Below are 57,671 nucleotides of genomic sequence, written 5' to 3'. Positions count from 1 at the left end.
GCCGACACCGACGCATCCGACGACCGTGCGAGCGAGTCGACGGCGTCGACGAGCGCCTGCACCGACGGGAGCGCGATCGGGTCGAGCTCGCGCGCCTCGGCGGTCACCCAGTCGACGAGCGGCAGCAGGTAGCTCGGGCCGCCCGCCTTGGTCGTCGGCCCGACGACCGAGCGCTTCCAGCCGCCGAAGGGCTGGCGCTCGACGATGGCGCCCGTGATGCCGCGGTTGACGTAGAGGTTGCCGGCCTGGATCGTGTCGAGCCACTGGCCGATCTCGTCGGGCTCGAGCGAGTGGAGGCCCGAGGTGAGGCCGTAGTCGACCTCGTTGACGACCGCGATGGCCTCCTCGAGCGTCTCGACGCGCATGATGCCGAGGATCGGCCCGAAGTACTCGGTGAGGTGGTACTCGCTGCCGCGCTGCACGCCGGCGCGCAGGCCCGGGCTCCAGAGCTTCCCCTCGTCGTCGAGCTGCTTGGGCTCGACGACCCACGCCTCGCCCTCGCCGAGGCGCGTGAGGCCGTCGAGCAGCTTCCCCTCGGCGGGCGCGATGACCGGGCCCATCTGGCTGTCGGCGTCCCACGGCCAGCCCGTCTCGAGCGAGCGCACGCCGTCGACGATCTGGTTGTGCAGGCGCTTCGAGCGGCCGGCCTGGCCGACGAGCACCGCGAGCGACGCCGCCGAGCACTTCTGGCCCGCGTGGCCGAACGCGCTCGCCACGATGTCCTTCGCGGCGAGGTCGTAGTCGGCCGACGGCATCACGATGATCGCGTTCTTGCCGCTCGTCTCGGCGAGCAGGTTGAGGTCGGGGCGGATGCGGCGGAAGGCCTCGGCGGTCTCGAAGCCGCCCGTGAGGATGACGCGGTCGACGCGCTCGTCGCCGACGAGGGCGTCGCCGAGCGAGCGGTCGCCGAGCTGCACGAGCTGCAGCACGTCCTTCGGCACGCCGGCGGCCCAGAGCGCCTCGACCATCACGGAGCCCGTGCGCGCGGTGGCGCGGGCGGGCTTGATGATGACGGATGCGCCGCTCGCGAGCGCCGCGAGCGTCGAGCCCGCGGGGATCGCGATCGGGAAGTTCCACGGCGGCGTGACCGCGATGAGGCGGCTCGGCACCGCGACGGCACCGTCGATCGTGTCGAGGTGGCGGGCGCGCTCGGCGTAGAAGTGCGCGAAGTCGATGGCCTCGGAGACCTCGGGGTCGGACTGGTCGAGCGTCTTGCCGGCCTCGCTCGCGGCGACCTCCATGAGCTCGGCGCGGCGCGCCTCGAGCTCGTCGCCGACGCGGTGCAGGATCGCGGCGCGCTCGTCGCCCGAGAGGGCGCGCCACGCGTCGTTCGCGGCGAGGCCCGTCGTGATGACGGCCTCGAGCGCCTCGGCGTCCCGCACGAGCGACGCCTCGACGGCGTCGAAGCCGAGGCGCGAGGTCTTCGCGCGCTCGCGGATGCCGGCGGCCCACGCCTGGTTGGCGGGGAGCGACGGGTCGGTGTCGGGCGCGTTGCGGAAGCCGGTCGTCGGCATCGGCTCGGGCGCCTGCGTGCGGTCCTGCACGCGGTGGGTGGCGGGCGCCTCGGCCGCGAGCGCGTCGAGCGAGGCGAGGAAGCGGTCGCGCTCGCGCTCGAAGAGCCCCTCGTCGGTCGCGAGCTCGAACACCGCCGACATGAAGTTCTCGCGGCTCGCGCCCTCCTCGAGGCGGCGGATGAGGTAGGCGATCGCGACGTCGAACTCGGCCGGGTGCACGACGGGCGTGTAGAGCAGCAGTCCGCCGACGTCGCGGCGCACGACCTCGGCCTGGCCCTGCGCCATGCCGAGCAGCATCTCGAAGTCGAGGCCGGCCTCGATGCCGCGCTGCTTCGCGAGCAGCCACGCGAAGGCGACGTCGAAGAGGTTGTGGCCCGCGACGCCGAGCTCGACGTTGGCGATGCGGTCGGTGGTGAGCGCCCACGTGAGCACGCGCTTGTAGTGCGTGTCGCTGTCCTGCTTGCTGTGCCACGTCGCGAGCGGCCAGTCGTGGATCGACGCCTCGACGCGCTCCATCGGCAGGTTCGCGCCCTTCACGAGGCGCACCTTCACGGGCGCCCCGCCGCCGGCGACGCGCGCCGCGGCCCACGCCTGCAGGCGCTGCATCGCGGGCAGTGCGTCGGGCAGGTACGCCTGCAGCACGATGCCGCCGCGGTACCGCTCGAGGCCGGGGGTCTCGAGGATCCGCGTGAAGACCGCCATGGTCATCTCGAGGTCCTTGTACTCCTCCATGTCGAGGTTGATGAAGGTGCCGTTCTCGGCGGCGCGGCGGTAGAGCGGCAGCAGTCGCTCGACGACGTGCTCGACGTGCGAGTCGAAGGCCCAGGGCTGGTGCGGCGCGGTCGTCGCCGAGACCTTGATCGAGGCGTAGTCGACGTCGGGGCGCTCGATGAGCGCGCGCGTGCCCTCGATGCGGCGCTCGGCCTCGCGCGCGCCGAGCACGTACTCGCCGAGCAGGTTGACGTTGAGACGGGCGCCGGTGGCGCGGATGCGCTTGATCGCGGCACCGAGGCGGGCGTCGGTCGCGTCGATGATGAGGTGGCCGACCATCTCGCGCAGCACGCGGCGCGCGATCGGCACGACGACCTGTGGCGCGAGCGGTGCGACCCCGCCGCCGAGCTTGAGCGCCTGGCGCATCGGCCACGGCAGGAACGACGGCGCGTCGCCGGCGATCTCGCGGAGGGTGCGCGCGGCGACGTGCACGTCCTCGGGCCGCACGACGCCGTCGACGAAGCGCACCGCGAAGTCGAGGCCCTTGGGGTCGCGCAGCACGCCGGCGAGCTGCTCGGCGCTGCTGTCGGCGGGGATGCGCTCGGCCTGCTCGAGCCACGTGCGCACCTGCGCGACGACCTCGGGGGCGAGCGCTCGGAGCGCCTCGAGCTCTGCCGGGTCGACGGCGTGCTGCGTCGCGGCGCGCGCGGCGGCGTCCGCGACCGCCTGCTGCGCGGCGGACTGCTCGCCCGCGTCGTGCTCGGCGGTCGAGCCGGCGGCCTTCGTCGCGGCCTGCTTGGCGGTGGCGGATGCGCCCATGCGTCTGCCCTTCCTGCGGTCATCCTCCTGCGCGCGGACACGCGCAGTGCGCCGCCAGTCTGCACCCCCGCATCGTTCAGGTACAGTGACGGTTCGCGATGGATTCCCATCGCATCCGCTGATGCTTCTTGGAGGCGAGCGTGCTCGACGTCCGGCGCCTGCGACTGCTGCGCGAGCTGCGGCTGCGCGGCACGATCGCCGCCGTCGCGGCGGCCCTCGCGTACGCCCCGAGCGCGGTCTCCCAGCAGCTGAGCGCGCTCGAGCGCGAGGTCGGGGTTGCCCTCACCCGCAAGCAGGGGCGGCGGCTCGCGCTCACGCCGCAGGGCGAGCTGCTCGCGGCCCACGCCGAGCGGATCCTCGCGCAGCTCGAGGCCGCCGAGCGCGCCGTCGCGGCATCGCTCGGCCGCCCCGTCGGCACTGTCCGCATCGCGGTCTTCCAGTCGGCCGCGCTCTCCCTCGTGCCCGAGATGCTGCGCATCCTCGCCGGCTCCGCGCCCGAGGTGCGGGTCGAGATGGTGCAGCGCGAGCCGGAGACCGCGCTCTACGACACCCACGTGGGCGACTTCGACCTCGTCGTCGCCGAGCAGTACCCGGGGCACGCGGCGCCGCAGCATCCGGGCCTCGACCGCGAGGTGCTCATGACCGATGCGCTGCGGCTCGCGGTGCCGCCCGGCAGCGGCATCCGCACGCTCGCGGATGCTGCGGCGCGCGCGTGGGTGATGGAGCCGGTCGGCGCGGCCTCGCGGCACTTCGCCGAGCAGCAGTGCCGCCTCGCGGGCTTCGAGCCCGACGTGCGGTTCGCGACCGCCGACCTGCAGGCCCAGATGCGGCTCATCGAGACGGGGCATGCGGTCGGCATCGTCAACGACCTGACGTGGGTCGGCTCCGAGGTGGGGTTCGAGGCGCTGCCGCTGCCCGGCGAGCCGCGGCGCGAGATCTTCACCGCCGGGCGCACCGCCTCGAGCGGGTCGCCGGCGATCGCCGCGGTGCGCCAGGCGCTGCGCGACGCCGTGCCGCAGCTCGACGACGCCTAGGTGCACCCGGCTAGGGGCGCGCGCGCTCGAGGTCGCGCCGGTGCAGGCGCGCGTCGATCGACACGAGCGCGAGCGCGACGACGAGGCCGGTCAGGAGCGCCCACGGGAGCGCGCCGACGCCGACCGCCTCGAGGACGATCGCGCCCAGGAGCGCTCCCCCGCCGATGCCCACGTTGAAGCCGGTCGTGTACCAGGCGGTCGCGCCCTGCAGCATCCGCTCGGGCGTCGCCTGCAGCTGCCGCGTCTGCAGCAGCGCCGGCAGCGCGCCGAGGGCGAACGCCCACACCATGACGCCCACGACGGTGAGCACCGCGAGCTGCGAGAGGCCGAGCGTGAGCATCGCGGCGATGCCGGCGACCATCATCGCGAGGGTCGAGGCGGTGGGGCGGCGGCCGAGCCAGAGCGCGATCGCGAGCACCGCGGCGATCCCGACGATGCCGTAGCCGAGCAGCGCGCCCGAGAGCCACGACTCGGGCACGCCCGCGTGCTGCACGAGGAAGGGCGAGATGTACGTGTAGAGGGCGTAGTGGCCGAGCATCACGAGGGTCGTCGAGACGATCGCGAGCGCCACGCCGCGCACGCTCTTGCCGGGCTCCGGGTCGGGCAGGGCGATCGAGCCGGTCGACGTCGTCGCCTGGTCGCGCAGGTGGTCGACGGGCGGCAGCATCCGCCACACCGCGACCGCGACGACGATGCACACCGTGCCGAACAGCGCGAACGACCAGCGCCAGCCGATGAGCTGGCCGAGCAGCGTCGCGAGCGGCAGCCCGAGCACGTAGGCGAACGAGCCGCCGGAGGAGGTGATCGCGACGGCGCGCGCGAGCTGGCCGGGCTCGACGAGGTAGGCGGCGTACGCGCCCACGACCGTCCAGAAGACGCCGTGCGCGAGTCCGCCGAGCACGCGGAAGGCGACCATCCAGCCGTAGTCGGGCGCGAGCGCCGAGCCGAAGCAGCTCGCCGCGAACACCACGAGCACCGTGATGACGAGCAGGTGGCGCGGCACTCGGCGGGTGAGGCGGATGAGCGTGGTCGAGGAGGCGACGACGGTGAAGGCGAAGATCGTCACGAGCAGGCCGATCGCGCTCTCGCCGACGCCGAGCTCCCGGCTCATCGGCAGCAGCAGGCCCATCGGGAGCATCTCGACCGAGATGTTCGTGAAGATCGCGAGCGCGAGCACGAGCAGCGGCCCCATCGGGAACGGCCGTGCCCGCCCGGTCGTCGCCTGGTCTGCCACGCCGCTGAGCCTACGCGGCGGGCGGGCTCCCCGAGCCCGCGGCGGCGGCGTCGGCCGCACCCGCGCGAACGTAGACTCGATCGGGTGAGCAACCACTGGATCCTGTCGTTCGTCTGCGACGACCGGCCGGGCATCGTGCACGCGATCACCGGCGCCATCGTCGAGTGCGGCGGCAACATCACCGAGTCGCAGCAGTTCTCGTCGGCCGACACCGACCGCTTCTTCATGCGCCTGCAGGTCGAGGCCGACGCCGAGCGCGCCGCGTTCGAGGCGCGGCTCGCTCCGGTGGTCGAGCAGTACGGCATGCAGTGGCAGCTCGACGACGTGGGCCGCCCGCTCAAGACGCTCGTGCTCGCGTCGAAGGCGGCCCACTGCCTCAACGACATGCTGTTCCGCCAGCGCGCGGGCCAGCTCTCGGTCGACATCCCGCTCGTGATGGCGAACCACCCCGACCTCGGCTCGCTCGCGGCCTTCTACGACGTGCCGTTCGAGCACCACCCGGTGACGGATGCGGCGACGAAGGCCGCGTTCGAGCGCCGGATCCTCGAGGTGGTCGAGGCCGAGGGCATCGAGCTCGTCGTCCTCGCCCGCTACATGCAGATCCTCTCCCCCGAGCTCTGCGAGGCGCTCGAGGGCCGGCTCATCAACATCCACCACTCCTTCCTGCCGGGCTTCAAGGGCGCGAACCCCTATCGCCAGGCGCACGCGCGCGGCGTGAAGCTCATCGGCGCGACAGCCCACTTCGTCACGAGCGACCTCGACGAGGGCCCGATCATCGAGCAGAACGTCGAGCGCGTCGAGCACACGCAGACGCCCGCGCAGCTCGTCGCGATCGGCCAGGACGTCGAGTCGCGCACCCTCTCGCGCGCGGTGCAGTGGTTCGCCGAGGATCGCGTGCTGCTCGACGGCCAGCGCACGATCATCTTCCGCTAGCGTCGCGCCGGCCCCCGCCCCGCGCCGCCCCGCCCCGCCCTGCACCGCACCGCACCGCGCCCGCTGCGAGCACCCGGGTGGTCACGACACGCCGCGAGCTCCCGCCCCGCGACGGCGTGTCGTGACCACGGAGCGCGGCGCGTGCGGCGCGTCGTGACCACCCTGCGGGCCGCCTCGAGCGGGCAACCCGTCACCTGCTGTTCACTCCCGCTCGGGCGTGGCGTCAGCGGCGATGGCTAGGTTCTGCATCAGCAACCTTGCACCTCAACGGAGTGGAACCATGCGCACACGCACCCCGCTCGGCACCGGAACGGTCGCCGCGCTCGCCCTCTCAGGGCTCGTGGCGACCCCAGCGGTCGCCGCGGAGCATCCCGTCATCAACGAGTTCTCGGCCGACGTCGACAGCACCGACACCGGCCTCGAGTACGTCGAGCTGCTCGGCGCCCCCGGCACCGACCTGAGCGACCACCGCATCGTCATCGTCGAGGGCGACAGCAACACCAACCAGGGCCGCGTCATCCGCGTCGACCCGGCGCCGGCGCTCGACGCGAGCGGCCGGGGCCTCCTGCAGTACCCGCTGAACGGCATCCAGAACGGCTCCGCCTCGATCCTGCTCGTGCAGGGCCCGGCGACGAACGGCCAGGTCGTCGACGCCGACCGCGACGGCACCATCGACGACGGCGTCGGCTTCACCGTGGTCGACGCCGTAGGCGTGACGGATGCGGATGCCGGCGACCTCGGGTACGGCACGGTGCTCGCCCGCGGCTTCGACGGGAGCTCCGCGACCGTCGGCGGCGCGAGCCGCATGCCCGAGGGCACCGACACCGACGCACCCGGCGACTGGGTGCGGAACGCGTTCAACGGAGCGGGCGTGCGAACCGGCACGCCGGCCGTGGGCGAGGCGTGGAACACACCGGGCGCCGCGAACCGCGTGTTCGAGGGCGACGTCGAGGAGCCGCCGGTCGAGACGTGCGATGCGCAGCCGACCGCGATCGGCGCCGTGCAGGGGTCGGGCGACGCGACGCCGCTCGCCGGGCAGACCGTGACCGTGCGCGGCACCGTCACCGGCGACTGGCAGGTGGGCGGCTTCGGCGGCTTCACCATCCAGGACGCGGGCGACGGCGACGCCGCCACGAGCGACGGCATCTTCGTCTACGCCCCGCAGGCGCGCGACGTCACCGAGGGCGACCTCGTGCAGGTGACCGGCACGGCGACCGAGCACTACGGCATGACGCAGATCGCGAACGCCGCCGTCGCCGACTGCGGCGAGGGCGCGCTGCCCGAGCCCGTCGCGCTCGAGCTGCCGATCGCCGACCACGAGGCGACCGAGAGCATGCTCGTCACGCTCCCGCAGACGCTCTCGATCCTCGAGTACTTCAACTACGGCCGCTACGGCCAGGTCGTCGTGGGCACCGAGCGCCAGATGCAGCCGACCGCGGTCGCCGCGCCCGGCTCGGCCGAGGCCGCTGCGGTGCGCGAGGCCAACGCCGCGAACCGCATCACGATCGACGACGGCCGCTCGTCGCAGAACCCCGACCCGGCGATCCACCCGGGCACGCTCGAGACGTTCACGCTCGAGCACGGCTTCCGCGGCGGCGACACGATCACCGGCATCACGGGCGTGCTCGACTGGCGCTTCGACACGTGGGCCGTGCAGCCGACCGACGCCGGCACCTACGCCGCGCAGAACCCCCGCCCGGCGGCGCCGGAGATCGAGGGTGCCGACCTCGAGGTCGCGTCGTTCAACGTGCTGAACTACTTCACGACCCTCGGCAGCCGTGGCGCGATCACGGCGGCCGAGCTCGAGCGCCAGCAGGCGAAGATCGTCGCAGCGATCACCGAGCTCGACTCGGCGATCGTGGGGCTGCTCGAGATCGAGAACAACGACGGCGCCGCGCTCGACACGCTCGTGCAGGCGCTCAACGACGCGGCACCGACCGCCGACGGCGCCGCGCGCTGGGCCGGCATCGACACCGGCCGCCTCGGCACCGACGAGATCACGACCGCGCTCATCTACCAGCCGGCGCTCGTGGCTCCGGAGGGCGCGCACGCGGTGCTCGATTCGAGCGTCGATGCGCGCTTCGACAGCACGAAGAACCGGCCGGCGCTCGCGCAGTCGTTCCGCGACCTCGCGACCGACCGCATCCTCACCGTCGCCGTCAACCACCTGAAGTCGAAGGGCTCGGCGTGCGAGGGCGACTCCGGCAGCCCCGAGCAGGGCAACTGCAACGCGGTGCGCACCGCCGCGGCGGCCGCGCTCGCCGACTGGCTCGCGACCGACCCGACCGGTGCCGACTCGGAGGGCTCGCTCATCATCGGCGACCTGAACGCGTACGACCACGAGGACCCGATCACGACGCTCGAGGCGGCCGGCTACACCGACCTGCTCGAGCGCCACCAGGGCGAGGAGGCCTACACCTACGTCTTCGACGGCCAGCTCGGCTACCTCGACTACGGCCTCGCCGACGAGGGGCTGCTCGAGTCGGTCGTGGGCGCCGCCGCATGGCACGCCAACGCCGACGAGGTGAGCCTCATCGACTACTCGATGCAGTTCAAGCAGGACGCGCAGGATGCGCTGTTCGCCGCCGACCCCTACCGCGCGAGCGACCACGACGCCGTCGTGATCGGCCTCTCGTTCGAGGCCGACGAGCCGGAGGAGCCGGGCCTGCCCGGCGGCGGCCACCCGGTGTTCGGCGACGACCACCCGGTGCACGGCGACCAGCACCCGGGCCGCGGCTTCGGCAACGGCAAGCCGGGCAAGGGCCCGCACGCCAGCTGAGGCGCACGGCCTGACGCGCCCCTCGGCGCAGGCGGCACCGGGCCCCGTGCCCGGTGCCGCTGCCGTCTGCGATGCCCGCCTGTGATGCCCCTCCGGCACCTAGGCTCTCGGTGTGACCACCCCGGATGAGACCACCCCGGATGTGACCGACCGCGCTGCGCGCACCGCTGCCTCCGGCGAGCGCGACCCGGCGGGCGCGACCCTGCTGCTGCGCGCGCGCCGCGCCCTCCTCGAGGGCGTCATCGTGCCGGATGCGTGGGTGCAGGCCGAAGGCGGCGTGATCACCGCGCTCGGCCAGGGCGCGCCGCCGCGGGCACCCGACGTCGAGGTCGACGGCACGCTCGCGCCCGGCTTCGTCGACCTGCACTGCCACGGCGGGCTCGGCGGCGCGTTCGACGACGACGAGCCCGACTGGGACGCGATCCTCGGGCTCCACGAGGCGCACGGCACCACGCGGCAGGCGATCTCGCTCGTCACCGCACCCCTGCCCGACCTCCTGCCGCGCGTGCGCGCCGCCGCGGCGCGCGCAGCCGCCGACCCGGCCGTGCTCGGCGTGCACCTCGAGGGCCCGTTCCTCGCCGACAGCCACCGCGGCGCGCACGACCCCGCCGCGCTGCAGGCGCCCACGCCCGCGTCGGTCGAGGCGCTCCTCGAAGCCGGCGACGGGCAGCTGCTGCAGGTGACGATCGCGCCCGAGCTGCCCGGCGCCCTCGACGCGATCGGCAGCTTCGCCGACGCGGGCGTGCGCGTCGCGGTCGGCCACACCGGCGCCGACGCCGCGACGGTGCGCGCGGCGTTCGACGCCGGCGCGACGCTCCTCACGCACGCGTGCAACGGCATGCCGCCGATGCACCACCGCTCCCCCGGGCCGCTCGCGGCCGCGCTGCTCGACGAGCGCGTCACGCTCGAGGCGATCGCCGACGGCGAGCACGTCGCGCCCGAGATGCTCGCCGTGCTGCTGCAGGCGGCGCCGGGCCGCGTCGCGCTCGTGAGCGACGCGATGGCGGCGGCGGGCATGCCCGACGGCGACTACCGCATCGGCGGGCTCGACGTGCGCGTCGAGGCCGGGCTGCCGCGGCTCGCCGGCGGCGGCTCGATCGCCGGCTCGACCCTCACGCTCGACCACGCGGTGCGCGTGCTCGTCGCAGCGGGCGCACCGCTCGCGGTCGCGCTCGACGCCGCGGCGCGGGCGGGGGCGGATGCGGTGGACCGCCCCGACCTCGGCCGCCTGCGGGCGGGTGCCGCCGCCGACCTCGTCGCGCTCGACGACGACCTCGCGGTGACGGGCGTCTGGCGCGACGGGCACCGCATCGCGTCGCGCTGAGCGGCCGTCCTCGGACGAGCCCGTCGCGGCCCCGCGTCCTCGCGCCTGAGGTCGCCGCGGCGCTGCCGCCATCCCGCGCCCGCGCCCCGGAAGCCGCGGTCTCGCGCTACTCCGCCGCCGCGCGCGTCCCGGCGCCGAGCAGGCTCGCCGCCTCCTCGTCGAGCACGAGCACGACGTCCGGATGCGCCTGGAGCGCGGTCGCGGGCCACGCGGGCGACGGAGCATCCTCGACGGCGTGCCGCACCGCATCCGCCTTGCGCAGCCCCTGCGCCACGAGCACGATGCGCCGGGCCTCGAGGATCGTCGCGATGCCCTGCGTGATGCAGCGGCGCGGCACCTCGTCGGCGCCCGCGAAGAAGCGCGCGTTGTCGGCGATGGTCTCCTCGGCGAGCAGCGCCTCGCGCGTGCGCGACGCGAACGCCGAGCCGGGCTCGTTGAAGCCGATGTGGGCGTTGCGGCCGATGCCGAGCAGCTGCACGTCGATGCCGCCCGCGTCGCGGATGCGCCGCTCGAACGCGGCGGCCTCGGCCGCGAGGTCGGGCGCGCCGCCGTCGGGCACGTGCACGCGCGCCGGATCGAGCCCGAGCGGCACCGTGACGAGCTCGTGCACGACGGTGCGGTAGCGCTGCGGGTGGCCGACCGGCAGCCCGACGTACTCGTCGAGCGCGAATGCCGTCGCCTCGCGCAGGTCGACCTCGCCCGCGGCGACGCGGCGCGCGAGCTCGGCGTAGACGCCGTTCGGCGAAGATCCGGTCGCGACGCCCAGCACGGGCGCGCGACCGGCGGGCAGCGCCGACACCACCGCATCCGCCGCGAGCCTCGCGTGCTCGGCCGCATCGCGGGCGATCCGCAGGCGCATCGATCCCGTCTGGCGGGCGAGGGGGCGTTGCATGGCTCGACGGTAGCCGACGACCGCATGCCCCCTAGCGGAAGTCGCGCGAGCCGCCGGTGGGCACGTCGAAGCGCTCGAGCCGGTCGGCGAGCAGCGCGATGACCCCCTCGGCGCTGCGCTGCAGCATGCCGCGGATGATGAGCGCGGGCGCGTGCCTCGCCACCTGCTTCTGGTTGAGCCACAGCCCCTTCGAGATGATGACGTTGAGCATGCCCGTCTCGTCCTCGAGGTTCATGAAGGTCACGCCCTGGGCCGTGCGCGGCCGCTGCCGGTGCGTGACGACGCCCGCGGTCTGCACCCGCCTGCCCGGCTCGGCCTCGGCGAGTGCCGCGATCGGCAGCACGCCGCGCGCCTCGAGCATCGCGCGGGCGTGCCGCACGGGGTGGTCGTCGGTCGCGACACCCGTCGCCCAGATGTCGAGCGCGACCTGCTCCTCGGCCGAGAGCATCGGCAGCAGCGGCACCTGCAGGCTCAGCTGCGAGCCCTCGAGCTGATCCTCGCGCTCGGTCGACGCCGGCCCCGCGAGCCACAGCCCCTCGCGGCGGGTGATGCCGAGCGCGTCGAGGGCGCCGGCGGTCGCGAGCGCCTCGAGCTCGCCCCGATCCAGGTCGGCGCGGCGCGCGAGGTCGTGGATGTCGCGGATCGGCGCAGCCTCGCGCGCGGCGACGATGCGCTCGGCGGCGCCCGCGCCGATGCCGGTCACGCCCGAGAGCCCCATCCGCACTGCGAAGCCGGCGTCGCGGCGGTGCCGCTGGCGCTGCGCGAGCGTCTCGGATGCCACGCGCGGCACGGGCGGCTGCTCGTGCGCGAGGCACGCGTCGTCGCCCAGCCGGCGCTCGCCGTGCCGCTCGAGGCCCGCGTCGACGCCCGAGCGCACCACGTCGGGACGCAGCGTCTCGACCTCGTGCCGCGCCGCATCCGCCACGAGGGTCTGCGGCGACCAGAACCCCATCGGCTGGCTGCGCAGCAGGCCGGCGAGGAACGCCGCCGGGTAGTGCAGCTTGAGCCACGAGGAGGCGTAGACGAGCTTGGCGAAGGCGAGCGAGTGCGACTCGGCGAAGCCGAAGCCCGCGAAGGCCTCGATCTTGCGGTAGATCGACTCGCCCGTCTCGGGGCTGATGCCGTTGGCCGCCATGCCCTCGAAGAGCTTGGCCTTGAGCGCCTCGATGCGCTCCTTCGAGCGCTTCGAGCCGATCGCGCGGCGCAGCTGGTCGGCCTCGCCCGCGTCGAAGCCGCCGACCGCGACCGACATCTGCATGAGCTGCTCCTGGAACAGCGGCACACCGAGCGTGCGCTCGAGCACGGGCTCGAGCAGCGGATGCGCGTAGGTCACGGGCTCCTGGCCGCTGCGTCGACGCAGGTACGGATGCACGGCGTCGCCCTGGATGGGGCCGGGGCGGATGAGCGCGATCTCGATCACGAGGTCGTAGAACGCGCGCGGCTTGAGCCTCGGCAGGGTGGCGAGCTGCGCCCGCGACTCGACCTGGAACACCCCCACCGCATCCGCCTCGCACAGCATGTCGTAGACGCCGGCCTCCTCGGCGGGGATGGTCGCGAGCCCCCACCGCTCCCCCGTGTGCTCGGCCGCGAGCGCCATCGTGTGCGACATGGCGCCGAGCATGCCGAGGCCCAGGAGGTCGAACTTCACGAGGCCCATCCACTCGCAGTCGTCCTTGTCCCACTGCAGCACGGTGCGGCCCTCCATGCGCGCCGGCTCGATGGGGCACACGGTGCCGACCGGCTGCTCGGTGAGCACCATGCCGCCCGAGTGGATGCCGAGGTGCCGGGGCGCGTGCAGGAACTCGCCCGCCAGCAGCGCCACCGGCTCGGGGATCGTCTCGACGTCGACCTGCGAGTACGACTCGACCGACTTCGACCACGCGTTCTGCTGGCCCACCGCGTAGCCGAGCGCCTTCGCCGCGTCGCGCACCGCCGACTTGGGCCGGTAGGTGATGACGTTCGCGACCTGCGCGGCGTTGCGGCGGCCGTAGCGCTCGTAGACGTGCTGGATGACCTCCTCGCGGCGGCCGGCGTCGAAGTCGATGTCGATGTCGGGCTCCTCCTCGCGCATCATCGAGATGAAGCGCTCGAAGGGCAGCCGGTAGCGGATGGGGTCGACAGCGGTGATGCCGAGGATGAAGCACACCGCGCTCGCGACGGCGCTGCCGCGGCCCTGGCAGAGGATGCCGCGCGAGTGCGCGAAGTCGGAGATCTCGAAGACGATGAGGAAGTAGCCGGCGAAGCCCTTCTGCTCGATGAGCGCGAGCTCGTGCTCGAGCCGCTCGGTCACGTGCGCGGCCGGCCGGCCTGCGGCGTCGGTCGCGTAGACGCGCGGCAGCCGCTCGGCGACGAGCGCCCGGAGCCATGTCATCGGCGTGTGGCCCTCGGGCACCTCGGTCGCCGGCAGCTTCGGCGAGGCGGCGCGCAGGTCGAAGGCGAGCGCGCGGCCGAGCGCGGCGGCGGTGTCGATCGCGCCGGGGAATGCGCGGAAGCGGCGGGCCATGACGGCGCCCGAGCGCAGCGACGGCACGCCGCCCGCCGGCAGCCACGCGTCGAGCTCGTCGATCGAGCGGCGGGCGCGCACCGCGGCGACCGCGTCGCCGAGCTGCTGCCGGGCGGGGGATGCGATGTGGGCGTTCGTCGTCGCGATGAGCGGCAGGCGGCGGGCCTCGGCGAGCTGTGCGAGCACGCGGTTGCGCTCGAAGTCGCGCGGGTCGCCGATGTCGGCGAGCTCGACCACGATGCGGTCGCGGCCGAAGAGCGACGCGAGCCGGTCGATCTCGTGGGCCGCCGCATCCGCCCCCTCGGGGCTCGCGCCGAAGCGGTCGAGCGCCTGCCGCACGGTGCCCTTGCGGCAGCCCGTGAGGATCATCCACTCGCCGCGCGCCGCCTCCGCGAGCCGCTCGAGCTCGAAGATCGGCCGCCCCTTCTCGCCCGGCCCGTGGTGGTCGGTCGCGAGGTAGCCGTCGGTGAGCGCCGACGCGAGCGCCGAGTAGCCGGCCGGGCCGGTCGCGAGCGCGACGAGGTGGCTGCCGTCGGGGTCGGGGATGCCGTTCTGGGGCGTCTCGAGCCCGAGCGAGAACTCGGTGCCGAACACCGTCGGCAGCTGCGCCTCGGCGGCGGCCTCGGCGAAGCGCACGGCGCCGTAGAGGCCGTCGTGGTCGACGAGCGCGAGCGCCTCGAGGCCGAGCCTGCGCGCCTCGTTGACGAGCTCGGCGGGGCTCGACGCGCCGTCGAGGAACGAGTAGTGCGAGTGCGCGTGCAGCTCGGCATACGGGGTGACCGCGCTGTCGCCGGGCACGCGGATGCGGGGGCGGCGAGCGTCGTCGAGGTCGTCGGGGTGCCGGGCGGCCTTGCCCGCGCCGACGTCGCGGTCGCTGAGGATGCCCTCGAGCTCGCGCCAGGGCATCGACGGGTTGTTCCAGCCGGCCACGGGTCACCCCCTCCCCGCGCGGCGGCACTGCCCGGGCCCTGCAGGGCACCCGCGCCGCGGATCGCTAGGCATAGCGGCCCTCCGCGACCCACGCGCCGTCGGCGTGCAGCAGCACCCACGCCTCGCCCTCGCCGTCGAGCAGCTGCAGCCGGTGCACCGTCGTGCCGAGCTCGCGCCGCCGGATCGGCCACGGCCCCGCCCACGCGACCACCCGGCGGCGAGCGGCGGCGGGCGGGGAGAAGACGGCGGGGGATGCCGCGCGCTCGTCGAGCGCGCCGGGCTCGACCGCGGCCCCCGCGGCATCGGTGAGCAGCACCGGCAGCGGCGGCCGGAAGACGACCGACGGCCGCGGTGCGGGCAGCGCGCCGGGCCACGGCCCCGCCGGCTGCGGCGGCGCCGCATCGCCCCACGGCGTGAGCACGCCGCGCTCGGCGAGCAGCCGGCCGCCGCCGGTGGCGGCTGTGAGCACGGCCTCGCGGCCGAGCTTGCTCTGCAGCCGCTCGAGCGCGTGCCGGGTGCGGTCGTCGATGCCGGTGCCGCCCCACAGGCCCGGCATGTGCTCGGTCGCCGCGTCGAGGCGCTCGGGCAGCGCCTGCACCTCGACGAGCGCCGAGCCGAGGTCGCTCTCGGTGAGCTGCCACCGCATCCGGTCGACGATGTCGCCCGCGCGCAGGAACCCCGGCTGGCGCCAGAGCCGCTCGCTCACGCGCCCCTCCTCACCGCGCAGCACGATGCGCAGCTCGCTGCATACGAGCCGCTGCTCGGCGAGCTGCCGCACGAAGCGCTCGACCGGCTCGCGCACCGCGAGCGCGAGCTCGGCGACGCCCTCGAGCCCGGGCTCGAACGCGAGCCGCAGCACCCGCTCCTCCCCCAGCCCCGCGTCGTCGATGCGACGGTCGTCGAGCCCGCGGGCGCGCGCGAGCGCGACGAGCCCCGCCTGCCCGAACCGGTCGCGGATGCTCGCGTCGGGCAGCCGCGCGAAGCCGCCGAGGGTGTGCACGCCGAGGCGGTGCAGCATGCTCGGCAGCTCGTCGTCGCCGAGCACGCCGACCGGCAGGGGCGCGAGGAACTCGGCGCTGCGGCCCGGCGGCACGATCGTCTCGCCGGCGCCGGCAGCGGCGCCCGCGGTCGCCGCGAGCTCGGCGGTGAAGCGGTCGTCGGCGACACCGAAAGCCGCCGTGAGCCCGAGCCCGGCGAGCGCGTCCCGCACCGCGCCGACCGCCCGCGGCTCGGAGCCGTAGAACCGGGTCGCCCCGCGCATCCGGAACGCGAGCCCGCCGTCGCCGATCGACTGCGCCGCAGGCACGACCGCGAGCACCGCCCGCACCACCTGCTCGAACGCGAGCGCCTCGCCCACCGGGTCGGCGGGAGCGAGCGCGAGCATCGGCGAGGCCGCCTGCGCGTCGCGCACCCGCATGCCCGCCCGCACGCCGTCGGCGCGGGCGCCGGCATCGCACGCGACGACGCGCAGCGCGTGCACGACCGCGCCCGGTGCGCCGGCCTCGCCGCCGGCCGGCAGCGCGCCCGTCCGCCGGGCGACGACGACCGGCCAGTCGGGCACCCGCAGCACGCCGACGCGCGTCTCGCGCGGGCGGCTGCGCGTGGCTGCCTCGCGCTCCCCGGTCTCGATCGTCATGCATCCATGATCGAACACACGTTCGAACATGGCAAGCGGATGCGGTGTGTCGCAGTGGTCCTCGACGGCCCCGGGCGCGCAGAGGTGCGGGGCGCCCGATGGACGCCCCGCACCCCGTCGTGATGGATCAGGACATGGTGCGCTCGCGGCGACGGCCGCGCATCAGCATCATGCCCAGCGCCAGCAGCACCAGCGCGGGCAGCGCGAGGCCGCTCGCGTCGGCACCGGTCACCGGCAGCTCAGCCGCGGCGGCGGGCAGCGACGCCCGACCGTCCCCGGCCGCACCCGTCTCGCCGCCGTCATCCGCCTTGCCCGGCTGCTCCGGGTTCGGCTGGTGGGGCGACTCCGAGTCCGGGCACTCCGCCTGCGGCGGCTCCGGGCACTCGTGCTCCGGGGGCTCCGGGCACTCGTGCTTCGGCGGCTCGGGGCACTCCTCCTCAGGAGGCTCCGACTCCTCGCCGCACTCGTGGCCCCAGCGGTCGGATCCGGAGATCACCATGGGGCACGACTCGGCGACGGCCGAACCGACGGATCCGACGCTCGTCGCGTCACCGAAGACGGCGATCGCGTTGCCGCTCCAGTTCGTGGCGTGCGCCGTGCTGGTCACCTGCTGGTTGCCCGAGAGCACACCACCGCTGCCGGACGAGATCACCGTGGGCGACGAGGTCGCCCGGGCGGACCCGACGGAGTGGTGGCTGCGCGCGTCGCCGAAGAGCGCCACGGCGTTGCCGCTGACGTTCATCGCCTCAGCCTCGGACGAGACCTGCTGGTTGCCCGACATGAGACCGCCGCTGCCCGAGGAGCGGACGTACGGCGACGAGGTCGCCTCCGCCGAGCCCTCCGAGCCGCGGCTGGTCGCGTCGCCGAAGACGGCCAGAGCGTTGCCGCTCCAGTTCTCCGCCGACGCCGAGCTCGTCACCTGCTGGTTGCCCGACAGGACACCGTCGCTGCCGGAGGAGTGGACGCGGGGCGACGACGTCGCCTCGGCCGATCCCTCGGACCACGAGGAGTGGGCATCGCCGAAGAGCGCCACGGCGTTGCCGCTGACGTTCATCGCCTCAGCCTCGGACGAGACCTGCTGGTTCCCGGACAGCAGACCGTCGCTGCCGTGGGACCGGACGTAGGGCGACGAGGTCGCCTCCGCCGATCCGTACGAGCCGCGGCTGGTCGCGTCGCCGCCCATCGCCAGAGCGTTGCCGCTCCAGTTCGTGGCCGACGCCGAGCTGGTGACCTGCTGGTTGCCGGAGAGGACACCATCGCTGCCCGAGGAGTGGACGCGGGGCGACGACGTCGCCTCGGCCCAGCCCTCGGAGTGGTGGCTGCGTGCATCGCCGAGGAGCGCCACGGCGTTGCCGCTGACGTTCATCGCCTCAGCATCCGAGGTCACCTGCTGGTTGCCCGACAGGAGGCCGTCGCTGCCGTGGGACCGGACGTACGGCGACGAGGTCGCCTCCGCCGATCCGTACGAGCCGCGGCTGCTCGCGTCGCCGAGGACCGCCAGAGCGTTGCCGCTCCAGTTCTCCGCGGACGCCGCGCTCATCACCTGCTGGTTGCCCGAGCCCATGCCGTCGCTGCCGGAGGAGTGGACGCGGGGCGACGAGGTCGCCTCGGCCGATCCCTCGGACCACGAGGAGTGGGCGTCGCCGAAGAGCGCCACGGCGTTGCCGCTGACGTTCATCGCCTCAGCCTCGGACGAGACCTGCTGGTTCCCGGACAGCAGACCGTCGCTGCCGTGGGACCGGACGTAGGGCGACGAGGTCGCCTCCGCCGATCCGTACGAGCCGCGGCTGGTCGCGTCGCCGCCCATCGCCAGAGCGTTGCCGCTCCAGTTCGTGGCCGACGCCGAGCTGGTGACCTGCTGGTTGCCGGAGAGGACACCATCGCTGCCCGAGGAGTGGACGCGGGGCGACGACGTCGCCTCGGCCCAGCCCTCGGAGTGGTGGCTGCGTGCATCGCCGAGGAGCGCCACGGCGTTGCCGCTGACGTTCATCGCCTCAGCATCCGAGGTCACCTGCTGGTTGCCCGACAGGAGGCCGTCGCTGCCGTGGGACCGGACGTACGGCGACGAGGTCGCCTCCGCCGATCCGTACGAGCCGCGGCTGCTCGCGTCGCCGAGGACCGCCAGAGCGTTGCCGCTCCAGTTCTCCGCGGACGCCGCGCTCATCACCTGCTGGTTGCCCGAGCCCATGCCGTCGCTGCCGGAGGAGTGGACGCGGGGCGACGAGGTCGCCTCGGCCGATCCCTCGGACCACGAGGAGTGGGCGTCGCCGAGGAGCGCGACAGCGTTGCCGCTGACGTTCATCGCCGACGCGTCGGACATCACCTGCTGGTTGCCCGACAGGACACCGTCGCTGCCGTGGGACCGGACGTAGGGCGACGAGGTCGCCTCCGCCGATCCGTACGAGCCGCGGCTGGTGGCGTCGCCGAGCACGGCCAGAGCGTTGCCGCTCCAGTTCGTGGCCGACGCCGAGCTCATCACCTGCTGGTTGCCCGAGCCCATCCCGTCGCTTCCCGACGAGTGCACCCGCGGCGACGAGGTCGCCTCGGCCCATCCGTCGGAGTGGTGGCTCGACGCGTCGCCGAGGAGCGCAACGGCATTGCCGCTGACGTTCATCGCCTCAGCATCGGACCAGACCTGCTGGTTGCCCGAGAGCAGACCATCGCTGCCGTGGGAGCGGACGTAGGGCGACGAGGTCGCCGTGGCCGATCCTTCGGATCCCCTGCTCGACGCATCCCCGAGCACCGCGAGAGCGTTGCCGCTCCAGTTGGTGGCCGAGGCCGAGCTCATCACCTGCTGGTTGCCCGAGAGCATCCCCTCACTGCCGGACGAGTGCACCCGCGGCGACGACGTCGCCTCGGCCGAGCCCTCCGACCACGAGCTCCGCGCGTCGCCGAGGAGCGCAACGGCATTGCCGCTGACGTTCATCGCCGAAGCCTCGGAGCTGACGTGCTGGTTGCCCGACAGCATCCCATCGCTGCCGTGCGAGCGGACGGACGGCGACGAGGTCGCCGTGGCCGATCCTTCGGATCCCCTGCTCGACGCGTCCCCGAACACCGCAAGAGCGTTGCCGCTCCAGTTCGTGGCCGACGCCGTGCTGGTCACCTGCTGGTTCCCCGAGAGGAGACCGTCGCTGCCCGACGAGTGGACGCGCGGCGACGAGGTCGCCTCCGCCCAGCCGTCGGAGTGGTGGCTCGAGGCGTCGCCGAAGAGCGCCACGGCGTTGCCGCTGACGTTCATCGCCTCAGCCTCGGACGAGACCTGCTGGTTGCCCGAGCCCATCCCGTCGCTGCCCGACGAGGCGACGCGCGGCGACGACGTCGCCTCCGCCGAACCCGTCGAGTCCTCGCTCGTCGCGTCCCCGAACACCGCAAGAGCGTTGCCGCTCCAGTTCGTGGCCGTGGCCGAGCTGGTCACCTGCTGGTTGCCCGACAGGAGACCCTCGCTGCCCGACGAGTGGACGCGCGGCGACGACGTCGCCTCCGCCGAACCCGTCGAGTCCTCGCTCGTGGCGTCGCCGAAGACCGCAACGGCGTTGCCGCTGACGTTCGTCGCCTCAGCCTCGGACGAGACCTGCTGGTTGCCCGAGAGCATCCCCTCACTGCCCGACGAGCGCACCTGCGGCGACGACGTCGCCTCGGCCGAACCCGTCGAGTCCTCGCTCGTCGCGTCACCGAACACGGAGACGGCGTTGCCGCTCCAGTTGGTGGCCGTGGCCGAGCTGGTCACCTGCTGGTTGCCCGACAGGAGACCCTCGCCGCCCGACGACTCGACCTCGGGCGACGACGTCGCCTCCGCCGAACCCGTCGAGCCCTCGCTCAGCGCGCTGCCGAACACGGAGATCGCGTTGCCGCTGATGTTCCATGCGCCGGCCGTGCTCCAAGCCTGCTGGTTGCCGAAGAGCAGCCAGCCCATGAACGACGCCACCCAGTCCGACTCGCCCGAGGACGAGACCGACGGGGACGACGTCGCGGTCGCCGACCCGACAGAGCCGATGCTCTTCGCGTCGCCGAACACCGAGATCGCGTTCCCGCTGAAGTTCCAGGCCTCGGCCGAGCTGCCGACCTGCTGGTTCCCCGAGAGCATCCCTCCGCCGCCCGAAGAGCTCGCCGAGGGGGACGACGTCGCCGTCGCGGACCCGGTCGAGTTGATGCTCTTCGCGTCGCCGAAGACGGAGATCGCGTTGCCGCTGAAGTTCCACGCGCTCGCGGAGCTTCCGACCTGCTGGTTGCCCGACAGCGTGCCTCCGGCGCCCGAAGAGCTCGCCGAGGGGGACGACGTCGCCGTCGCGGACCCGGTCGAGTTGATGCTCTTCGCGTCGCCGAAGATGGAGATCGCGTTGCCGCTGATGTTCCATGCCGTCGCGGAGCTGCCCACCTGCTGGTTGCCCGACAGGAGGCCGCCTCCACCGCTGCCCGACGAGCTCGCCGTGGGAGACGACGTCGCCGTCGCCGACCCGGTCGAGTCGATGCTCTTCGCATCGCCGAACACCGAGATCGCCATGCCGCTGATGTTGCAGGCACCAGTCGAGCTGTCGATCAGGATATTGCCGCCCGTGAGCAGACCGCCGCTCCAGAGCGACAGCCAGGGCATCGACGTCGCCGTCGCCGATCCCGTCGACCCGACCGAGATCGCGTCGCCGAAGACCGAGATGGCGTTGCCGCTGAAGTTGCACGCGTAGGCACCGCTCGTGACCTGCTGGTTGCCCGACAGGACGCCGCTGCCGCCGCCGCTCTGCGTCGTCGTGGGCGCGGCGGTGGTCGAGCCCGTGGGCTGCGTCCCCGTCGTGACCGTGGGCGACGACGTCGCCGTCGCCGACCCGGTCGAGCCCACGCTCGTCGCGTCACCGGTCGACGTGGGCGTCGACGTCGTCGTCGACGTCGGTGCCGCGGTCGTGGTGACCGGTGCGGACTCCGCCTCCGGCCCTGCGGCCGGTGCGGTTGCCGATTCGGTGACCGGCGCTGCAGGGGCCGGGGCTGGTGCCTCGGGAGCTGCAGGCTGAGGTGCCGGGGCCGGAGGCTCAGCGACCGGAGCCGCCGGGGCCGGAGGCTCAGCGGGCGGAGCCGCCGGAGCCGCCGGGGCGGGATCCGCAGCAGTCGGCGCCGCAGGCTCGGTAGCCGGAGCCTCGGCTGCCGGTTCAGCGACGGTCTCCGTCGCCACAACCGGTGGACTTTCGGAGCCAGGGCTCAAGGAGCCCTCCTCCGTGGCACTGGCCACGCCAGTGCCTGCGGCCCAGAGGCCGCCAGCGAGCGCTACGACGAGCAGCGCGCGCTTGGTGAGCTGTTTCATGGCTCATCCCTTTCAAGTGGATGGGGTCGAGCCGCATCGTTGCGGCCGACATCGTTCCGCGCGTCGCGCGGTCACGACCCCACTCAGTTCGGATGGGCGATGCAGTCCTGCGGGAGCGAGTCCGGGATGCGGCTCGCTTCGTCCGCATCGTTCGCGCCGTCCCCTGGACGGGGCAGCACGTAGGTCTCGGTGATGGCGAGCGGCTGCGTCGAGCCGACGCCGCCCGACGAGCCGCCGACGGCTCCGGCAGGGACGCCCGCCGGCGCGGGCAGCGGCACCTTCCGGGGCGCGAGCGGCCCCGCGACGCGGTCGAGCTTGGTGCTCGTACCGACGCGCGCCGCTCCCTCGAGCGGGTCTGCCTGCGCGTGCGACGGCGCGGCCGCGGCGCTCGGGCTCGGCGCGCCGATCGCACCGTCGGCCGCTGCCTGCGAGACCGGAGTACCGGGCGGATGCGCGAGGTCGCGGACCAGCGCGAGCATCGCCGCGGGCGCGATCGCCGCAGCCTGCGTCGGTGACGCCGCCCGCAGCGCATCCGTGACCGCGTGCTCGAGGACCAGCGGCGCATCGGCCACGACGTCGGCCATGGAGGACAGCCAGCCGTCCGCATCCGTGAGCGCCGCCGCGATGCTCTCGCGGAGCGCATCGCGCACGAGGTCGGCGAGCGACTGTCGCACCGATTCGCTGAGGAGGCCGTCGATCCAGCGGTCGAGCGCGTCAGCGAGCGCGTCCTGCACGATCGCCTGCAGCATCGGGGGCAGCAGCGCCTCTGCGGGGGCGGCTGCCGGGTCATCGGGCTGGGCTTCGACCTCGGGCGCGACCCCGGCGAGCAGGCGCTCCACGAGCGCCTCGATCGAGCCGGCGACGCTCCAGTCGCTCTGCGCCACGACGACGGAGGTCGTGCCGACGTCGGGTGCCACAGCCGCGACCGGAGCCGCACCCTCGGGCGCGGGCTGCGCCTCGGCGACGGGTTCGGCGGTCGTCGCGGCGGTCGTCGCGACGGTCGTCGCGACGGGACCCGGCTCAGGAGCGGTCGCGGTCGCCGTCGGCTCGGCGGCCGGCGCATCGGCTGTGGCCGCGACGGGGTCGGTCGCGGGTTGCGCGGGGGGCGCTTCGGCCTCCCCCGACGCGATCGGCGGCGCGGCCGTCGGGGCGTCGCCCGGCGCGGGCTCCTCGGCCACCGGCGCCGACTCCTCGGCCACTGGCGCAGGCTCGGTGACGACCGGCAGCGGCTCCGAGATCACGGGTTCCGGCGCAGCTTCGGGAGCGGGTGCTGGCTCGGCCGCCGGCACGGGCTGCGCGTCCTCCGTCGCGGTGAGCACGGTGGTGTCGGCGGGTGCAGCCGGGTCGTCCGCGGCGCTCGAGGCCGCGCCGCCGAGCAGCAGCGACAGGGCGACGGCGCCGAGGGAGGCGGCTCCGGCGGCGAGGGCGCGTCGGGCGAAGCGAGTGCTCGCTTCCCTGCGCCGCGCGTCCATGAACGCCTCCCCAGAGGGCCTTCGAAGTGGTTGCGTGGGGTACAGTACGCCCGGCTCATATCGAATTCAAACGGCGTTATTGATCTTTGGACAGGGTTGAGCCATGCCTGAGCGAAGGCTCGAGGAGCGCGTCGGGCGTGTCTCAGGCGGCGGGTCTCGCCGCGGTCGGCCCGAGTGCCCCATGACCGGCGGCCGCGGCGGCTGCGCGAGGCTCGAGCAGCGGGATCCGCGCGAGCTGCGCGGCCCCGCCGGAGCCGACCTCGACGAGCAGGTCGCCCGACGCGATGCGCCCGTCCCCATCCTCGAGCCCCTGCCACTCGGCGCGCACGCTGCGCACGGTCGTGGCGGCGCCGGCCCACGGCCCAGCGACCAGCAGCGTCGACGACGCCTGCCGCAGCCTCGCGACGAGCCTCGCGGCATCCGTGGGCGCCACCCGGCCCGGCGACGCGGCGAGCACCACCGGCATCGCCTCCACGAGGCTCGCGACGGCATCGAGCCAGGCGCGGCCCGGATGCGGCACGAGCGCGATGCGCTCGATCGGCACCCCGAGGTCGCGCGCCGCTTCGATGCCGAGATCGGGCATCCCGACGATCGCGCCCCACGAGCCCGCCGGCATGGCCGCGCCCATGCACACGAGCGCGAGGCCGCGCGAGTCGATGCTGTGCACGGCACCCGAGCGCAGCCGCCGCACCACGTCGTCGAGCCCCGCGGGAGCGGCCGCATCGAGCGACGGCACCCCGTGCTGCGGAGCGGCCTGCTGCATGCCGCGGAGCCTCGCGCGCAGCGCCTCGACGGTCGCCGTGCGGTCGCTCCCCGTGCGGCGCTCGAGCCTCGTCGATGCCATCGCCATCCCTCCATTCTCGAACGTGTGTTCGAATGCTGCAAGCCCCGGCGGCGTGTCGGGGCGCCCCCTCCCGTGGGATGATCGAGCCGTTCCGCCCCGCGCGGGGATCCACGTCGAGGAGGCCGGATGGCGAACGTCGCCGATGACCCCACCGTCACCGACCCGAGCGTCGCACCGACCGCTGACGCGACCCGGCCCGCGCCGATCCTCTGCGTCACCACGAACCCCGCGATCGACATCACCTACGCGATCGACGAGCTGCGCCCCGGCACGAGCCACCGCGTGCCCACCGGCCTCGCGTGCGCCGGCGGCAAGGGCGTCAACGTCGCCCGGGTGCTGCACCAGCAGCACGAGCCGGCGATCGTCATCGCCCCGATCGGCGGGCCCGTGCAGGTGCTGTTCGTGCACGACCTCGACCGTGCGGGCATCCCCCACCGGCTCGTCGAGGTCGACGCGCCCACGCGGCGCACCACCGCGATCGTCACCCGCGCCGGCACCACCAACCTCAACGAGACCGGCGAGCCGATCGCGCCGGCCGACTGGGAGCGGCTCGTCGCCATCGTGCGCGACGAGGCGCCGCGGGCACGCGTCATCGTCTCCTCGGGATCGCTCCCGCCCCAGACACCGCAGGGGCTGTGCGCCAGCATCGTCGAGACCGCGGTCGCGGCCGGCAGGCCCGTCATCGTCGACGTCGGCGGCGAGCAGCTGCGCCACGCGGCCGCCGCGGGCGCCACCGCCGTCAAGCCCAACCGGCACGAGCTCTTCGACGCGATGGGCGGGACCGACCCGCTCGACGCCGCACGCAGGCTCGCGGCCGAGAGCACGGGCACCGTCTTCGCCTCGCTCGACGTCGAGGGGATGCTCGCGGTGCTGCCCGACGGACGCGCGTGGCACGCGCAGCTCGACCACGTGCTCGAGGGCAACCCCACCGGCGCCGGCGACGCCGCGGTCGCCGCGCTCGCCCAGGCGATCGCCGAGGGCGCGACGCTCGAGGAGCAGCTCGCCCGCGCGACTGCCTGGTCGGGGGCTGCGGTGCTCGCCGCGCAAGCGGGCGCGATCGACGACCCGGCGCCGCTCGTGCCGCGCATCCGCATCACCCCGATCGGCTGATCCGCAGGGGTTCCGCTTCGCACTCGGCACGTCACGACGCGCTGGTACGGTGTGCCCATGGAGAACCTGCGCCTCGAAGAGCTGTCCGCCGCGAACGTCGTCGCAGCCAACAGCATGACCCTCAAGCGGGGCCAGGAGGCCTTCCTCGCCGCCAACGCGCGGCTCGAGGAGTTCGTCAACACCCAGAGCGCGTGGCAGCGCGTGATCTTCGACGGCGACGAGCCCGTCGCCTACGTCATGGCCAACTTCGACCCCGAGGTCGACCGCGAGGAGTACCGCTCGAGCATCCTGCGCATGTACGTGGCCGGCGAGGCGCAGCGCCGCGGCGTCGGCAGCTTCACCGTCGAGCAGGTGGCGAAGGAGGCCAAGCGGCTCGGCTTCGACAGCGTCTACGCGGTGTGGGAGGAGGACGAGCTGGGCCCCGGCGCGTTCTTCCGCGCCGTCGGCTTCGAGGTGATCGGCGAGAACGAGTACGGCGAGGCCATCGGCCGCAAGTCGATCTGATCGGCCGCATGCAGCGAAGGCCGCGGGCGATGCCCGCGGCCTTCGTCGTCGTCCGGACTAGACGAGCGAGTCGCGCCAGGCGCGGTGCAGCGAGGCGAACTTCCCACCGAGCTCGATGAGCTCGGTCGGGCTGCCGTCCTCGATGATGCGGCCGTGCTCCATCACGAGCACGCGATCGGCGATCGCGACCGTCGAGAGGCGATGGGCGATGATGATCGCCGTGCGGTCGGCCAGCAGGGTCGTGAGGCCCTCCTGCACGAGCCGCTCGCTCGGGATGTCGAGCGACGCCGTCGCCTCGTCGAGGATGAGCACGCGCGGGTCGGCGAGGAACGCGCGCGCGAACGAGAGCAGCTGCCGCTGCCCCGCGCTCACCCGGCCGCCGCGCTTGGCGACGTCGGTGTCGTAGCCGTCGGGCAGCGCCTCGATGAAGTCGTGCGCGCCGACGGCCCGCGCCGCCGCCTCGATCTCGTCCTGCGTCGCCTCCGGCCGACCGAGCGCGATGTTCTCGCCCACGGAGCCCGAGAAGAGGTACGCCTCCTGCGTCACCATCACGACGGCGCGGCGCAGGTCGTCGTCGGCGAGCTCCCGCAGGTCGATCCCGTCGAGCCGCACGGCGCCCGCGCTCGGGTCGTAGAAGCGCGAGACGAGCTTCGCAAGGGTCGACTTGCCCGCGCCGGTCGTGCCGACGAGCGCGATCGTCTGCCCCGCGGGGATCGTGAGGTCGAAGTCGGGCAGCACCTGGCGGCCCTCCTTGTAGGCGAACGAGACGCCGTCGAACTCGATCGCGCCGCGCGCGCTCGGCAGCGACTTCGGGCGCGCCGGCTCGGGCACCGTCGGCTGCTCCTCGAGCACGCCCGAGATCTTCTCGAGCGCCGCGGCCGCCGACTGGTAGCCGTTGAAGAACATCCCGATGCCCTGGATGGGCTGGAAGAACGTGCGGGCGTAGAGGGCGACCGCGAGCAGCGAGCCGACGGCGAGGTCGCCCGCGAGCACGCGGAAGGCGCCGACCGTCACGACCGCCGCGATCGTCAGACCGCCGATCATCATGATGCCCGGCTCGTAGATGCCGAAGATCTGGATGGTGCGGAAGTTCGCGTCGCGGTACGCCTCGACCTTGTCACCGAAGTCGCGCTCGTTCTCGGGCTCGGTGCGGAACGCCTTCACCGCTCGGATGCCCGTCATCGTCTCGACGAACTTGACGATCATCTGCGCGCTCGTCGTGCGCGTCTCCCGGAAGAGCACCGTCGAGCGCGACTGGAACCAGCGGGTCAGCAGCACCGCCGGTACGAGCGCGACGAGGATGACGACGCCGCTCATGGGGTCGAGCGCGACCATCGCGATCGCCGTGAACGTCATGAACAGCACGCCGCGCACGAGCTCGTTGAGCCCCTGGTCGAGCAGGTCGCGGATCGACTCGAGGTCGCTCGTCTGCCGCGCGATGATGCGGCCGGACGTGTACTGCTCGTGGAACTCGAGGCTCAGGCGCTGCGTGTGGTCGAACAGCCGCCGCCGGAGCGTCAGCAGCACCGCCTGGCTCACGCGCGCGGTGCCGATCGTGAACGCGTAGAACGCGACGCCCGAGAGCACCGCGGCGACGATGTAGATCGCGCCCGCGGCCCACAGCGGCACGGCGTCGCCGGCCTGCAGCGCCGGGAGCGCGGTGTCGATGCCGAAGGCGAGGATCGCCGGACCCGCGACCGTCATGCCCGTCGCGACGACGACGAGCGCCGCGATCGCGGCGAGCTTCCAGCGGTGCGGCCGCACGAGCTCGCGCAGCAGCCGCTGCGAGCGCCGCCGCAGCTCGCGCGACTCCTCCTTGGTGTAGTCGTCGCGCTCCTCGCCCTGCACGCCCTGCACGCTCATCGCTCCTCCTCCCCGCCGGTGCGCGCATCCATGACGGATGCGTCGATTGCCTGGAACGCGCCGGTCGCGACCTGCTCGAGGTCCTGCCGGTCGCGCTGCGCCTCCTCGAGGCTCGCGATCACGTGCACGTAGTGCTCGTTCCGCGCGAGCAGCTCGGAGTGGGTGCCGACGTCGTCGATGCGCCCGTCGCGCATGAGCGCGACGCGGTCGGCGAGCTGCACGGTCGAGGGCCGATGCGCGACGATGAGCGCCGTCGTCGACGCGAGCACGTGCCGCAGCGCGTCCTCGACGAGCGCCTCCGTCTCGACGTCGAGCGCCGAGAGCGGGTCGTCGAGCACGAGCACCGCGGGGTCGGCGGCGACGGCGCGCGCGAGCGCGAGGCGCTGGCGCTGGCCGCCGGAGAGCGACATGCCCTCCTCGCCGATCGTCGTCTCGAGCCCCTCGGGCAGGTCGCGCACGAACGTCGCCTGCGCGACCTCGAGCGCCCGGTCGAGCACCGCATCCGACTTCTCCCGCGCGCCCATGAGCACGTTGTCGCGCACCGAGGCGGAGAAGAGCGTGGCGTCCTCGAAGGCCATCGCGACGTGGGTGCGCAGCTCCTCGAGCGTCAGGTCGCGAACGTCGACGCCGTCGAGCGTCACGCGGCCGGCGGTCACGTCGTAGAGCCTGCCGGGCAGCGCCGTCAGGGTCGTCTTGCCGGATCCGGTGACGCCGACGAGCGCCATCGTCTCGCCCGGCTCGATCGCGAGGGTCGCGCCGTCGACGAGGTCGCGCTCGTCCTCCGGCGCGTCCTGGTAGCGGAAGTGCACGTCCTCTAAGACGAGCCGCCCCTTCGGCGCGACGATCGTGGTCGGCTCGGCCGGATCGACGATGTCCTCCTCGGCGTCGAGCACCTCGAACAGGCGGACGGATGCGTTGGCCGCGTCGATCGCGAAGGCGAAGAGGAAGCCGAGCGACTCGATCGGCCAGTTGAGCACGACGGCGGTCGACAGGAAGCCGACGAGCTCGCCGACGCTCAGCTGCCCCTCGGCGACCTGCCAGATGCCGACGACGAGGCACACGGCGTAGCTGACGAACGGGATGATCGTCAGCCACATCCACAGCATCGCCTCGCTGCGCGCCTTGGTGAGCTCGGTCGAGCGCAGCGCCTCGGCCTGCTGCTCGAAGCCCGCGAGCGCGGTCTGGCCGCGGCCGAACGCCTTGAGCACGCGGATGCCGTGCACCGACTGCTCGACGGCGGTCGCGAGGTCGCCCTGCTGGTCCTGCGCGCGGCGCGCCACCTGGTGGTAGCTCTGCTCGAAGCGGAAGGCGATCACGACGATGGGGATCGACGTGAGGATGAACAGCGCGCCGAGCAGCGGGCTCCACACGAGCAGGATGCCGAGGCCGATGATGAGCGTCAGCAGGTTGGTGATGAAGATGACGGCGCCGAACGCGAAGAAGCGGCGCATCATGCCGAGGTCGCCGACGGCGCGCGAGAGCAGCTGGCCCGACTGCCAACGGTCGTGGAACGCGATCGGGAGGCGCTGGAGCTTCGCGTAGAGCGTCTGGCGCATGGTCGCCTCGACGGCGGTGGACGGCAGCGTGACGAACAGGCGGCGCAGGAAGACGAACACCGCCTCGGTGAGGCCGAGCAGGAGGATCGCGACGCCGCCGATCCAGATGAGCGCCTGGTCGCCGCTCGTGAGCGGGCCGTCGACGAGCCACCGCAGGGCGACGGGGATCAGCAGCGCGACGACGGCCGCGACGAGCGCGGTGATGACGCCGCCGATGAAGCGGGGCAGCACGGGCCGCAGGAACGGCATGAGCCGTCGCAGCGACGGGATGATCTTGGGGCGCGGCGGCGCTGACGGGCGGTGGGGCTGTGCGGGGGGCATGCGGTGTCCTTCGCGGCCGCCGACGTCGTGGGTCGGCGGTGGGAGCGGTGCGACCGGTGGGTCGCGGGGAGGTGGTGCGGCGTCGATGATCCCGGCGGCCGCCGACGCGGTCGCGCGGCGCGGATCAGGACGGTGCGAGCGGGGCGGGCTCGCGGCGGGCCGGCGGCCCTCCTGCTACGCGGCCTCGGGGAGGCCGGCGGGGACGAGGAGGGCGCGGGCCGCAGCGATCTGGGCGGTCGTCGTCGTGCTCATGGCATCCTCCTCGGTCGGCCGCTCCCTGATGGTGCGGACAGCCTTGCAGTCTATGCACGATCGATGCGCGCCGTCCACCCCGAATCGAGCTTCCTCAATCGGCCCGCGCGTCCGCCGAGAGGCTCGCGAGGAGCGCATCGGTGTCCGACGGCCGCGCGAGCAGCAGCACGGGCGGCAGCGACGCATCCGCGTGCCAGGCGCGCATGCGCCGCCGCTTCCGCCGCCACGAGCGGAAGTGCCAGACGATGATCGAGTCGCGCGCGAGCGCGAGGCGCAGCGTCTCGACGTTGCCGTTGCAGACGGGCTCGCGGGTGCGGATGCGTCGTGCGGTGCGGCGCAGCAGCCGGCCGAGGGAGACGAGCCTCGGGTAGTCGAGCGCGACGATCGCGTCGGCGCGCTCGAGCGCGCGGGCCGCTTGACCGGAGTACGCGGTGTCGAGCACCCACGCGTCGCGCTCGAGGATCGGCAGCACGCGCCGATCCTGCTCCTCGCGCGGCGCCTGCTGCCAGCCGGGCTCCCAGCAGAGCTCGTCCACGAGCGTCACGGGCAGCCCGAGGCGCGCGCCGAGGGCGGTCGCGAGCGTCGACTTGCCCGAACCGGTCACGCCGATGCAGAGGATGCGGCGGGCCCGCCGCACGTCGTCGATGCTCCCCGCGCTCACCCGCCGAGGCTAGCGCGCGCCGCGCCCGACCTGACCCGTGGCGGGCGACGGAGCCGCGTCAGTGGGCGAAGTGGCGCTCGCCCGTGAAGTACATCGTGATGCCGGCGGCGTTCGCGGCGGCGATGACCTCCTCGTCGCGCACCGAGCCGCCCGGCTGGACGACCGCGGTGACGCCCGCGTCGAGCAGCACCTGGAGGCCGTCGGCGAACGGGAAGAAGGCGTCGGACGCGGCGACCGAGCCCGCGGCCCGCTCCCCCGCGCGCGAGACGGCGAGGTGGCACGAGTCGACGCGGTTGACCTGGCCCATGCCGACGCCGACCGAGGCGAGGCCCGAGGCGAGCAGGATCGCGTTCGACTTCACCGACCGCACGGCCCGCCACGCGAACTCGAGGTCCGCGAGCACCGCATCCGGCACGTGCGTGCCCGTCACGCGCCGCCACGTGTGCGACGAGAAGCCCTCGAACGTGTCGGGCTGCTGCACGAGCACACCGCCCGAGACCTGCCGCAGCTCGCTGCCCTCGCGCGCGTAGCCCTCGGGCAGCCGCAGGAGCCGCAGGTTCTTCTTCGCCGTGAGCAGCTCGAGCGCCTCGGGCTCGAAGTCGGGCGCGACGACGACCTCGGTGAAGATGTCCTTGACCGTCTCGGCCATCGCCCGCGTGACGGGGCGGTTCGCGGCGATCACGCCGCCGAAGGCCGAGACCGGGTCGCACGCGTGCGCGCGCTCGTGCGCCGACGCGATCGGGTCGGCCGCGCCGGGTGCGGCGACCGCGATGCCGCACGGGTTCGCGTGCTTGATGATCGCCACGGCCGGCTCGGTGAAGTCGTAGGCGGCGCGCAGCGCCGCGTCGGCGTCGACGTAGTTGTTGAACGACATGGGCTTGCCGTGGAGCAGCTCGGCCTGCGTGATGCCCTTGCCGCCCGGCAGCCCGAAGAGGCCAGCCTGCTGGTGACTGTTCTCGCCGTAGCGCAGGCCCTGCACGAGGGTCGCGGCGCCGACGGCGCGCAGCAGGCCCGTCGCGCTGCCGGTGTCGGGCGCGCTCTCGGTGGCGGATGCGTCGGCCAACGCGGGCGCGCCGGCGCCGGGCTCGACGAGCTCGGGCCGCTCGGCCTCGGCGCCGGGCGCCGCGGCCGGCGTCGTCGCGGCAGGCGCGTCGACCGGCTCGCCCGCGAACCAGCGCGCGACCGCGGTGTCGTACGCCGCGGTGTGCGCGAAGGCGTCGCGCGCGAGCGCGCGCCGCTGGAGCAGCGACAGCCCCGTCCCCGCCGCCCGCTCGATGAGCGGGTAGACGCGCGGGTCGGTGACGATCGCGACGTTCGCGTGGTTCTTCGCGGCCGCGCGCACCATCGCGGGGCCGCCGATGTCGATCTGCTCGACGACGTCCGCGCCGGCGGCGCCTGAGCGCACCGTCTCGACGAAGGGGTAGAGGTTCACGACGACGAGCTCGAACGGCGCGATGCCGAGGTCGGCGAGCTGCGCCTCGTGGTGCTCGAGCCGGAGGTCGGCGAGGAGGCCCGCGTGGATCGCCGGGTGGAGCGTCTTCACGCGGCCGTCGAGCGCCTCCTGGAACCCCGTGACGGAGGCGACCTCGGTGACCGCGAGGCCCGCATCCGCGAGCATCTTCGCCGTCGAGCCGGTCGAGACGAGCTCGACGCCCGCGGCGGCGAGCGCGCGACCGAGCTCGACGATGCCGGTCTTGTCGCTCACCGACAGCAGCGCGCGGCGGAACGGCACTTGGTCGCGGTCGCGGTAGAGGCTCGGGTCGTGCTGGGGTCCGCTCACTGTGCTTCCTCCTGTCGGTCGAGCCGCTGCTCGAGGCCGTGGTCGGCGAGGTCGATCGAGCCGTCGCCGATGCCCGTGAGCACGTCGGCGAGCAGCTCGCGCTCGACGAGCTTGATGCGCTCGTGGAGGTCGGCCTCGGTGTCGTCGGGCAGCACCGGCACCCGCCGCTGCGCCAGGATCGGCCCGGTGTCGACGCCGCTGTCGACGATGATGACGGATGCGCCCGTCTCGGTCGCGCCCGCGGCGAGCGCGTCGCGCACCCCGTGCGCGCCGGGGAACTCGGGCAGGAAGGCCGGATGCGTGTTGAGCATCGCGGGCTCGAAGCGCGCGACCGCGGCCGGCGAAAGCAGCCGCATGAAGCCCGAGAGCACGACGACGTCGGGCTCGAAGGCGGCGATGCGGTCGGCGATGCGCTCCGACCAGGCGTCGCGCGGCGGCGCGAAGGGCTCGACGAAGGTCGGGATGCCGGCGGCCTGGGCGATCTCGATCCCGCCGCACTCGCGGTCGGCGCCGACGGCGATGACCTCGGCGGGCACGCGGCCCGCGCGGGTTCGGCGCAGCAGATCGGAGAAGTTGCTGCCGCCGCCGGAGACGAGGACGACCAGGCGCAGCACGTCCTCCATCCTACCGAGGGCGGTGATCGCCTTCGGGCTCGGGGTGCGCGGCCCCGCGCTGCGCGGGGTCGGTGTCGGCGTCGCGGTCGGCGTCGGTGGCGGTGGCGGTGGCGGCGTCATCGTCGGCGTCGGCGGATGCGTCCTCGTCGACCCCCGACGGGGCGGCCGCGTCGCGCTCGACACTGACCGGCGCCACCTCCTGCGTGCCGGCCTCGTCCTCCCGCCACTCGGCGGGCGCATCGGCAGCCTCGCCGGAGCCGGCACCGCCCGCCGCGTCGGCGGCCCCGCGGCTCGTGCCGAAGCCGAAGACCTCCCGGATCGACGAGCCGCCGCGCTCGACCGCGAGCGCCGCGCTCCCCCGGCCACCCGCGAGCATGCCCAGCAGGAGCCCGACGCCGATCTCGAGGGCTCCCCACGCGGCGACGAGCACCGCATCCGGACCCGTCTCGCCGAGTCTGCCGGGGCCGGCGGCGCCGGTCGAGAGCATCGCCGCGAGGCCGAGGAGAGCGCCGGCGAGCACGGCGCCGCCGAGCGCGGCGACCACGAGCTCCCACCAGTGCACGGGCCGCTCGGGGGTGCCGGCGAGCGTGCTCTGGCGCGCGAAGGCGCCCACCACGACGGCCGCGAGCACGGGCAGCGCGACGACGACCGACATCCACGGCTCGGCGCCGGGGTCGATCGCCGCGAGCAGCGGCAGCGCCGGCACGGGCCCGAGGTCGGTGCCGAGCGGCGAGACGCTCGATCCCGCACCAACCATGAAGCCCGGCCCGATCGCCCACGACGCGCCCCACACGATCGCGACGGGGGCGAGCGCGAGCTGCACGAGGAAGACCACGACGACGCCGACGTGCGTCACGCCGAGCGACTCGAGCAGCAGCAGGCCGTCGGTGAAGCGCAGCAGGAGGCCGACGCCGACGAGCAGCGCGCCGACGCCGAGCACGCCCGCGGTCGCGCCGAGCCCGGTGCGCAGCGCCGCGCGGATCGTGCGCAGCCACTGCGCCTCGAGCGTGAGGCCGCGCGCGGCCGCCGCGAGCCAGTCGTGCCCGTGCGCCGCGAGCAGCGCAGCACCCATACCCACGAGCGCCACCGCCGCCGGCAGCAGCGCCGACTGCACGAGGTTGGGCGCGGCCGTCGCGTGCTGGGCGCTCATGCCGGCAACGAGGCCGACCGCGCCGGTCGCCGCGGCGCCGAGGACGGCGGCGATCGAGGCGTCGAGGATCGGGAGGGACGCGAGCCGGCGACCGCTGCGCCAATGCAGCCAGAGCGTCAGCAGGCCGATGCCCCACGCGCCGAGCGTGACGACGAACGACTGACCGACCTGCTCGGCGCCGACCGCGATGACGGCCTCGCGGCCCGGCGTGATGCCGAGGTCGACGCCGTGGCCGAGCAGCCACGCGTCGGCGGCGATGCGCCACTGCAGCAGCGGGTCGCCGTCGAAGCCCTGATCGACGCCCCAGACGGCGAGCATGACGAGCGCGCACACGACGAGCCCGGCCGCCGCGATGGCGGCGGACTCGACTGCCTGGCCGATGCCGGCCCACACGCGACGCACGGCTGGCAACTGTACCGACGCATCCGCCCCCGCCCGCCCCGCCTCGCCGCGCGCCCCCTCAGCGGCGGCGCGGTAGGTTGGAGGCGCACGGCGGCCCGCGCGCACGCGATCGCGGCCGCCCCACATCACCGCACCGCGAGGGGTTCGAGCCGCATGGCCAAGATCATCTACACGTACACCGACGAGGCGCCGATGCTCGCGACGCACTCCTTCCTCCCGATCGTGAGCGCGTTCGCCGCCGCGGCCGACGTGGAGGTCGAGAGCCGCGACATCTCGCTCGCCGGCCGCATCGTCGCCGCCTTCGCCGACCGCCTGCCGGCCGACCAGCAGGAGGCCGACGCGCTCGCCGAGCTCGGCGAGCTCGCGAAGACGCCCGAGGCCAACATCATCAAGCTGCCGAACATCTCGGCGTCGGTGCCGCAGCTGAAGGCGGCCGTCAAGGAGCTGCAGGAGCAGGGCATCGCCCTGCCCGACTACCCCGACGAGGTCACGACGGACGAGGAGCGCGACATCCGCGCCCGCTACGACTCGGTCAAGGGCTCGGCCGTCAACCCGGTGCTGCGCGAGGGCAACTCCGACCGCCGCGCGCCGCGGTCGGTCAAGGAGTACGCCCGCAAGCACCCGCACTCGATGGGCGCGTGGGCCGACGACTCGAAGACCGCCGTCGCGACGATGGGTGCCGGCGACTTCCGCGCGAACGAGCAGTCGGTGACGATGCCGGCCGACGACACGCTGCAGATCCGCCTCGTCGGCGCCGACGGCGAGACGACCGTGCTCAAGGACGGCCTCGCCGTGCTCGCCGGCGAGATCGTCGACGCGACCTTCATGAGCGCGAAGGCCCTCGACGCGTTCCTCGCCGCGCAGGTGCAGCGCGCCCGCGACGAGCACGTGCTGTTCTCGGCGCACCTCAAGGCGACGATGATGAAGGTCTCCGACCCGATCATCTTCGGCCACGTCGTGCGCGCGTTCCTGCCGCGCGTGTTCGAGCAGTACGGCGCGCAGCTCGCCGAGGCCGGGCTCTCGGCCGACAACGGCCTCGCCGCGATCCTCTCCGGGCTCTCCGAGCTCGACGAGGCCACCGCATCCGGTGTGCGCAAGGCGATCGAGGACGGCCTGCGCGACGGGCCCCGCCTCGCGATGGTGAACTCCGACCGCGGCATCACCAACCTCCACGTGCCCTCCGACGTCATCGTGGATGCGTCGATGCCGGCCATGATCCGCCAGTCCGGCCACATGTGGGGCCCGGACGGCGAGGAGGCCGACACGCTCGCCGTGATCCCCGACTCGTCGTACGCCGGCGTCTACCAGGCCGTGATCGAGGACTGCCAGGCCAACGGCGCCTTCGACCCGACCACGATGGGCTCGGTGCCGAACGTCGGCCTCATGGCGCAGAAGGCCGAGGAGTACGGCTCGCACGACAAGACCTTCCGCATCGAGCGCGACGGCCGCGTCGAGATCGTCAACGCCGCGGGCGACGTGCTCACCTCGCACGAGGTCGAGGCGGGCGACATCTGGCGCGCGTGCCAGACGAAGGACGTGCCGGTGCGCGACTGGGTCAAGCTCGCGGTGACGCGCGCCCGCGCCTCCGCGACGCCCGCGATCTTCTGGCTCGACGCCGAGCGCGCGCACGACGCGGAGCTCATCAAGAAGGTCGAGGAGGAGCTGCCGAAGCACGACACCGCCGGCCTCGACATCCAGATCCTCTCCCCCGTCGAGGCGACGAAGGTCTCGATCGAGCGCATCCGCCGCGGCGAGGACACCATCTCGGTCACCGGCAACGTGCTGCGCGACTACAACACCGACCTCTTCCCCATCCTCGAGCTCGGCACCTCGGCGAAGATGCTCTCGGTCGTGCCGCTGCTGAACGGCGGCGGGCTCTTCGAGACCGGCGCCGGCGGCTCGGCGCCGAAGCACGTGCAGCAGCTCGTCGAGGAGAACCACCTGCGCTGGGACTCGCTCGGCGAGTTCATGGCGCTCGCGGAGTCGTTCCGCCACCTGGCCGAGACGACCGGCAACGCCCGCGCGGCGGTGCTCGCGGAGACGCTCGACGCGGCGACCGGCTCGTTCCTCAACGAGAACAAGTCGCCGTCGCGCAAGGTCGGCGAGATCGACAACCGCGGCAGCCACTTCTGGCTCGCGCGCTTCTGGGCCGAGGAGCTCGCGGCGCAGTCCGACGACGCGGCGCTCGCCGAGACGTTCGCGCCGGTCGCCGAGGCGCTCGTGGCGCAGACCGCCACGATCGAGCAGGAGCTGCTCGACGTGCAGGGCTCGCCCGTCGACCTCGGCGGCTACTACCGCGTCGACCGCGACCTGGCCGACGCCGCGATGCGCCCGAGCGCCTCGCTCAACGCCATCCTCGCGCCGCTGCGCTGACCCGCTGCGCACACGGAGGGCCCGGCTTCGGCCGGGCCCTCCGTCGTCCCGCGGCCGGGCATCGTCTGCCGCGGCCGGCGGATGTCCGGGTTCCAGGCCCGCGAGCTGGATCATCCGCACCGAGCAGCGGGAATCCGGAATTCCTCCGGCAGCCCGGCTGAGGGACGCGCCGTCCTGCGCCGCGGCAGACGGTGCCGACCGGCCCTCACGATCGCGAGGATGTCCTCCTCGATGGCCGCCCACTCGTCGTGGATCTGCCGGTAGCTGAGGCGCAGCACGATGAAGCCGCGGGCCGCGAGCCGCCGGTCGCGACGCCGGTCGCTCTCGTAGGCGTCGGCCTCCGAGTGGTGCTCGCGGCTGTCGCACTCGATGATGAGACGGTCGCCGATGAGCAGGTCGACCCGCACCCCGTCCATCACGCGCACCTGGATGCGCACGGCGAGCTGCAGCGCCCGCAGTCGCCACCGCACCATCGATTCGGTGCCGGACTCCGACCGCGCGTCGGCCAGCTCCAGCAGCGCTCGCTCGCGCTGCGGTGCGCCGCGCAGCCACTCCTCCAGCTCGTCGCGCCTCGCGAGCTGCAGGTGCAGGATCGAGTCGAGCACCACCAGGCACTCCTCGCGGGTGCCGCAGCGCAGCACGCAGCGCACCGCGGTTCGCAGGTCGTCGACCGCCGCGGCGATCGGCGGCTCCGGCGCGCGCAATCGGCATGTGCGCGGCTTGGCGACAGCGCTGCCGCGCCGCTTGCGGCGCACGCGGCGATGCTCCGGGAGGCGGACGTGCCGACCCTTGCGCTCCGGCACCCAGACACCGTGCAGCCGGAGGGCGCTGAAGCACGAGATGCAGCCGCCCGCGCGCACGGCTGCCAGCGCGGCGGCGTCGCATCCGGGTCGGGCGAACCAGCCGGGCCGCACGCGCGTGAGCGCGCCGCCGCGGACGGCCCGTTCGATCTGCCACTTGGTCCAGCCCACCCCCATCAGCTGCGCAGTCGTCAGGATCCCCAGCTGCATCACCAGCACGTCCATGGGCGGCACCGTGCCAGAGCGGTGCGCGATCGCGTGGCGCTGCCGCCGCGGCTTGTGGATCAGCGGAGCCGTGCCACGCGTCTCGCCGGGACGTCGCAGCCTCGCGCGCCGACGAAGTCGTGCCGCTTCGTGCACGCCGGAGGAAGTCCGGATGACGGGTCATGCGAGCGCATCATCCGCCCGGATGCGCTGGGATCCGGAGATCCTCCGGGAACCGCCTGGATCCCCGGCGCGCCGCGCGTCAGGTCAGGTGGTCGAACTCCCCGCGGCACCACGCGATGTGGCGAGCCGCCGAGCGCTCGACCGCCGCGGGTCCCTCCTCGATGAGCTGACCGGGCAGGTTGCCGTAGATGCGGCGGTACCGCAGCGGCGCGAGCTGGTCGGCGATCCGCCGCACGACGCCCGGCGACATCGGGATGTTGTTGGGGAACGAGCGCATGAACGACACGCTCCGCCGGTCGGGCTTGGGCTGGATCGTGTCGCCCGACAGCAGCGACCCGTCGCCGTCGCTCCCCGCCTCCCACAGCACCATCGCCGACCCGGGGAAGTGCCCGCCGAAGCGGATGAGCCGCACGCCCGGCAAGGGCGACACCTCACCGTCCCACAGCTCGATCCGCTCGTGCTGCCGCTGCACCCACTCCGCGTCGCGCTCGCTCACGAGCACGCGCGCGTCGAGCGCCTCGGCCCACGCGCACTGCACCCCGAACATGTGCGGGTGCGACGTCGCGACGAGCGCGAGTCCGCCGAGCTCGCGCACCTGCTCGACCGCGGCATCCGTGATGGTGCCGATCGGATCCCACAGCAGGTTGCCCTCCGGCGTCTGCACGAGCAGCGCGCGCTGGCCGATGCCGACGGCGGGCTCGGAGGTGATCGCCCACAGCCCCGGCTCGTCCTCCACGACGTCGATGCGCATGCCGTCACCCGCGTGCTCCTCGGTCGAGGTCCAGTGCTGGCCACTCTTGGGCACCCACTGGCGCTCGTCGGCGCAGATCGGGCAGGTCTCGGGCAGGGGCTCGGCGGTCTCGACACCGCAGGTGGCGCACAGGATCGTCATGCCGACAGACTGCCCGTCCGCGCGCCGCGGCGCGAGACCCCAACGGGTCCGCGCGACGACTTCGCCGCGGTCGGACGCGGCGCGAGCACCGCCGTGCGTCCCGCGCCGCGCGGATCCCTGAGGCGCGTCAGCCCTCGTCGACGTCGGGCTCGGCCGCCTCGTCCTCCTCGGGCTCGAAGGTCGACTGCTCGTCGGTCGTCGTCGCGCCGAGGCCGTCCGGGTCGGCGGGGATCGTGCCGTCCTCGCCGAGGCCGCCGGGCTTCTGCGTGCCCTCGTGCTCGCGCTCGTCGTGCTCGCTCATCGCTTCCTCCTCCATCGGTCGGTCGTGCCGACACCCTAGCCCCGCATCCCGCGCGTCCACCGAGCGGGCGCGACGACGCATGCTCCAGGGACGACGAACGGGCCCTGGCCGAAGCCAGGACCCGTCCGGGGAGCTCAGCCCCGAGCGCTGCGGCTCGGAGCGATCCGCTCAGAGCCATCCGCTCAGAGCGACTCGATGATCTCGCGCATGAGGCGCGCGGTCTCGGTCGGCGTCTTGCCCACCTTGACGCCGGCGGCCTCGAGGGCCTCCTTCTTGGCCTCCGCGGTGCCCGACGAGCCCGAGACGATCGCGCCGGCGTGGCCCATCGTCTTGCCCTCGGGCGCCGTGAAGCCGGCGACGTAGCCGACCACGGGCTTCGTGACGTTCGCCTTGATGAACTCGGCAGCGCGCTCCTCGGCGTCGCCGCCGATCTCGCCGATCATGACGATCGCCTTCGTCTCCGGGTCGGCCTCGAACGCCTCGAGCGCGTCGATGTGCGTCGTGCCGATCACGGGGTCGCCGCCGATGCCGATGGCGGTCGAGAAGCCCAGGTCGCGCAGCTCGTACATCATCTGGTACGTCAGCGTGCCCGACTTCGAGACGAGGCCGATGGGCCCCTTGCCCGTGATGTTCGCGGGCGTGATGCCCACGAGCGACTCCTCGGGCGTGATGATGCCGGGGCAGTTCGGGCCGATGATGCGGGTGGTGCCCTTCGCCTTGGCGTGGGCCCAGAACTCGGCCGAGTCCTGCACGGGGATGCCCTCGGTGATCACGACGAGCAGGCCGATGCCCGCGTCGACGGCCTCGATGACGGCGTCCTTCGCGAAGGCCGGCGGCACGAACACGATCGACGTGTCGGCGCCCGTGGCCTCCATGGCCTCGGCGACCGAGCCGAAGACGGGCAGCTCGACCTGCGAGCCGTCCTGCGCGGTGTGCGAGACGGTCGTGCCGGCCTTGCGCGCGTTCACGCCACCGACGATCTGGGTGCCGGCCGCGAGCATGCGGGCGGTGTGCTTCGAGCCCTCGCCGCCGGTGATGCCCTGGACGATGACCTTGTTGTCCTTGTTGAGGTAGATCGACATCTTTCGCTCCCTTACGCCGCAGCCAGCTCGGCGGCCTTGTCGGCGGCCTCGTCCATCGTGTCGACCACCGTCACCAGCGGGTGCGCGGCGTCGGCGAGGATGCGTCGGCCCTCCTCGACGTTGTTGCCGTCGAGTCGCACGACGAGCGGCTTCGAGGCCTCGTCGCCGAGGATCTCGAGCGCCTTGACGATGCCGTTGGCGACCTCGTCGCACGCGGTGATGCCGCCGAAGACGTTGACGAAGACGCTCTTGACGTCCGTGTCGTTCAGGATGACGTCGAGGCCCGCCGCCATGACCTCCGCAGAGGCGCCGCCGCCGATGTCGAGGAAGTTGGCGGGCTTCACGCCGCCGTGGCGCTCCCCCGCGTACGCGACGACGTCGAGCGTCGACATGACGAGGCCCGCGCCGTTGCCGATGATGCCGACCTGGCCGTCGAGCTTGACGTAGTTGAGGTCCGACTCCTTGGCCTTCGCCTCGAGCGGGTCGGTCGCGGCCTTGTCCTCGAGCTCGGCGTGGCCGGGCTGGCGGAACTCGGCGTTCTCGTCGAGCGAGATCTTGCCGTCGAGGGCGATGATGTCGCCGGCCTCGGTGAGGACGAGCGGGTTCACCTCGACGAGCGTGGCGTCCTCCTTGACGAAGACGTCGTAGAGCGTGACGATGACCGGCGCGACCTTGGTGACGAGCTCCTCGGGGAAGCGCGCGGCGCGCACGATCTCCTCGGCCTTCGCGGCGTCGATGCCGGCAGCCGGGTCGACCTCGACCTTCGCGAGCGCCTCCGGGCGCTCCTCGGCGAGCTGCTCGATCTCCATGCCGCCCTCGTACGAGCACATCGCGAGGTAGGAGCGGTTGGCCCGGTCGAGCAGCACCGAGAAGTAGTACTCCTCCTTGATGGCGGCGCCCTCGGCCACCATCACGCGGTGCACCGTGTGCCCCTTGATGTCGAGGCCGAGGATGGCCTCCGCCGCGTCCTTCGCCTCGGCGGGGCTCTTGGCGAGCTTGACGCCGCCAGCCTTGCCTCGTCCGCCGGTCTTGACCTGTGCCTTCACGACGACGACACCGCCGCCGAGCTCCGTGGCTGCTGCCTCGGCCTGCTCGGGGGTGTCGGCGACGATGCCTCGCAGCACGGGCACGCCGTGCTGCTCGAACAGGTCCCTTGCCTGGTACTCGTAGAGATCCACGCGTCATCCAATCCGTGTTTGGTGGGGGATTCGCCTCGCCAAGCCTAGCCCCGCCCCCGATGCCTCCTCGCCCGCTTTCGGCGTCCCGAAGCGTGAAGATTCGGGGTTCTTGCCGCTTTCCCACGAGCCTCGCCTTGCTTGCGGCGCGCGCGGCAGGCGCCGACGATGGATGCTCGGAGGTACACCCATGGATCCCGCTCTGCAGCGCAGGCCCGACCTGCCGCCGCCCGTCGAGTCGATGACCTCGAAGCTCAACTGGCTGCGCGCCGGGGTGCTCGGCGCGAACGACGGCATCGTCTCGACCTCGGCCCTCATGGTCGGCGTCGCCGGCGCGGGCACGTCGCTCGCAGGCATCCTCACCGCGGGCGTCGCCGCGCTCGTCGCCGGCGCGTTCTCGATGGCCGTCGGCGAGTACGTCTCGGTCTCGTCGCAGCGCGACAGCGAGCGCGCCGCGATCCGCCGCGAGAACGCCCTGCTCGAGGCCGACCCCGAGGGGCAGGTCGACCAGCTCGCCCACATGTACGAGGAGCGGGGGCTCGAGCCCGACACCGCGCACCAGGTGGCGGTCGAGCTCACGCGAGCCGACCCGCTGCGCGCGCACCTCGACGTCGAGTACAAGCTCGACCCCGAGGACCTGAACAACCCGTGGTCGGCCGCCGCGGCATCCGCTCTGTCGTTCTCGCTCGGCTCGCTCATCCCGCTGCTCGCGGCGCTGCTGAGCCCGGCCGCGTGGATGCCGTGGCCCATCGTCATCGCGACCGTCGTCGCGCTGCTGCTGACCGGCATCGTCTCGGCGCGCATCGGCGCCTCGAGCAAGCGCGCCGCGTCGCTGCGCGTGCTCGTCGGCGGCGTCGTCGCGCTCGCGGCGACCTACGGCATCGGTCTCCTGATGGGCACGCCCGTCCACTAGGAACGGGGGCGGCGTCGACCGCCCTCCTCGCGCTCGACCTCCTCCTCCTCGGGGAGGTCGAGCTCGTTCACGACGGACACCGACGCATCCTGCACGCGCCAGTCGAGCGCGACGATGTCGGCGACGGCGCGGTCGACGTCGTCGACCTTGACCTTCCGCCTCCGCGGCACGACGAACGCCTCGACGTGCAGCACCTGCCCCTCGTCGCGGATGCGGCTCGCGGCGTCGCGCACCCAGGGGCGGCGCCGCAGCATGCGGTCGACCTGGTCGTGGATGGGGTCGGGCTCCGACTGGTCGTAGGTGGTCGCGCGCATGTCCATGAGGTCGAGCACCGAGGCGCGGGTGTTCTTCAGGCCGTCCCACAGGATGCCCGCCGAGATGAACAGCGCCGCCGCGCCGTCGAGCCACCACAGGCCCAGCCCGATGCCGAGCACGCCGACGATCGAGCCGACGGTCGTCGTCCAGTCGGCCTGCGCCATGTCGGCGTCGGCGTAGAGCAGCTTGTTGTGCAGCTGCTTGGCGAGCCGCATCTTCATGCGGCCGTAGATGAGCGGCGGCACGAGGATGACCGCCATCACGGCGATCATCGCCCAGCCCTGCCAGATCGTGACGCCGAAGATCTGGATGGTGCCGATCGGCGGGTGCTCCTGCCGCACGAGGCCGGTGATGGCCTCGACGCAGAGGTTGCCGCCGACGGCGAGCAGCGCGACGCCTGCTACTAAGTGACCGACACCCATCGCGCGGTGGTAGCCGTAGGGATGCTTCGCGGTCGCGGCCCGGCGCACGATCGGCAGCGCCACGAGGAACGCGATCTGCGGGATGGTCGAGAGGATGTCCTCGACCCAGGCCGTGCGCATGGCCTGCGAGCTGCCCATGACGATGGCGATGAGCGTGATCGTGACGGCCGTGTAGCCGAGCACCGCCCATTCGAGGATGCGCGCCTTCCGCAGCGCCTCGGCCTGCTCGCGCGGCAGCGGGCGCCCACCGATGCGGTTCACCGCTGCCCCTCGGTCTCGGCGTCGAGGTGGCGCTCGAGCGCAGACAGGAAGGCGTTCTCGCCCATCGGCGCGAGCATCACCAGTCCGCTCGTCGAGCCGTCGGGCAGCTCGGCGTCGGCGTAGGCCCGGGTCACCGCGACCCGGTCGACCCACGGGGTCTGCTCGGAGATGCCGCCGATCACGAGGTCGAGCTCGCCGATCTCCAGCAGCTGCACGAGCGACTGCTCGCTGCCCTCCGTCCACTCGACGCGCGCGTCGATCGACTCGGCGAACGCGGTGACGAGCGCCGGCTCGGTGCCGGTCGGATGCGCACCCGACGTGTCCGTGTGCGGCGGGTTCGGCGTGACGCCCACCTCGAGCACGCCGCCCGTGACGCGGTCGAGCGTGCCATCGGGGTCGGTGGGGATGCTGATGCCGCACCCTCCGAGCCCGACCGCCGCGAGTGCGGCCACCACCACCCCCAGGAACCGACGCATCCGCCCCACCTCCATGCCGGGGATGCTAGCCCGCGTGTCCCCCAGAGACCTGAGGATCGGCGAGGCGCGGGCCGCCGCACGGCGGATGCCGGTCGTGGCCCGGCACCTGGTGGGCGTGGGCGGCCCGGCGTAGCGTCGCGCGCAGCGCGGCCGACGGCGACCGCGGGATCCGGAGACATCATGGACTACCGCATCGAGCTCGTGTTCGTGCCCGTGCGCGACACCGATCGCGCGAAGGCGTTCTACGAGCAGCAGCTGGGCTGGCACGTCGACCACGACACGACCGTGCGGCCGGGCCTGCGCTTCGTGCAGATCACCCCGCCCGGGTCGGCGTGCTCGCTCGCGTTCGGCGAGGGCATCTCCGAAGACGCGCCGGGGTCGATGCGCAACGTGCAGGTGGTGATCGACGACGCCGACGCGGCGCGCGCTGCGCTCGTGGAGGCGGGGGTCGACGCGAGCGAGGTCGCCGACCTCGCGTGGGGCCGCTTCGCCACCTTCGCCGATCCCGACGGCAACCGCTGGACGCTGCAGCAGCTGCCCGACTCCTCAGCCGCGCCCGACACCACCTCAGTCATCGCGTAGGCCACAGCCCCCGACGGTCGTCGAGCGGGCCGCAGCCGCTCGGTCATCGAGTAGGCCGCAGCCCCTCGGTCGTCGAGTAGGCCGCAGGCCGTGTCGAGATGACACCGCCCGTGCCAGGCTGGAGGCATGCAGGAGCACGAGCAGCGCGAGCACGACGCGATCCCGCCGGAGCTCGACCCCGCCTTCGAACATGACGACGACGCCCGCCCGCCGCGCACCCTGCGCCGCCGGCTGCAGCCGTTCATCTGGCTCGTGGGCGCCGTCACGCTCGTGGCGATGGTGCTGCTGGTGACGCCGGGCCTCTAGCGGCTCAGTCGACGAGCGGCACGGCCTCGACCGCGCCGTCGCGACCGGTCACGACGAGCACGCGGCGGCCGCTCACGCCCTCGAGCGCGCGCAGCACGGCGTCGGCGGATGCGTCGGGCCGGTGTGCGTCGGCCCGTTGTGCGTCGGCCCGGGTCCACCGCGTGACGGGCGCTCCGGTCGCCGCCTCGAGCTGCTGCGCGAGTGAGGTGTCGTCGCCGCCGGCGACGAGGATGATGCGGCCGATGCTGCGCACCCGGCCGGTCGTCGGAGCCGCTGCGCGGTCGCGCCGCCACACCGCGAAGTGGTAGCCCGCGACCGCGGCGGTCGCGAGCAGCAGCCCGAAGGGAGCACGGATGCGCTCCACGAGCCCCTCGCCCGCGCCGCCGTCGAGCACGAGCTCGAAGACGCGGTAGCCGACCACGAGCAGCGCCACGATCGCGACGAGCGCGCTGACGCCGAAGACGGCGACGAGGTAGACGCGGCGGCCCGCATCGGCGGCGTGCGCTGCGGTGTCGAGCGGGTGCCATGCCGCCCACCACACGGGCGCGCCGACGGCGAGCGACGCGAGACCGCCGAGCAGCAGGGCGCGTGCGTCGCCGCCGGCGAGCGACGGCGTGAGCGATGCGAGCAGGGCGTTCGCGATGATGCCGACGCCCGAGGCGGCGGCGATGAGGCCGAGCCCGGCCTCCACGAGCCTGGTCGCGCTGCGCGTGCCCGCGGAGCGCTCCGTCGCGACGCGCCGGTGCGAGAGCCAGACGACGACGCCGACGGCGGCCGCGGCGACCGCGAGCGGCAGCGGCTCGAGCAGGTCGCGCCAGGGCAGGCTGCGGTCGAGCGCCGCGCGCAGGCCGATCCAGAGCGAGACGCCGAAGCCGCCGAGCGCGACGGCGCCCGCGCCGAGCACGCCCGTGAGCACGAGGGCGACGTCGGGGAAGCCGCCGCGCATCGCGACGGCGCCGTCGCGCCGCCAGTGCCACCACCAGATCCCTGCGCCGCCGACCGCCCAGATCGCGGCCTGCAGCGGACTGAGCCACCACGCGCCGCCGACGCTCCCGACGCTCGGGAGCGTCGCCTCGGCGAACACCGCCTCGAGCACGCGGATCGCTCCGAGCGCCGCGACGCCGAGCCCGTAGCCGGCGCCGAGCGCGATCGGCACCCGCGCGAGCCGCAGCGGGCTCTTCGTCGGATGCGCCCACATGATGCGGTGCAGGATCCAGACCGCGAGCCAGGCCACCCCGGTCGCTACCGCATCCGGGGACCACGTGCCGCGCACGAGGTCGGCGATCGCCCCGAGCAGCGACGTGGAGAAGACGATGAGGGAGATCGTCGCGACGGCCGAGAGGTATAGGCCCCACGCCACGGACGAGCGGTCGGTTCCGTCGAGGCGGCGCCACAGCCACCACCAGACGAGCACGGCGAGCGGTCCGCCGATGAGCGTGAACGCGAGCGAGAGCGCGAGGCCGGCGATCGGATCGCCGAGGTCGGCCTCGGTCTGCAGCAGCCGACCGAGGAGCCCGCTGACGCCCGATGCGGCGATCGTGACGAGCACGAGCAGCAGCAGCGTGAGGATGAGGCGGCGCACGGTCGCCTGCGCGCCGCGGGCCACTGGCGGCGGATTCGGTGCGGGCGGCTGGGGCGCAGGCGCCTCGGCGATGCTCACGGCGCCGCTTGCGCGCAGATCGCGAGCTGCCACGGCGCGGTCGCGATGCGCCAGCCCGCCTCGGTGCGCTCGAGCTCGAACGTCGCCTCCTCGCGGTACTCGGAGGGCCCGAAGAGGCCGCCGCCGCTCGTCGTCACGACGGAGACGTCGACGTCGGCGGTGTCGCCGCGCTCGACCGTGTCGGCGAGGGTCACCCGCACGTCGTCGAGCGTGCCGGGGTCGAGCCGCTCGCAGTCGTCCCGCGCCTTATCGACGAGGTGCTCGAGCGCGGCCTGCTCGTCGCCCTCGATGACCGCCGCGGTGTATCGCTGCACGACGCCGGCGGGCGTCGACGGGTCGAGCGGCGCCGCGGCGCCGCGCGTGAGCACGACGACGAGCGCGAGCACGACGAGCGCGGCGACCGCGATGATCACGACGAGCAGCGCGCGATCCGGTCTGCGGGTGGTGGCCTCCATGCGGTCATCATGACCGGGAGCCCGCGGGGGCACCAGCGGGACGGGAGGATCGTGATCGGTTCGTGACGGATGCGGGGGCGGGGTCTCGTGTCGCGAGCCGGCTGCGCCGGCGCGCTCCTCGACCGGCGGAGGGCGCGGCGAGCGCCGCGTGGTCTCGTGACGCGAGTCAGAGTTTCTCGATGGGGGCGATCTTCACGAGCAGCCGCTTGCGGCCCGCGGTGTCGAAGCGCACCTCGGCGACCCGCTTCTTGTCGAGTCCGGTGACGGCCTGCACGGTGCCCTCGCCGAAGTCCTTGTGGCGGATGCGGTCCCCGGCGGCGAGCTCGAGCCCCGAGTTGTCGCGCACCTCGGTGATCGTGTTGGCGAACTCCTTCTTCGGCCCCTTCGGCAGCGGCGGCGGCGTGCGATAGCCGGTGACGAACTGCTCGCGCGGCTCATCGCGCCAGCGTCCGAGCGCGCGCGGCTGCGCGGACGCGCGCATGGTGGTGGGCGGCGTGCGCCAGTCGATGAGGTCGGCGGGGATCTCCTCGAGGTAGCGGCTCGGCACCGCGGGATTGACCTCCCCGAACTGCGCGCGCGTCATGGCGAGCGAGAGGTGCAGCCGCTGCCGCGCGCGGGTGATGCCGACGTAGAAGAGGCGGCGCTCCTCGGCCGGCCCGCCCGGCTCGTTCGCCGACATGCGGTGCGGCAGCAGATCCTCCTCGACGCCCGTGATGAACACCGCCTCGAACTCGAGCCCCTTGGCGGTGTGCAGCGTCATGAGCGACACCTGGCCGCCCGAGTCGTCGAGCTCGTCGGCCGCCGCGACGAGCGACGTCTCGGTGAGGAAGTCGATGAGCGTGCCGCCCGGGTTCTGCCGCCGGAACTCGCGCGTCACCGCGATGAGCTCCTCGACGTTCTCGAGCCGCGCGGCATCCTGCGGGTCGGGCGAGCGGCGCAGCTGGTCGGTGTAGCCCGAGCGGCTCATGAGCTCGCGCAGCACCTCGCCCGGGTCGGCATCCGGCCGCGCGCTGAACTCGTCGAGCAGCGCCGCGAGATCCTTGATGGCCCCGGCCACCTTGGGGCCGAGGGCGATCTCGTCGACGCGCCGCATCGCATCCCGCAGCGTGATGTCGTGCTCGTCGGCGAACGCCTGCAGCGCCGCCTCGGTCGCCGGGCCGATGCCGCGCTTGGGCACGTTCATGATGCGGCGCAGGCTGAGCGCGTCGGCCGGGTTCGCGACGGTCACGAGGTAGGCCATCGCATCCTTGATCTCGGCGCGCTCGTAGAACTTCGTGCCCCCGATGACGCGGTACGGGATCGCGGTGCGGATGAGCACCTCCTCGAGCGCGCGCGTCTGCGCGTTCGTGCGGTAGAACACGGCGATGTCGCTGTAGGCCATGCCGCCGCCGGTGAGCTCGACGATCTCGTCGGCGACGAACTGCGCCTCGTCATGCCCGGAGTAGCCGGTGAAGCCGACGATCTTCGCGCCGTCGCCCGAGTCGGTCCAGAGGTTCTTCGCGCGGCGGTCGAAGTTGTTGCCGATCACGGCGTTGGCGGCCGAGAGGATGTTCTGGGTCGAGCGGTAGTTCTGCTCGAGCATGATGACGCGGGCACCAGGGAAGTCGCGCTCGAAGTCGGTGATGTTGCGGATGTCGGCGCCGCGGAAGGCGTAGATCGACTGATCCGAGTCGCCCACCACGGTCAGCGACGCGCCCGGCAGGTCGTCGCGCAGGTCGGGCAGCTCGCCGCGCGAGACCGGCTGGGTCAGCTCGCGGATGAGCGCGTACTGCGCGGCGTTCGTGTCCTGGTACTCGTCGACGAGGATGTGGCGGAAGCGCTTGCGGTACTGCGCCGCGACGCGCGGGAAGGCGCGCAGCAGGAACACCGTCTGCGAGATGAGGTCGTCGAAGTCGAAGGCGTTCGCCCGGCGCAGCTCGCGGTCGTACTCGCGCCAGATCTCGAGGAACGCCGCGTCGAGCGGGTTGTCGAGGCTCGCGGTGCGCGCCCACGAGTCGACGTCGTGCAGCTCGTTCTTGGCCTTCGAGATGCGGGCGGCGACCCCGCCGGGCGTGAGCCCCGTGATGTCGGCGCCGCGCTCCTTGATGAGCCGCTTGAGGAGCGCGCGCACGTCGCCCGAGTCGTAGATGGTGAAGGAGTCCTTGAAGCCGAACTCCTCGGCCTCGCGGCGCAGGATGCGCACGCACGCGGAGTGGAACGTGCGGATCCACATGCCGCGCGACTCCTCGCCGACGAGCTGCTCGACGCGCTCGCGCATCTCGGCGGCGGCCTTGTTCGTGAACGTGATCGCGAGGATCTGGCTCGGCCACGCCTCACGAGTGGCGAGCAGGCCTGCCACCCGGTGGGTGAGCACGCGCGTCTTGCCCGAGCCCGCGCCCGCGACGATCAGCAGCGCGGGGCCGCGGTGCTCGACCGCCTCTCGCTGCGGCGGGTTGAGCCCGGCGAGCAGCGCCTCCGGGATCGCGCCGTGCGCGCTGCCGCCGCCGGCGCCCAGCGGCGTCGGCCGCTGGACCTCCTCGAAGCCGTCGTCGCCCAGCCCCCACAAGTCGCTCATCCGTTCGATTCTACGTTCGACCGGTGACGCGCCGGGCCGGGGGCGGGCAGGCAGTGCACGCCCGTGCCGCTACCCAGAGATGCGCCGCCACAGATCGGGGTGGTCGACGAAGACGCTCTCGAGCCCGAGGCCCGCGACCATCGCCCACTCCCGCTGCCAGTCGCCCCACGCCGCCGGGTGGTCGCCGAGCCGGTGCTCGGGCTCGAGGAACGCGTTCTCCGGCCGCAGCGTCCACGTGATCGTGCCGAGGCCCGCGGCGCGGGCGCGCTCGACGAGGTCGCTCGGGCGGAGCTCGCCGCTCGAGCGGTCGAACAGCACCTGCTTCGCGACGCTGATCGCATCCACCCGCCGCGCGAGCGCAGCGAGCCCCTCGTCGGTGCGCTGCGTCGCGTAGCTCGGCGCGCCCTCGGTCGACACATCCCGGGTCAGATCACGACCCGCGGATGCCTCTGCACGGCCGACGAGGTCGGCGGCGGTGCCGTGCTCGTCCATCAGGTAGACGAGCCGCGCGTCGACGCCGAGCGACCGCACCTCGTGCAGCACCCCTTCTTCGAACGACTCGACCACGAGCGCGCCCGGGGCGCTCCAGCGCGTGCGGGCCACCGCATCCGCGAGCATCGCGCCGAGCGGCAGGCCGATCGCGTCGTGGTGGGTCGCGTGCTTGAGCTCGGCGACGACGCCGAGGCCGCACTCCTCGGCGATGTGCAGCAGCTCGTCGAAGCGCAGCACGCGGTCGATGCCGTCGCGGCGGGCGCTCGCGGGGCGCAGCTGCGGCAGCCGCTCGCGGGTGCGGAGCGTCGCGACCTCAGCCCACGTGAGGTCCTCGACGAACCAGCCGGTGAGCTCGATCCCGTCGATGACCTGCGTGCGGCGGCGGTCGGCGAGCTCGGGTCGGTGCGCGATGTCGGTCGTCTCGCTCAGCTCGTTGTCGTGCCGCACGACGAGCACGCCGTCGCGCGTCGCGACGAGGTCGGGCTCGACGGCGTCGGCGCCGAGCGCGGCGGCGAGCCGCACGGCCGTCTCGGTGTGCTCGGGCGCCCAGCCCGAGGCGCCGCGGTGGGCGATGAGGGTGGTGGAGTGCACGTGGCCAGGCTATGGCGGATCGCCGGGCTCGAACCACGCCCGCACACAGCGAAAACCTGGTGATCATCGGTAGTCTGTGGCCAGTCCGCCCCCGTGGCGGCCGCGATTCTTCGACAGGAGCAACTCCCTTGGCAGGCAACCCGGCGTTCCGCAACTCGCCCGCGTTCACCGAGAACCCCCAGCGCGCCGCGCAGGCGATCCCCGGTGGGCAGCAGGCTCCCTACGGCCAGGCCCCCTACGGCCAGGCTCCCTACGGCCAGCCGCAGTACGGCCAGCAGCAGTACGGCGGCGCGCCGTACGGGCAGCCGCAGTACGGCGGCACCCCCTACGGGCAGCAGCCCGCCGTGCCCACGCCCGAGCAGCTGAACCAGCAGTTCCAGGCGCCGGCGGCCGGCCCTGTCGAGACCGAGCGCCTCACCTACGACGGCGTCATCATGAAGACGCTGCTGACCCTCGGTGCGACCGCCGTGGGCTTCGTCATCACCCTCGGCATGCTGTGGACGATGGGCACCTCGGTGCCGTTCTTCGTCCTCACCTACGGCGGCGCGCTCGTCGGCTTCGTGCTGGCGCTCGTCAACATCTTCAAGAAGGAGCCGAGCCCGGCGCTCGTGCTCGCGTACGGCGCGACGCAGGGGCTCTTCCTCGGCGGGTTCTCGGGCCTGCTCGAGTTCGGCGGCTTCGGCCAGCCGATGAGCGGCATCATCTTCCAGGCGCTGCTCGCCACGGCGTGCGTGTTCGCGGTGACCCTCGCGGGCTACGCGTTCCGCATCTTCCGCACCTCGCCGAAGATGAACAAGATCTTCTTCATCGTGATCATCGGCTACGGCCTGTTCTCGCTCGCGAACTTCGTCGGCATGCTCGTGGCCCCCACCGGCATGTTCGGCTGGCGCAGCTCGGTCGAGATCATGGGCATCCCGCTCGGCGTGATCCTCGGCGTACTCGCGGTGGTGCTGGGCGCGTACTCGCTCGTGATGGACTTCGAGAACATCGAGATGGGCGTCAAGCGCGGCGTGCACAAGAAGTACGGCTGGTCGGCCGCGTTCGGCATCACGATGACGATCATCTGGCTCTACGTCGAGATCCTGCGCATCCTCGCGATCCTCAGGGGCAACAACTAGCGTCCGCAGGACTCAATGCGGCGCAGCCGCGTTGAGCCCGGAGGACGCTAGATCCAGGAGCGCGCGACGGAGTCGCACGTGTCGCGAGATCTCGAAGCTTGCGAAGGCCCCGGCTCTTGCCGGGGCCTTCGGCGTGCGTGACAGTGTTCCCATGAGCGAGCAGCCCGCCACCGTCGACGCCTACATCGCCGGCTTCCCGCCCGAGGTGGCCGAGCGGCTGCAGCAGGTGCGCCGAGCGATCCGCGACGCCGTGCCCGAGCCCGAGGAGCGCATCCGCTACGGCATCGCCGCCGTCATGCTCGGCGGCCGCTACGCGCTGCACTTCGCGGGATGGAAGCAGCACATCGGCCTCTACCCGGTGCCGACGCTGCCCGAGGACCTCGAGGCCGAGGTCGCGCCGCTGCGCTCGGGGAAGGACACGGTGAACCTGCGGCACCGCGACCCGCTGCCGATCGCGCTCGTCGAGCGGATCGCGCGCGCGGTGGTCGCTGCGCGGGGCATCGCGCGCTGACGCCGCAGCCCAGCGGCGCGCCCGGTGAGCCGCCTCAGTCCTCGCGGCTCGAGAGCACGCAGAACTCGTTGCCGTCGATGTCGGCGAGCACGGTCCACGTGACGTCCGGCCCCTGGCCCACGTCGATGCGACGAGCGCCGAGCCCTTCGAGCCGCGCGATCTCGGCGTCGCGACCGTCGCTCGTGTGCGGGGCGAGATCCATGTGGATGCGGTTCTTCGACTGCTTCTCGTGGTCGACGCGCACGAAGACGAGCCCCGGCGGCACCTGATGGAACTCCAGCTTCGGCATGAGCTCTTCCGCCCACTTCGGGATGAGGACCACCTCGTCGTCGGCTTCGTAGGCGATCTGCCAGTCGATCGCCTGCGCCCACCAGCGGGCGAGCCTGCCCGGGTCGGTCGATTCGATCACGTTCGAGTACCAGCGCAGCGCCATCGCAGCCTCCCGGGTCGGTGTGCCGCACAGGCTACGCGAGCCCGCCGACGCGGACGACCCCCGCCCGGCACGGACGGGGGTCGCAGCGGGGCAGCGCGTCAGCTGACGACGGCATCCTGAGTGTCGGAAGCTGCCTCGGGCGCCGCGTCGCGCGGCGGGCGGCGCGACCAGAACGAGGCGAGCAGCGCGCCCGAGACGTTGTGCCACACCGAGAAGATCGCGGCGGGGAGCGCCGCCTCGGGCGAGAAGTGCGTCTTCGCGAGGCCTGCGGCGAGGCCGGAGTTCTGCATGCCGACCTCGATCGCCACGGCGCGCTGCGCGCTCGTGTCGAGCCCGACCGACTTCGCGGCGAGGAAGCCGAGGCCGTAGCCGACGCCGTTGTGCAGGATGACGACGAGCGCGACGAGCAGGCCGACCGAGAGGATCGTGGCGGCGCTGCCCGCGACGACCGCGAGCACGACGAGGGTGATGCCGACGACCGAGACGAGCGGCAGCCAGGGCAGGATGGCCCGCACGACCCGCGGCAGCAGCATCCGCAGCAGGACGCCGGCGATCACCGGCAGCAGCACGATGAAGATGATCGACTGGAAGAGCGCCCACGCGTCGACCGGCAGGTACGAGCCGGCGAGCCACAGCACGAGCAGGGGCGTGAGCACCGGCGCGATGAGGGTCGAGGCGGTCGTCATCGCGACTGAGAGCGCGGTGTCGCCCTTGGCGAGGTAGACCATGACGTTGGATGCGGTGCCGCCGGGCGCGGAGCCGACCAGCACGACGCCGACGAGCAGCTCGGGCGGCAGCTGGAACGCGGTCGCGAGGCCGATGGCGGTGAGCGGCATGATGACGTATTGGGCGACGACGCCGACGACGAACGCCTTGGGCTTCTTGGCGATGACCGTGAAGTCGACCGGCTGCAGGGTGAGGCCCATGCCGAGCATGATGATGCCGAGCAGCACGTTGATCGATGCGCCCAGCGGCAGGAAGACCTGCGGGACGGCGATCGCGACGGCGCCGGCGGCGAGCACGACGAGCGGGAACCAGGTGCCGGCGACGCGACCGATGCGCTCGCCGACAGGTGCGGTGCGGGACATGACGACCTCTCTGTCTGTAGGTATCAGACAGCGTGGCACACGTCGTGTACCCCGGCGCGACCGCTCAGCGCGCGCCGGCCGCGGCGAGCTCGTCGAGCGCCTCCTCGAGCGCGACCCACGCGAGCATCGCGCACTTCACCCGCATCGGGAACCGCGCGACCCCGGCGAACGCGACCGCGTCGCCGAGCAGCTGCTCGTCGGGCTCGACGGCACCGCGCGAGCGCAGCAGCTCGCGCAGCGCCTCGATCCGCTCGCGCGCCTCGGCGACCGTGAGCCCGGTCGCCTCCTCGGCGAGCACCGACGCGGCCGCCTGCGAGATCGAGCAGCCCTGCCCCTCCCAGCCGAGCGCATCCACCCGCCCGTCGACGACGCGCACGCGCAGCCGCACCTCGTCGCCGCACGTGGGGTTGCGCAAGAAGCGCTCGGCGTCGAACGGCTCGATGAGCCCCTCCCCCGCGCGCCGCTTGGCGTGCTCGAGGATGAGCTCCTGGTAGAGACCGGCGAGCGGGTCGGCCATCACGCCGCCCCGAAGTAGGCGCGCACGCCCGAGAGCACGTCGAGGAAGCGGTCGACCTCGCCCTCGGTCGTCGTGAGGTAGGTGGATGCGCGGGTCGTCGCGGCGATGCCGAGGCGGCGGTGCAGGGGCTGGGCGCAGTGGTGGCCGACGCGCGCGGCGATGCCGGCCGCGTCGAGCACCTGGCCGACGTCGTGGGCGTGCACGCCGTCGACGACGACGCTCGCGAGCCCCGCGCGCTCCTCGCCGGGGCGCGGGCCGACGAGCCGCACGCCCGCGATCGAGGCCGCGCCCGCGGCGAGCCGCTCACCGAGCGCGACCTCGTGCGCCTCGATCGCCGGCATGCCGACGGCCTCGAGGTAGTCGACCGCGGCGGCGAGCCCGACGATCGCGCCGACGGGCTGCGTGCCGGCCTCGAACCGCTGCGGCGCGGGCAGGTACTCGCGCTCGGTCATCGTGACGGTCGTGATCATCGAGCCGCCCACGCGCGCCGGCGGCAGCGCGGCGCCGAGCGCCTCGGAGAGGTAGAGCACGCCGACGCCCCCGGGGCCGAGCATCTTGTGGCTCGAGAAGGCGGCGGCGTCGACGCCGAGCGCGCGCAGGTCGACGGGGCGGTGGGGCACCGACTGGCACGCGTCGAGCACCGTGAGGGCACCGACCGCGCGCGCGGCGTCGACGATCGCGGGCACGTCGGCGATGAGCCCGGTGACGTTCGACACGTGGGCGAACGCGACGACCCGCGTGCGCTCGGTGATGAGCGCGCGCGCCGCATCCGCCGTCCACACCCCGTCGTCGTCGACCTCCACCCAGCGCAGCGTCGCGCCCGTCTCGTCGGCGAGCCGCTGCCACGGCAGCAGGTTGGCGTGGTGCTCGGCCTCGGTGACGAGGATCTCGTCGCCCTCGCGGATGCGCAGCGTCGGGTCGACGACGGCGGCCCGGTTGGCCTCGGCGAGCGACAGCGCGACCGAGTTGAGCGCATCCGTCGCGTTCATGGCCCACGAGACCTCGGTCGGCCGGGCGCCGACGAAGCGAGCGATCCGCTCGCGGGCGTGCTCGTAGTCGTCGGTCGCGAGCGCCGCGAGCGTGTGCGCGCCGCGGTGCACGGCGGCGTTCCGCTGCGTGCGGAAGGCCCACTCGGCCTCGAGCACCTGCCGCGGCTGCTGGCTCGTGGCGCCGGAGTCGAGGTAGACGAGCGGCACCCCGCCGGGCTGCTCGGCGAGGATCGGGAAGTCCTGGCGGAGGCGCTCGATGCGCTCCTCGGTCAGGGCGGGCTGGGTTCCGATCGTCACGCCTCCAGGGTAGTAGCCGTGCCTGTCTCCCCCATATGCGGGACGTCGCGCGACGACGCTCAGACGCCCGCGGCGGCCTTCGCGAGCAGCACCGCGCGCTCGCGCTCGTTCCGGGTGCGCTCGGCCGCCTCGGCGAAGGCGGCGCGCGCGTCGTCGGCACGGCCGAGACGGGCGAGCAGCTCGCCGCACACCGAGGGCAGCAGGTGCGAGTCCGCGAGCGCGCGCTGCCCGGCGAGGCCGTCGACGATCGCGAGCGCCGCCTGCGGGCCGAGACCGGGCCCGTCGGCCATCGACACCGCGACCGCGCGGTTGAGCGTGACGACCGGGCTCGGGGCGACGCGCTCGAGCGCCTCGTAGGCGGCGACGATGCGCGCCCAATCGGTGCGGTCGAAGGCGGATGCGTCGGCGTGCGCCTCGGCGATCGCCGCCTGCAGCGCGTAGGAGCCGAGGCCGCGGCCGAACGACTCGGCACGGCGCAGCGCCGCCCGACCCCGCCGGATCGCGCCGCGATCCCAGCGGCGGCGGTCCTGGTCGGCCAGCAGGACCGGCTCGCCATGGCGGTCGACGCGCGCTGGGAAGCGCGCGGCCGTGAGCTCCATGAGCGCGAGCAGGCCGTGCACCTCCGGCTCATCCGGCTGCAGCGCCGCGAGCATCCGCCCGAGCCGGATGGCCTCGCGGCTGAGGTCCGGCCGCATCCAGTCGTCGCCGGCTGTGGCCGCGTGCCCCTCGGTGAAGAGGAGGTAGACGACGCCGAGCACGGCGCGCAGCCGCTGCGGCCGCTCCGCGCGCGGCGGCGCTTCGAAGGGCATGCCCGCGTCGGCGAGCGCCCGCTTGGCGCGCACGATGCGCTGCTGCACCGTGGCGACGGGCTGCAGCAGCAGGCGGGCGATCTCGGTCGTCTCGAGGCCCGCGACGACGCGGAGCGTGAGGGCGACGCGCGCCGCCTCGCCGAGCGAGGGGTGGCACGCCGTGAACACGAGCCGCAGCACGTCGTCGTCGATCTCGTCCGGGTCCCACGGCACCGCATCCGCCGCCTCGTCCTGCCGGAGCTCGAGGTCGTGCCCCAGCGCCGCGACGCGCTCCGCGAGGCGCTCCTGCCGCCGCCAGAGGTCGATCGCCTTGCGCTTGGCGACCTGCGTGAGCCAGGCCGCGCCGTTGCGGGGCACCCCGGTCGTCGGCCACTGCACGAGCGCGTCGGCGAGCGCCTCCTGTGCGAGATCCTCGGCGAGCGCGAAGTCGCCCGCGTAGCGCGTGAGCGTCGCGACGATGCGCGCCGACTCGATGCGCCACACCGCGACGACGGCGCGCCGGGCGGAGTCGTCCTCCGCGCGGCGCGCCGGCTCGTCGCGGGCTGCGTCAGCCAGCGCTGCCGCCGGGGCTCGCGGCCGCCTTGCGGGCGGCCTGCTCGTCGCGCCAGCCCTCCTCCTTCTGGACCCACTCGTTGTCGGCGGGGAAGTCCTCGGGGCCGGTGACGCGGCGCACCTCGAGCTTGGCGCCCGGGCCCAGCGGGCAGCGCTTCGCCCACTCGGCGGCCTCCTCCTTCGAGGCGACCTCGAGGATCCAGAAGCCGTTGAAGAGCTCCTTCGTCTCGCCGTAGGGGCCGTCGGTCACGAGCGGCGGGTCGGCCGAGAAGTCGACGACGAAGCCCTCGCTCGCATCGCTCAGCCCCTCGCCGGCCAGCAGCACGCCGGCCTCCATCATCGACTCGTTGTACTTCCCCATGGCCTCGATGACCTGCTCGAAGGGCATCTCCTTGTACGCCTCGACGGCTGCGTCGTCCGAGCGCATGATGAGCATGTACTGCATGGTCCTGACTCCTTGTCGTGGGGGTCGCTGCTCGACCCTCTCACTCCAGACGTCGAACGGGGAAGCGCCGGATCGACATCGCCGCCCGGATTCCTGCGCGCGGGCTCGCACCGCTTCGCTCAGGGGCCGAAGCCGCCCGAGCTGCGGCTCGCGTTCGGCCACGCGGCGGCCGCGAGGTTCCACGCGGCGCCGATCGCGGCGGCTGCGACGATGCCGGTGGGCAGCAGCCCGAGCGCGGTGGTCGCCGCCGCGCCGAGCAGCATCGCGAAGGCGAGCAGCAGCGTGACGAAGGCGACGCGGCTCGGGCGGCCGCGGGCGCGCATCCGCAGGCCCGAGCCGGCGAGCAGCCCGGCGGCGCCGATCGCGATGGTCGGCAGCATGGCGCGCTCGACCCACATCGCGACCCGGCTGTCGTCGTGGGCGACGCCCGCGGCATCCGCGACGACCGCCTCGACGAGCAGCCAGCCGCACAGCGCGAGCGCCGGCAGCACGGCGATGAGCGCGACGACGCCGAAGCGCTCGGCGCGCAGCCGCACCTGATCCCACGTGGCGCGCACGATGAGCGCGACGAGGCCGAGCGAGACGAGGGCGGCTGCGGCGCTCGAGACGACGGCGGTGAGCACGGCTACGCCGCTGTCGCACGCCCACGCGCCGTCGACGAGCGCGCACCCGTGCCGCAGCCGCCCCTGCAGCCAGGCGGCCGGTGCGGCGCTCACGAGCAGGCTCGCGACGAGGCCGATCCCGAGCGTC

General features: G+C 73.6%; 46 protein-coding genes (2 of these 46 cut by a window edge). 14 read left to right on the top strand and 32 right to left on the bottom strand.

All coding sequences use genetic code 11. The annotated features are described in order from the left end of the window. Window positions 1–3,044 carry the 5' portion of a bifunctional proline dehydrogenase/L-glutamate gamma-semialdehyde dehydrogenase gene (locus tag BLT67_RS09945; protein WP_092666868.1) on the bottom strand. 553 nt of this gene lie to the left of the window's left edge, so the window shows 3,044 of its 3,597 coding nt (coding positions 1–3,044); the start codon lies at window positions 3,042–3,044; its stop codon lies beyond the left edge, outside the window. Between the two features lie 140 nt (window positions 3,045–3,184). On the opposite strand from BLT67_RS09945, the gene BLT67_RS09940 reads away from it, so the two are divergent. Next, entirely contained in the window at window positions 3,185–4,078 is an 894-nt protein-coding gene (locus BLT67_RS09940) for a LysR substrate-binding domain-containing protein (protein WP_092667622.1), read from the top strand. A 10-nt stretch (window positions 4,079–4,088) separates the two neighbouring features. Here the strand turns inward: BLT67_RS09940 and BLT67_RS09935 are convergent, their stop codons facing one another. Further along, window positions 4,089–5,312, bottom strand: coding sequence for an MFS transporter (locus BLT67_RS09935; protein WP_092666867.1), 1,224 nt, complete (start codon window positions 5,310–5,312; stop codon window positions 4,089–4,091). Window positions 5,313–5,396: 84 nt separating this feature from the next. Here BLT67_RS09935 and purU point away from each other — a divergent pair, with 84 nt between their 5' ends. The 3 genes from purU to BLT67_RS09920 all read left to right on the top strand — a co-directional run bounded on the left by purU (window position 5,397) and on the right by BLT67_RS09920 (window position 10,348). Then, on the top strand, window positions 5,397–6,245 hold the full coding sequence (gene purU, locus BLT67_RS09930) for a formyltetrahydrofolate deformylase (RefSeq protein ID WP_092666866.1): 849 nt from the start codon (window positions 5,397–5,399) through the stop codon (window positions 6,243–6,245). A 280-nt stretch (window positions 6,246–6,525) separates the two neighbouring features. After that, window positions 6,526–9,024, top strand: a complete 2,499-nt coding sequence (locus tag BLT67_RS09925) for an ExeM/NucH family extracellular endonuclease (protein ID WP_092666865.1) — start codon at window positions 6,526–6,528, stop codon at window positions 9,022–9,024. A gap of 112 nt (window positions 9,025–9,136) precedes the next feature. Next, complete coding sequence (locus BLT67_RS09920) at window positions 9,137–10,348, top strand: N-acetylglucosamine-6-phosphate deacetylase (RefSeq protein ID WP_231945465.1); 1,212 nt, start codon at window positions 9,137–9,139, stop codon at window positions 10,346–10,348. Between the two features lie 106 nt (window positions 10,349–10,454). On the opposite strand, the gene BLT67_RS09915 is transcribed toward BLT67_RS09920, so the two are convergent. From BLT67_RS09915 to BLT67_RS13450, 4 genes are all read right to left on the bottom strand, one after another. After that, on the bottom strand, window positions 10,455–11,240 hold the full coding sequence (locus BLT67_RS09915) for a glucosamine-6-phosphate deaminase (protein WP_231945464.1): 786 nt from the start codon (window positions 11,238–11,240) through the stop codon (window positions 10,455–10,457). A gap of 31 nt (window positions 11,241–11,271) precedes the next feature. Further along, the gene (locus BLT67_RS09910) at window positions 11,272–14,649 is read right to left on the bottom strand and encodes an error-prone DNA polymerase (protein WP_092667619.1); all 3,378 of its coding nucleotides are present in this window, start codon (window positions 14,647–14,649) and stop codon (window positions 11,272–11,274) included. 88 nt (window positions 14,650–14,737) lie between these two features. Then, window positions 14,738–16,309 carry a DNA polymerase Y family protein gene (locus BLT67_RS09905; protein WP_157674317.1) on the bottom strand — a complete coding sequence of 524 codons (1,572 nt, stop codon included), beginning with the start codon at window positions 16,307–16,309 and terminating at the stop codon, window positions 14,738–14,740. A 127-nt stretch (window positions 16,310–16,436) separates the two neighbouring features. Next, window positions 16,437–19,097 carry a hypothetical protein gene (locus BLT67_RS13450; RefSeq protein ID WP_157674316.1) on the bottom strand — a complete coding sequence of 887 codons (2,661 nt, stop codon included), beginning with the start codon at window positions 19,095–19,097 and terminating at the stop codon, window positions 16,437–16,439. Here BLT67_RS13450 and BLT67_RS13445 point away from each other — a divergent pair. Together BLT67_RS13445 and BLT67_RS09895 are read left to right on the top strand one after the other, a co-directional pair. Then, window positions 19,078–20,988, top strand: coding sequence for a hypothetical protein (locus tag BLT67_RS13445; protein ID WP_157674315.1), 1,911 nt, complete (start codon window positions 19,078–19,080; stop codon window positions 20,986–20,988). The genes BLT67_RS13450 and BLT67_RS13445 overlap by 20 nt on opposite strands. Window positions 20,989–20,997: 9 nt before the next feature. Next, on the top strand, window positions 20,998–21,309 hold the full coding sequence (locus BLT67_RS09895) for a hypothetical protein (RefSeq protein WP_157674314.1): 312 nt from the start codon (window positions 20,998–21,000) through the stop codon (window positions 21,307–21,309). Window positions 21,310–21,679: 370 nt separating this feature from the next. On the opposite strand, the gene BLT67_RS09890 is transcribed toward BLT67_RS09895, so the two are convergent. Then, window positions 21,680–23,068 (bottom strand): hypothetical protein, encoded by a 1,389-nt coding sequence (locus BLT67_RS09890; protein ID WP_092666861.1) that lies wholly within the window; start codon window positions 23,066–23,068, stop codon window positions 21,680–21,682. A 142-nt stretch (window positions 23,069–23,210) separates the two neighbouring features. After that, window positions 23,211–23,918, bottom strand: a complete 708-nt coding sequence (locus tag BLT67_RS09885) for a hypothetical protein (RefSeq protein ID WP_092666860.1) — start codon at window positions 23,916–23,918, stop codon at window positions 23,211–23,213. 120 nt (window positions 23,919–24,038) lie between these two features. Here BLT67_RS09885 and BLT67_RS09880 point away from each other — a divergent pair, with 120 nt between their 5' ends. Together BLT67_RS09880 and BLT67_RS09875 are read left to right on the top strand one after the other, a co-directional pair. After that, window positions 24,039–25,022, top strand: coding sequence for a 1-phosphofructokinase family hexose kinase (locus tag BLT67_RS09880; protein WP_092666859.1), 984 nt, complete (start codon window positions 24,039–24,041; stop codon window positions 25,020–25,022). 57 nt (window positions 25,023–25,079) lie between these two features. Next, window positions 25,080–25,526: a GNAT family N-acetyltransferase gene (locus BLT67_RS09875; RefSeq protein WP_092666858.1), complete on the top strand. Its 447-nt coding sequence runs from the start codon at window positions 25,080–25,082 to the stop codon at window positions 25,524–25,526. A gap of 57 nt (window positions 25,527–25,583) precedes the next feature. On the opposite strand, the gene BLT67_RS09870 is transcribed toward BLT67_RS09875, so the two are convergent. The 6 genes from BLT67_RS09870 to BLT67_RS09845 all read right to left on the bottom strand — a co-directional run bounded on the left by BLT67_RS09870 (window position 25,584) and on the right by BLT67_RS09845 (window position 34,125). Continuing rightward, window positions 25,584–27,389 (bottom strand): ABC transporter ATP-binding protein, encoded by a 1,806-nt coding sequence (locus tag BLT67_RS09870; RefSeq protein WP_092666857.1) that lies wholly within the window; start codon window positions 27,387–27,389, stop codon window positions 25,584–25,586. After that, complete coding sequence (locus BLT67_RS09865; RefSeq protein WP_092666856.1) at window positions 27,386–29,266, bottom strand: ABC transporter ATP-binding protein; 1,881 nt, start codon at window positions 29,264–29,266, stop codon at window positions 27,386–27,388. The genes BLT67_RS09870 and BLT67_RS09865 overlap by 4 nt, the downstream gene beginning before the upstream one ends. Before the next feature lie 346 nt (window positions 29,267–29,612). Next, complete coding sequence (locus tag BLT67_RS09860) at window positions 29,613–30,179, bottom strand: P-loop NTPase family protein (protein ID WP_197674414.1); 567 nt, start codon at window positions 30,177–30,179, stop codon at window positions 29,613–29,615. Between the two features lie 58 nt (window positions 30,180–30,237). Then, window positions 30,238–31,959, bottom strand: coding sequence for a bifunctional phosphoribosylaminoimidazolecarboxamide formyltransferase/IMP cyclohydrolase (purH, locus tag BLT67_RS09855; protein WP_092666855.1), 1,722 nt, complete (start codon window positions 31,957–31,959; stop codon window positions 30,238–30,240). Beyond that, a complete protein-coding gene (gene purN, locus BLT67_RS09850) occupies window positions 31,956–32,573 on the bottom strand; it encodes a phosphoribosylglycinamide formyltransferase (RefSeq protein ID WP_092666854.1) in 618 nt (205 codons plus the stop codon). The genes purH and purN overlap by 4 nt, the downstream gene beginning before the upstream one ends. 10 nt (window positions 32,574–32,583) lie before the next feature. Continuing rightward, window positions 32,584–34,125: a cell division protein PerM gene (locus BLT67_RS09845; RefSeq protein ID WP_092666853.1), complete on the bottom strand. Its 1,542-nt coding sequence runs from the start codon at window positions 34,123–34,125 to the stop codon at window positions 32,584–32,586. Window positions 34,126–34,278: 153 nt separating this feature from the next. Between BLT67_RS09845 and BLT67_RS09840 the strand changes: the two genes are divergently transcribed. Next, a complete protein-coding gene (locus tag BLT67_RS09840; RefSeq protein WP_092666852.1) occupies window positions 34,279–36,498 on the top strand; it encodes an NADP-dependent isocitrate dehydrogenase in 2,220 nt (739 codons plus the stop codon). Between the two features lie 110 nt (window positions 36,499–36,608). On the opposite strand, the gene BLT67_RS09835 is transcribed toward BLT67_RS09840, so the two are convergent. The 5 genes from BLT67_RS09835 to sucC all read right to left on the bottom strand — a co-directional run bounded on the left by BLT67_RS09835 (window position 36,609) and on the right by sucC (window position 41,138). Beyond that, entirely contained in the window at window positions 36,609–37,523 is a 915-nt protein-coding gene (locus BLT67_RS09835; protein WP_092666851.1) for a DUF559 domain-containing protein, read from the bottom strand. A gap of 241 nt (window positions 37,524–37,764) precedes the next feature. Next, on the bottom strand, window positions 37,765–38,577 hold the full coding sequence (locus tag BLT67_RS09830; RefSeq protein ID WP_092666850.1) for an MBL fold metallo-hydrolase: 813 nt from the start codon (window positions 38,575–38,577) through the stop codon (window positions 37,765–37,767). A 127-nt stretch (window positions 38,578–38,704) separates the two neighbouring features. Beyond that, a complete protein-coding gene (locus BLT67_RS13535) occupies window positions 38,705–38,878 on the bottom strand; it encodes a hypothetical protein (protein ID WP_172802009.1) in 174 nt (57 codons plus the stop codon). 182 nt (window positions 38,879–39,060) lie between these two features. Then, window positions 39,061–39,960 carry a succinate--CoA ligase subunit alpha gene (sucD, locus tag BLT67_RS09820; protein WP_092666848.1) on the bottom strand — a complete coding sequence of 300 codons (900 nt, stop codon included), beginning with the start codon at window positions 39,958–39,960 and terminating at the stop codon, window positions 39,061–39,063. An 11-nt stretch (window positions 39,961–39,971) separates the two neighbouring features. Continuing rightward, window positions 39,972–41,138 carry an ADP-forming succinate--CoA ligase subunit beta gene (gene sucC, locus BLT67_RS09815; protein ID WP_092666847.1) on the bottom strand — a complete coding sequence of 389 codons (1,167 nt, stop codon included), beginning with the start codon at window positions 41,136–41,138 and terminating at the stop codon, window positions 39,972–39,974. A gap of 187 nt (window positions 41,139–41,325) precedes the next feature. Between sucC and BLT67_RS09810 the strand changes: the two genes are divergently transcribed. After that, on the top strand, window positions 41,326–42,048 hold the full coding sequence (locus BLT67_RS09810; RefSeq protein WP_197674413.1) for a VIT1/CCC1 transporter family protein: 723 nt from the start codon (window positions 41,326–41,328) through the stop codon (window positions 42,046–42,048). Here the strand turns inward: BLT67_RS09810 and BLT67_RS09805 are convergent. Further along, entirely contained in the window at window positions 42,045–43,046 is a 1,002-nt protein-coding gene (locus BLT67_RS09805) for a cation diffusion facilitator family transporter (RefSeq protein WP_092666846.1), read from the bottom strand. The two genes, BLT67_RS09810 and BLT67_RS09805, sit on opposite strands and share 4 nt — an antisense overlap. Next, window positions 43,043–43,537 (bottom strand): transporter substrate-binding domain-containing protein, encoded by a 495-nt coding sequence (locus BLT67_RS09800; protein WP_157674313.1) that lies wholly within the window; start codon window positions 43,535–43,537, stop codon window positions 43,043–43,045. Before BLT67_RS09800 ends, BLT67_RS09805 begins: the two co-directional genes overlap by 4 nt. Window positions 43,538–43,702: 165 nt before the next feature. Between BLT67_RS09800 and BLT67_RS09795 the strand changes: the two genes are divergently transcribed. Then, window positions 43,703–44,104, top strand: a complete 402-nt coding sequence (locus BLT67_RS09795) for a VOC family protein (RefSeq protein WP_092666845.1) — start codon at window positions 43,703–43,705, stop codon at window positions 44,102–44,104. A gap of 126 nt (window positions 44,105–44,230) precedes the next feature. Continuing rightward, a complete protein-coding gene (locus BLT67_RS09790; RefSeq protein ID WP_092666844.1) occupies window positions 44,231–44,410 on the top strand; it encodes a hypothetical protein in 180 nt (59 codons plus the stop codon). 4 nt (window positions 44,411–44,414) lie between these two features. Here BLT67_RS09790 and BLT67_RS09785 read toward each other — a convergent pair whose 3' ends face one another. From BLT67_RS09785 to BLT67_RS09770, 4 genes are all read right to left on the bottom strand, one after another. Beyond that, on the bottom strand, window positions 44,415–45,992 hold the full coding sequence (locus tag BLT67_RS09785; RefSeq protein ID WP_092667615.1) for a DUF5671 domain-containing protein: 1,578 nt from the start codon (window positions 45,990–45,992) through the stop codon (window positions 44,415–44,417). Between the two features lie 74 nt (window positions 45,993–46,066). Then, the gene (locus tag BLT67_RS09780; RefSeq protein ID WP_092666843.1) at window positions 46,067–46,525 is read right to left on the bottom strand and encodes a hypothetical protein; all 459 of its coding nucleotides are present in this window, start codon (window positions 46,523–46,525) and stop codon (window positions 46,067–46,069) included. A 166-nt stretch (window positions 46,526–46,691) separates the two neighbouring features. Then, on the bottom strand, window positions 46,692–49,079 hold the full coding sequence (locus BLT67_RS09775) for an ATP-dependent helicase (RefSeq protein WP_092666842.1): 2,388 nt from the start codon (window positions 49,077–49,079) through the stop codon (window positions 46,692–46,694). Window positions 49,080–49,148: 69 nt separating this feature from the next. Next, a complete protein-coding gene (locus tag BLT67_RS09770; RefSeq protein ID WP_092666841.1) occupies window positions 49,149–50,162 on the bottom strand; it encodes a glycerophosphodiester phosphodiesterase family protein in 1,014 nt (337 codons plus the stop codon). 128 nt (window positions 50,163–50,290) lie between these two features. Here BLT67_RS09770 and BLT67_RS09765 point away from each other — a divergent pair, with 128 nt between their 5' ends. Both BLT67_RS09765 and BLT67_RS09760 read left to right on the top strand, forming a co-directional pair. Further along, window positions 50,291–51,280 carry a Bax inhibitor-1/YccA family protein gene (locus BLT67_RS09765; RefSeq protein ID WP_157674311.1) on the top strand — a complete coding sequence of 330 codons (990 nt, stop codon included), beginning with the start codon at window positions 50,291–50,293 and terminating at the stop codon, window positions 51,278–51,280. A 151-nt stretch (window positions 51,281–51,431) separates the two neighbouring features. Then, window positions 51,432–51,791 carry an iron chaperone gene (locus tag BLT67_RS09760; protein ID WP_092666839.1) on the top strand — a complete coding sequence of 120 codons (360 nt, stop codon included), beginning with the start codon at window positions 51,432–51,434 and terminating at the stop codon, window positions 51,789–51,791. Window positions 51,792–51,825: 34 nt separating this feature from the next. On the opposite strand, the gene BLT67_RS09755 is transcribed toward BLT67_RS09760, so the two are convergent. The 7 genes from BLT67_RS09755 to BLT67_RS09725 all read right to left on the bottom strand — a co-directional run. Next, window positions 51,826–52,224 carry a VOC family protein gene (locus tag BLT67_RS09755; RefSeq protein ID WP_092666838.1) on the bottom strand — a complete coding sequence of 133 codons (399 nt, stop codon included), beginning with the start codon at window positions 52,222–52,224 and terminating at the stop codon, window positions 51,826–51,828. A gap of 98 nt (window positions 52,225–52,322) precedes the next feature. After that, a complete protein-coding gene (locus BLT67_RS09750; protein WP_092666837.1) occupies window positions 52,323–53,312 on the bottom strand; it encodes a bile acid:sodium symporter family protein in 990 nt (329 codons plus the stop codon). A 64-nt stretch (window positions 53,313–53,376) separates the two neighbouring features. After that, a complete protein-coding gene (gene sufU / locus BLT67_RS09745; RefSeq protein ID WP_092666836.1) occupies window positions 53,377–53,829 on the bottom strand; it encodes a Fe-S cluster assembly sulfur transfer protein SufU in 453 nt (150 codons plus the stop codon). After that, the gene (locus BLT67_RS09740) at window positions 53,829–55,109 is read right to left on the bottom strand and encodes an aminotransferase class V-fold PLP-dependent enzyme (RefSeq protein WP_092667614.1); all 1,281 of its coding nucleotides are present in this window, start codon (window positions 55,107–55,109) and stop codon (window positions 53,829–53,831) included. The genes sufU and BLT67_RS09740 overlap by 1 nt, the downstream gene beginning before the upstream one ends. A 65-nt stretch (window positions 55,110–55,174) precedes the next feature. Beyond that, complete coding sequence (locus BLT67_RS09735) at window positions 55,175–56,407, bottom strand: RNA polymerase sigma factor (RefSeq protein ID WP_231945462.1); 1,233 nt, start codon at window positions 56,405–56,407, stop codon at window positions 55,175–55,177. A 64-nt stretch (window positions 56,408–56,471) separates the two neighbouring features. Continuing rightward, window positions 56,472–56,921, bottom strand: coding sequence for a YciI family protein (locus BLT67_RS09730; RefSeq protein WP_092666834.1), 450 nt, complete (start codon window positions 56,919–56,921; stop codon window positions 56,472–56,474). A gap of 119 nt (window positions 56,922–57,040) precedes the next feature. Further along, on the bottom strand, window positions 57,041–57,671 hold the 3' portion of the coding sequence (locus tag BLT67_RS09725; protein ID WP_092666833.1) for a hypothetical protein. Its footprint extends 50 nt past the window's final position; the window shows 631 of its 681 coding nt (coding positions 51–681); its start codon lies off the right edge, out of view; it ends in the stop codon at window positions 57,041–57,043.

Source organism: Agrococcus carbonis (assembly GCF_900104705.1).
Lineage (GTDB): Bacteria > Actinomycetota > Actinomycetes > Actinomycetales > Microbacteriaceae > Agrococcus > Agrococcus carbonis.
Note: the sequence above shows the minus strand (reverse complement) of the source record. Positions and strands in the feature narration are given on the sequence as shown.

Bases quoted from the DNA above. Each gene is read 5' to 3' on its own strand.
- BLT67_RS13450 (WP_157674316.1), bottom strand. From the start codon at position 19,097: ATGAGCTCGGCCTCGGCCACCAACTGGAGCGGCAACGCTCTCGCGGTG.
- BLT67_RS09890 (WP_092666861.1), bottom strand. From the start codon at position 23,068: ATGGACGCGCGGCGCAGGGAAGCGAGCACTCGCTTCGCCCGACGCGCC.
- BLT67_RS09810 (WP_197674413.1), top strand. From the start codon at position 41,326: ATGGATCCCGCTCTGCAGCGCAGGCCCGACCTGCCGCCGCCCGTCGAG.
- BLT67_RS09795 (WP_092666845.1), top strand. From the start codon at position 43,703: ATGGACTACCGCATCGAGCTCGTGTTCGTGCCCGTGCGCGACACCGAT.
- BLT67_RS09910 (WP_092667619.1), bottom strand. From the start codon at position 14,649: ATGCCCTGGCGCGAGCTCGAGGGCATCCTCAGCGACCGCGACGTCGGC.
- BLT67_RS09730 (WP_092666834.1), bottom strand. From the start codon at position 56,921: ATGCAGTACATGCTCATCATGCGCTCGGACGACGCAGCCGTCGAGGCG.
- BLT67_RS09915 (WP_231945464.1), bottom strand. From the start codon at position 11,240: ATGCAACGCCCCCTCGCCCGCCAGACGGGATCGATGCGCCTGCGGATC.
- BLT67_RS09760 (WP_092666839.1), top strand. From the start codon at position 51,432: ATGAGCGAGCAGCCCGCCACCGTCGACGCCTACATCGCCGGCTTCCCG.
- BLT67_RS09780 (WP_092666843.1), bottom strand. From the start codon at position 46,525: ATGGAGGCCACCACCCGCAGACCGGATCGCGCGCTGCTCGTCGTGATC.
- sufU (WP_092666836.1), bottom strand. From the start codon at position 53,829: ATGGCCGACCCGCTCGCCGGTCTCTACCAGGAGCTCATCCTCGAGCAC.
- BLT67_RS09790 (WP_092666844.1), top strand. From the start codon at position 44,231: ATGCAGGAGCACGAGCAGCGCGAGCACGACGCGATCCCGCCGGAGCTC.
- BLT67_RS09880 (WP_092666859.1), top strand. From the start codon at position 24,039: ATGGCGAACGTCGCCGATGACCCCACCGTCACCGACCCGAGCGTCGCA.
- BLT67_RS09835 (WP_092666851.1), bottom strand. From the start codon at position 37,523: ATGGACGTGCTGGTGATGCAGCTGGGGATCCTGACGACTGCGCAGCTG.
- BLT67_RS09870 (WP_092666857.1), bottom strand. From the start codon at position 27,389: ATGAGCGTGCAGGGCGTGCAGGGCGAGGAGCGCGACGACTACACCAAG.
- sucD (WP_092666848.1), bottom strand. From the start codon at position 39,960: ATGTCGATCTACCTCAACAAGGACAACAAGGTCATCGTCCAGGGCATC.
- BLT67_RS13535 (WP_172802009.1), bottom strand. From the start codon at position 38,878: ATGAGCGAGCACGACGAGCGCGAGCACGAGGGCACGCAGAAGCCCGGC.
- BLT67_RS09750 (WP_092666837.1), bottom strand. From the start codon at position 53,312: ATGTCCCGCACCGCACCTGTCGGCGAGCGCATCGGTCGCGTCGCCGGC.
- BLT67_RS09875 (WP_092666858.1), top strand. From the start codon at position 25,080: ATGGAGAACCTGCGCCTCGAAGAGCTGTCCGCCGCGAACGTCGTCGCA.
- BLT67_RS09905 (WP_157674317.1), bottom strand. From the start codon at position 16,309: ATGACGATCGAGACCGGGGAGCGCGAGGCAGCCACGCGCAGCCGCCCG.
- BLT67_RS09925 (WP_092666865.1), top strand. From the start codon at position 6,526: ATGCGCACACGCACCCCGCTCGGCACCGGAACGGTCGCCGCGCTCGCC.
- BLT67_RS09885 (WP_092666860.1), bottom strand. From the start codon at position 23,918: ATGGCGATGGCATCGACGAGGCTCGAGCGCCGCACGGGGAGCGACCGC.
- BLT67_RS09840 (WP_092666852.1), top strand. From the start codon at position 34,279: ATGGCCAAGATCATCTACACGTACACCGACGAGGCGCCGATGCTCGCG.
- BLT67_RS09865 (WP_092666856.1), bottom strand. From the start codon at position 29,266: ATGCCCCCCGCACAGCCCCACCGCCCGTCAGCGCCGCCGCGCCCCAAG.
- BLT67_RS09775 (WP_092666842.1), bottom strand. From the start codon at position 49,079: ATGAGCGACTTGTGGGGGCTGGGCGACGACGGCTTCGAGGAGGTCCAG.
- BLT67_RS09800 (WP_157674313.1), bottom strand. From the start codon at position 43,537: ATGGAGGTGGGGCGGATGCGTCGGTTCCTGGGGGTGGTGGTGGCCGCA.
- BLT67_RS09830 (WP_092666850.1), bottom strand. From the start codon at position 38,577: ATGACGATCCTGTGCGCCACCTGCGGTGTCGAGACCGCCGAGCCCCTG.
- BLT67_RS09755 (WP_092666838.1), bottom strand. From the start codon at position 52,224: ATGGCGCTGCGCTGGTACTCGAACGTGATCGAATCGACCGACCCGGGC.